47 protein-coding genes and 1 pseudogene (1 of these 48 running past the window's edge) are annotated in these 57,671 nt (G+C 43.6%); 23 read left to right on the forward strand and 25 right to left on the reverse strand.

The annotated features are described in order from the left end of the window. The 5 genes and pseudogenes from A2W93_12980 to A2W93_13000 all read right to left on the reverse strand — a co-directional run bounded on the left by A2W93_12980 (nucleotide 1) and on the right by A2W93_13000 (nucleotide 3,911). A pseudogene (locus A2W93_12980) lies at nucleotides 1-198 on the reverse strand (hypothetical protein). Nucleotides 199-314: 116 nt separating this feature from the next. Continuing rightward, the gene (locus A2W93_12985) at nucleotides 315-692 is read right to left on the reverse strand and encodes a hypothetical protein (protein ID OFY55101.1); all 378 of its coding nucleotides are present in this window, start codon (nucleotides 690-692) and stop codon (nucleotides 315-317) included. Further along, nucleotides 692-916 (reverse strand): hypothetical protein, encoded by a 225-nt coding sequence (locus A2W93_12990; GenBank protein ID OFY55102.1) that lies wholly within the window; start codon nucleotides 914-916, stop codon nucleotides 692-694. The genes A2W93_12985 and A2W93_12990 overlap by 1 nt, the downstream gene beginning before the upstream one ends. A 9-nt stretch (nucleotides 917-925) precedes the next feature. Continuing rightward, nucleotides 926-1,294, reverse strand: a complete 369-nt coding sequence (locus A2W93_12995; GenBank protein ID OFY55177.1) for a hypothetical protein — start codon at nucleotides 1,292-1,294, stop codon at nucleotides 926-928. 22 nt (nucleotides 1,295-1,316) lie between these two features. After that, nucleotides 1,317-3,911, reverse strand: a complete 2,595-nt coding sequence (locus A2W93_13000) for a hypothetical protein (GenBank protein ID OFY55103.1) — start codon at nucleotides 3,909-3,911, stop codon at nucleotides 1,317-1,319. A 340-nt stretch (nucleotides 3,912-4,251) separates the two neighbouring features. On the opposite strand from A2W93_13000, the gene A2W93_13005 reads away from it, so the two are divergent. The 6 genes from A2W93_13005 (at nucleotide 4,252) to A2W93_13030 (ending at nucleotide 11,485) form a co-directional block, all read left to right on the forward strand. Next, complete coding sequence (locus A2W93_13005; GenBank protein ID OFY55178.1) at nucleotides 4,252-6,048, forward strand: excinuclease ABC subunit C; 1,797 nt, start codon at nucleotides 4,252-4,254, stop codon at nucleotides 6,046-6,048. 98 nt (nucleotides 6,049-6,146) lie between these two features. Continuing rightward, nucleotides 6,147-7,172 (forward strand): hypothetical protein, encoded by a 1,026-nt coding sequence (locus tag A2W93_13010; protein OFY55104.1) that lies wholly within the window; start codon nucleotides 6,147-6,149, stop codon nucleotides 7,170-7,172. A 512-nt stretch (nucleotides 7,173-7,684) separates the two neighbouring features. Then, a complete protein-coding gene (locus A2W93_13015) occupies nucleotides 7,685-7,885 on the forward strand; it encodes a hypothetical protein (protein OFY55105.1) in 201 nt (66 codons plus the stop codon). Beyond that, nucleotides 7,863-9,260 carry an asparagine--tRNA ligase gene (locus A2W93_13020; GenBank protein OFY55106.1) on the forward strand — a complete coding sequence of 466 codons (1,398 nt, stop codon included), beginning with the start codon at nucleotides 7,863-7,865 and terminating at the stop codon, nucleotides 9,258-9,260. Before A2W93_13015 ends, A2W93_13020 begins: the two co-directional genes overlap by 23 nt. A gap of 94 nt (nucleotides 9,261-9,354) precedes the next feature. After that, a complete protein-coding gene (locus A2W93_13025) occupies nucleotides 9,355-10,830 on the forward strand; it encodes an RNA polymerase sigma-54 factor (GenBank protein ID OFY55107.1) in 1,476 nt (491 codons plus the stop codon). A 49-nt stretch (nucleotides 10,831-10,879) separates the two neighbouring features. Beyond that, entirely contained in the window at nucleotides 10,880-11,485 is a 606-nt protein-coding gene (locus tag A2W93_13030) for a hypothetical protein (protein ID OFY55108.1), read from the forward strand. Nucleotides 11,486-11,701: 216 nt separating this feature from the next. Here the strand turns inward: A2W93_13030 and A2W93_13035 are convergent, their stop codons facing one another. Both A2W93_13035 and A2W93_13040 read right to left on the reverse strand, forming a co-directional pair. Further along, nucleotides 11,702-12,490: a hypothetical protein gene (locus tag A2W93_13035; GenBank protein OFY55109.1), complete on the reverse strand. Its 789-nt coding sequence runs from the start codon at nucleotides 12,488-12,490 to the stop codon at nucleotides 11,702-11,704. Nucleotides 12,491-12,547: 57 nt separating this feature from the next. Beyond that, a complete protein-coding gene (locus A2W93_13040) occupies nucleotides 12,548-13,570 on the reverse strand; it encodes a tRNA (adenosine(37)-N6)-threonylcarbamoyltransferase complex transferase subunit TsaD (GenBank protein ID OFY55110.1) in 1,023 nt (340 codons plus the stop codon). Between the two features lie 10 nt (nucleotides 13,571-13,580). Here A2W93_13040 and A2W93_13045 point away from each other — a divergent pair, with 10 nt between their 5' ends. From A2W93_13045 to A2W93_13070, 6 genes are all read left to right on the forward strand, one after another. Continuing rightward, entirely contained in the window at nucleotides 13,581-18,026 is a 4,446-nt protein-coding gene (locus tag A2W93_13045; GenBank protein ID OFY55111.1) for a hypothetical protein, read from the forward strand. After that, on the forward strand, nucleotides 17,990-18,871 hold the full coding sequence (locus tag A2W93_13050; protein ID OFY55112.1) for a hypothetical protein: 882 nt from the start codon (nucleotides 17,990-17,992) through the stop codon (nucleotides 18,869-18,871). Before A2W93_13045 ends, A2W93_13050 begins: the two co-directional genes overlap by 37 nt. Beyond that, nucleotides 18,864-19,529, forward strand: a complete 666-nt coding sequence (locus A2W93_13055; GenBank protein OFY55113.1) for a hypothetical protein — start codon at nucleotides 18,864-18,866, stop codon at nucleotides 19,527-19,529. Before A2W93_13050 ends, A2W93_13055 begins: the two co-directional genes overlap by 8 nt. Nucleotides 19,530-19,683: 154 nt before the next feature. Further along, entirely contained in the window at nucleotides 19,684-20,187 is a 504-nt protein-coding gene (locus tag A2W93_13060; protein OFY55114.1) for a 2-amino-4-hydroxy-6-hydroxymethyldihydropteridine diphosphokinase, read from the forward strand. Nucleotides 20,188-20,196: 9 nt separating this feature from the next. Then, a complete protein-coding gene (locus A2W93_13065; protein ID OFY55115.1) occupies nucleotides 20,197-20,847 on the forward strand; it encodes a hypothetical protein in 651 nt (216 codons plus the stop codon). Nucleotides 20,848-20,881: 34 nt separating this feature from the next. Then, nucleotides 20,882-21,871, forward strand: a complete 990-nt coding sequence (locus A2W93_13070) for a hypothetical protein (protein ID OFY55116.1) — start codon at nucleotides 20,882-20,884, stop codon at nucleotides 21,869-21,871. 56 nt (nucleotides 21,872-21,927) lie between these two features. On the opposite strand, the gene A2W93_13075 is transcribed toward A2W93_13070, so the two are convergent. Both A2W93_13075 and A2W93_13080 read right to left on the reverse strand, forming a co-directional pair. Continuing rightward, entirely contained in the window at nucleotides 21,928-25,020 is a 3,093-nt protein-coding gene (locus A2W93_13075; GenBank protein ID OFY55117.1) for a leucine--tRNA ligase, read from the reverse strand. Between the two features lie 376 nt (nucleotides 25,021-25,396). Beyond that, nucleotides 25,397-25,921, reverse strand: coding sequence for a cell division protein DedD (locus A2W93_13080; protein ID OFY55179.1), 525 nt, complete (start codon nucleotides 25,919-25,921; stop codon nucleotides 25,397-25,399). Nucleotides 25,922-26,563: 642 nt separating this feature from the next. On the opposite strand from A2W93_13080, the gene A2W93_13085 reads away from it, so the two are divergent. Beyond that, nucleotides 26,564-28,111: a K+/H+ antiporter gene (locus tag A2W93_13085; protein OFY55118.1), complete on the forward strand. Its 1,548-nt coding sequence runs from the start codon at nucleotides 26,564-26,566 to the stop codon at nucleotides 28,109-28,111. Here the strand turns inward: A2W93_13085 and A2W93_13090 are convergent. The 3 genes from A2W93_13090 to A2W93_13100 form a co-directional block, all read right to left on the reverse strand. After that, nucleotides 28,029-28,880, reverse strand: coding sequence for a hypothetical protein (locus A2W93_13090; GenBank protein OFY55119.1), 852 nt, complete (start codon nucleotides 28,878-28,880; stop codon nucleotides 28,029-28,031). The genes A2W93_13085 and A2W93_13090 overlap by 83 nt on opposite strands. Further along, entirely contained in the window at nucleotides 28,877-30,520 is a 1,644-nt protein-coding gene (locus tag A2W93_13095; protein ID OFY55180.1) for an apolipoprotein N-acyltransferase, read from the reverse strand. Before A2W93_13095 ends, A2W93_13090 begins: the two co-directional genes overlap by 4 nt. An 85-nt stretch (nucleotides 30,521-30,605) precedes the next feature. Continuing rightward, a complete protein-coding gene (locus A2W93_13100) occupies nucleotides 30,606-32,222 on the reverse strand; it encodes a hypothetical protein (GenBank protein OFY55120.1) in 1,617 nt (538 codons plus the stop codon). An 86-nt stretch (nucleotides 32,223-32,308) separates the two neighbouring features. On the opposite strand from A2W93_13100, the gene A2W93_13105 reads away from it, so the two are divergent. Beyond that, nucleotides 32,309-34,024 (forward strand): lysine--tRNA ligase, encoded by a 1,716-nt coding sequence (locus tag A2W93_13105; GenBank protein OFY55121.1) that lies wholly within the window; start codon nucleotides 32,309-32,311, stop codon nucleotides 34,022-34,024. 54 nt (nucleotides 34,025-34,078) lie between these two features. Further along, nucleotides 34,079-34,612, forward strand: a complete 534-nt coding sequence (locus tag A2W93_13110) for a hypothetical protein (protein OFY55122.1) — start codon at nucleotides 34,079-34,081, stop codon at nucleotides 34,610-34,612. Here A2W93_13110 and A2W93_13115 read toward each other — a convergent pair. The 5 genes from A2W93_13115 to A2W93_13135 form a co-directional block, all read right to left on the reverse strand. Continuing rightward, a complete protein-coding gene (locus A2W93_13115) occupies nucleotides 34,609-35,355 on the reverse strand; it encodes a hypothetical protein (protein OFY55123.1) in 747 nt (248 codons plus the stop codon). The two genes, A2W93_13110 and A2W93_13115, sit on opposite strands and share 4 nt — an antisense overlap. A gap of 73 nt (nucleotides 35,356-35,428) precedes the next feature. Beyond that, a complete protein-coding gene (locus tag A2W93_13120; protein OFY55124.1) occupies nucleotides 35,429-36,055 on the reverse strand; it encodes a hypothetical protein in 627 nt (208 codons plus the stop codon). Further along, nucleotides 36,042-37,562, reverse strand: coding sequence for a 4-hydroxy-3-methylbut-2-en-1-yl diphosphate synthase (locus A2W93_13125; GenBank protein OFY55125.1), 1,521 nt, complete (start codon nucleotides 37,560-37,562; stop codon nucleotides 36,042-36,044). Before A2W93_13125 ends, A2W93_13120 begins: the two co-directional genes overlap by 14 nt. 38 nt (nucleotides 37,563-37,600) lie before the next feature. Then, nucleotides 37,601-38,071, reverse strand: coding sequence for a hypothetical protein (locus tag A2W93_13130; protein ID OFY55126.1), 471 nt, complete (start codon nucleotides 38,069-38,071; stop codon nucleotides 37,601-37,603). A gap of 74 nt (nucleotides 38,072-38,145) precedes the next feature. After that, nucleotides 38,146-38,367, reverse strand: coding sequence for a hypothetical protein (locus A2W93_13135; protein ID OFY55127.1), 222 nt, complete (start codon nucleotides 38,365-38,367; stop codon nucleotides 38,146-38,148). A 41-nt stretch (nucleotides 38,368-38,408) separates the two neighbouring features. On the opposite strand from A2W93_13135, the gene A2W93_13140 reads away from it, so the two are divergent. Both A2W93_13140 and A2W93_13145 read left to right on the forward strand, forming a co-directional pair. After that, nucleotides 38,409-39,962, forward strand: a complete 1,554-nt coding sequence (locus tag A2W93_13140) for a hypothetical protein (GenBank protein ID OFY55128.1) — start codon at nucleotides 38,409-38,411, stop codon at nucleotides 39,960-39,962. Next, nucleotides 39,963-41,525: a hypothetical protein gene (locus A2W93_13145; GenBank protein ID OFY55129.1), complete on the forward strand. Its 1,563-nt coding sequence runs from the start codon at nucleotides 39,963-39,965 to the stop codon at nucleotides 41,523-41,525. 2 nt (nucleotides 41,526-41,527) lie between these two features. On the opposite strand, the gene A2W93_13150 is transcribed toward A2W93_13145, so the two are convergent. Then, nucleotides 41,528-43,033, reverse strand: coding sequence for a hypothetical protein (locus A2W93_13150; protein ID OFY55130.1), 1,506 nt, complete (start codon nucleotides 43,031-43,033; stop codon nucleotides 41,528-41,530). 159 nt (nucleotides 43,034-43,192) lie between these two features. Here A2W93_13150 and A2W93_13155 point away from each other — a divergent pair, with 159 nt between their 5' ends. From A2W93_13155 to A2W93_13165, 3 genes are read left to right on the forward strand one after another with little or no spacing between them, the layout of a single operon-like run. After that, a complete protein-coding gene (locus tag A2W93_13155; protein ID OFY55131.1) occupies nucleotides 43,193-43,789 on the forward strand; it encodes a hypothetical protein in 597 nt (198 codons plus the stop codon). Between the two features lies 1 nt (nucleotide 43,790). Then, nucleotides 43,791-44,522: a hypothetical protein gene (locus A2W93_13160; GenBank protein ID OFY55132.1), complete on the forward strand. Its 732-nt coding sequence runs from the start codon at nucleotides 43,791-43,793 to the stop codon at nucleotides 44,520-44,522. 44 nt (nucleotides 44,523-44,566) lie between these two features. Beyond that, complete coding sequence (locus A2W93_13165) at nucleotides 44,567-45,268, forward strand: noncanonical pyrimidine nucleotidase, YjjG family (protein OFY55133.1); 702 nt, start codon at nucleotides 44,567-44,569, stop codon at nucleotides 45,266-45,268. A 52-nt stretch (nucleotides 45,269-45,320) separates the two neighbouring features. On the opposite strand, the gene A2W93_13170 is transcribed toward A2W93_13165, so the two are convergent. The 7 genes from A2W93_13170 to A2W93_13200 form a co-directional block, all read right to left on the reverse strand. Next, the gene (locus A2W93_13170; GenBank protein ID OFY55134.1) at nucleotides 45,321-46,433 is read right to left on the reverse strand and encodes a hypothetical protein; all 1,113 of its coding nucleotides are present in this window, start codon (nucleotides 46,431-46,433) and stop codon (nucleotides 45,321-45,323) included. Between the two features lie 324 nt (nucleotides 46,434-46,757). Continuing rightward, the gene (locus A2W93_13175; GenBank protein ID OFY55135.1) at nucleotides 46,758-47,921 is read right to left on the reverse strand and encodes a DNA polymerase IV; all 1,164 of its coding nucleotides are present in this window, start codon (nucleotides 47,919-47,921) and stop codon (nucleotides 46,758-46,760) included. A gap of 148 nt (nucleotides 47,922-48,069) precedes the next feature. Then, entirely contained in the window at nucleotides 48,070-49,596 is a 1,527-nt protein-coding gene (locus A2W93_13180; GenBank protein ID OFY55181.1) for a ribonuclease Y, read from the reverse strand. Between the two features lie 253 nt (nucleotides 49,597-49,849). After that, nucleotides 49,850-50,140 carry a hypothetical protein gene (locus A2W93_13185; GenBank protein ID OFY55136.1) on the reverse strand — a complete coding sequence of 97 codons (291 nt, stop codon included), beginning with the start codon at nucleotides 50,138-50,140 and terminating at the stop codon, nucleotides 49,850-49,852. A gap of 1 nt (nucleotide 50,141) precedes the next feature. Then, the gene (locus tag A2W93_13190; protein OFY55137.1) at nucleotides 50,142-50,429 is read right to left on the reverse strand and encodes a hypothetical protein; all 288 of its coding nucleotides are present in this window, start codon (nucleotides 50,427-50,429) and stop codon (nucleotides 50,142-50,144) included. 124 nt (nucleotides 50,430-50,553) lie between these two features. After that, entirely contained in the window at nucleotides 50,554-51,684 is a 1,131-nt protein-coding gene (locus A2W93_13195; GenBank protein ID OFY55138.1) for a hypothetical protein, read from the reverse strand. A 167-nt stretch (nucleotides 51,685-51,851) separates the two neighbouring features. Then, nucleotides 51,852-54,713: a glycine dehydrogenase (aminomethyl-transferring) gene (locus A2W93_13200; GenBank protein ID OFY55139.1), complete on the reverse strand. Its 2,862-nt coding sequence runs from the start codon at nucleotides 54,711-54,713 to the stop codon at nucleotides 51,852-51,854. A gap of 99 nt (nucleotides 54,714-54,812) precedes the next feature. Here A2W93_13200 and A2W93_13205 point away from each other — a divergent pair, with 99 nt between their 5' ends. The 3 genes from A2W93_13205 to A2W93_13215 all read left to right on the forward strand — a co-directional run. Further along, nucleotides 54,813-55,433, forward strand: coding sequence for a hypothetical protein (locus A2W93_13205; protein ID OFY55140.1), 621 nt, complete (start codon nucleotides 54,813-54,815; stop codon nucleotides 55,431-55,433). A 58-nt stretch (nucleotides 55,434-55,491) separates the two neighbouring features. Next, nucleotides 55,492-56,436, forward strand: a complete 945-nt coding sequence (locus A2W93_13210; protein OFY55141.1) for a signal recognition particle-docking protein FtsY — start codon at nucleotides 55,492-55,494, stop codon at nucleotides 56,434-56,436. Between the two features lie 86 nt (nucleotides 56,437-56,522). Then, nucleotides 56,523-57,671, forward strand: the 5' portion of a protein-coding gene (locus A2W93_13215) for a ribosomal protein S12 methylthiotransferase RimO (GenBank protein ID OFY55142.1). It continues 156 nt past the right edge of the window; only the first 1,149 of its 1,305 coding nucleotides appear in the window; it begins with the start codon at nucleotides 56,523-56,525; the stop codon falls past the right edge of the window.

A 57,671-nucleotide genomic window follows, 5' to 3' on the forward strand; every position in this document is an offset into this window, starting at 1 on the left:
CACATTGGAAATGTACAAAACAGTATCGGGATAATACAAAACAGTATCGGAGCTCTGAGAGAGATTTCTGATATAAATGCTGTCCATTTGAATGTGCTGGCTGTTGTATTCAGCAGTAAAAGTCAGTTCAATAGTTTGAGCAAAAATATTCCCTGAAGAAATCAATATGAATATAGCAACGTGAATAAAGTTTTTCATGCGTGCTTTTTTGCAAATTTACACCAAAACATTTCCAACCCCAATGCTTTATAAATTTTATTTGATGAGACCATTATCATCACAATGAGCCCTTATAAACTTTTGTCTTTTTCATTTTATCTTTTGTCTTGCTTCACATTTTTCGTGAAAACCACCACTTCCAGTGCCAGAAACAGAAAATAAAGAATTACAAAAAACAGACTGTCATTCATTGAATCAATTCCAAAGCCCATCACGAGTACGAGGATGTAAATCATTCCCAAAAGCATTTTGCCGGTAGTGAGTGCCAGAAAGATGAGTGCGGAGGCCTTGGAGTCCTGCTTCAGCGATTTTTGGAACACCAGGAACGATAAGGCATTGATTACAGCCAGCAATCCTAAAGACCATGGCCATGAAATACCGTATAATTCCGGGAAAATTGCCGCTATGCTCCAGGCCAATACATTTATTATAATGAGGAAAATGAAATATGGTTTCCAGATCAGCTGATTCATTATTTATTGCGGTTAAGGTCTTTTATGATTAGCAAAACAGCAATAATAACGGACAGCGGCGATAAAGTAATAGTAAACCAGGGAGTTTCTGTACCGGTCTGTTCATCGAGCCAAACGGCTCCCCAGGTCATTCCGCCGATGATCACAAGCATTTCGAAAGCCATTCCGGAAAACCGGGCAAAGTCGTTGCTCTTTTTTTTCAGGTCTTCCTTGTCTTTCTTCATAAATGGAAATTATTGAATTTCCGCCTGCTGAGCCGCCTGCATGCTGCAATTTCCGGTGAATACTGCACCAGGCTCAATGCTGATTTTCTGGGTCTGAATGTCTCCCGTAATTCTGGCTGTTGAACGGATGCTCAGCAATTCTCCGACATATACTTTGCCTTTTGCTTCTCCACTAAAATCGCCGTTTTGGCAATGAATTTCACCTTCCACCTGACCAGAGCCACCAATAACAATTCGTCCCTGCACTATTAAATTTCCAATAACCTGGCCGTCGACGCGAATATCGCCATTGGCCTTGATGTCGCCGTTTATCAATGTTCCTGCGGCAATAATGTTGATTGTTTGTGTTACCGGTTCGCTTGTCACTGTCTTTGCCATAAAAAAGTCCTTTCTGTTTTCGCTATTCACTGTAATAGCGGTTGAAAAATTCAAGGTATTTTGATTCGTCCTTCGATTTGTAAAATACCGGGTAATTGTCGGTGCTGATAATAAACGTAACTGGATTGCTGGCCGCAGTCATGTCGTTCAGGCCTCTGTCATTTTTGGTGAAGCGCAGATAGGTCAATCCGTTGGTCTTGGTTTTGAAATGACTCACCGAGATCATCATTCGGTTATCGGTGAGATAGAGGCTGCTTACACTCAGATTGTCCGATCCGAAATACAGTCCGTTGAAATCGGAAAATGCTGCTTTAAGCTTATTAACGTTGCTGGTTTTTGCATCAACCAGACAAACGAAAATATGGATCACTTCGTTGTCCGAGGGCTTGTAGAGTTCCTTCAGAACTACAGTTGTGCCCCCATCGCTGCCCCCGGAAATCTCGGTGGCTACTCCGCCGCCAAGATAGGCGAGAATATCATCGGCTCTCTGCTTGATGTCTCCCGTGTAGTTGGAAGAAATGACATTCATCAGAGCTTTCAACGTGTCATTCCCGTAAATTTTCCCCAGACTGACCGCTTTAAGAAAATCAAACCGTCCAACGAGTGAGATTTCTTTAAACACACCCAACGCCGAATCGCAGCGGTGTAATACTTTCTGATAATTACCTGACTGAAAAGTCAGATAAGTGTCTTCGTAATATTGCTCACCAACATTTTTTTGCGCAGCAACTTTGGTCCAGTAATCCGGATCGGAAAGAATTTTCGCAAATTCGCTTTCCGGGAATTTAGACAGGATCAGGTTTTTATAGAATGTTGCCCGTTCTTCATTTTTCAGGCTCTTATTCGAGGAATAAAGCATGTAATAAGTCTCGAGCTTGTAGTTGGTTGAATCAAATCTTGAAAGTAGCGTTTCATGCGCTTTTACAGCATCCTTATATTCAAGCAATTCTGTTTTATAAATCCGGCCGAGTTCAAAATAGGCTTTCTCAATTTTTTTATTCGATTCAACAATCCTTTCAGGTGTCAAAGGCAGGTCTTTCATGTAGAAACTCCTGTCGCGCGGGTTTGAAGCTGCTTTTGCCGAATCATCCATGGGGATTGTGTCGCTGCCGCTTTCTTCGAAGCCGAAATCCATCACTTGTTTATTTTCCAGTCGCCATAGAGGAGCAAGTTCGCGGTCGCCCCATTTTTTCTTGAACTCTGTTTTTCCGAAAGCAACGGTTTGCGCATTGTAAAAATACCAGTTTGAATTGGCATTGGCTACGTTGGGAAGATTACTGTTTTGCGCTGCAGCCATACGTTCGCGTTCCTCGCGTTTTTTCCGTTCTTCTTCTTTTATGTACTCCTGAATCAGCTTGTCGATGGCTGCATTCCGGTCAGTTTCGGACATGTTGGCCAAATGCTGCAACGAGTCTTCCGTTTCAATGGTCGTCAAATTCAAAACCAGCCCGCTGAGCACCTCAGAACGGGTTTTAATTTTGTCATAATCGGGGAAATCTTTTGGCAAAACGGTCATACAGGTATCATAAAACCCTTGCGATTTCTTGTATTCACGTTTATCGAAATAAATCTGACCAAGCTTCAGATAAGTGTTTGCTTTCTGATAAAAATTCACCGTGCTGTATTTGGCCGAGAGAATCAAATAATCAATTCCTTCTTTTTCTTTTTTGTCTTTAAATGCGATGTTTGCCAATGCAAAGTAAATCTCGTCGCGGTAATCATCATTTTTGCTGTCTTTCAGCATTTTTTCAAGTTCCTTGACAATGGCGGCACTGCTTCCACTGCCCGCGTCATAACACTGTGCCGCAAAAATACGTGCATGAAATGCTATTTCGTATTTAGGATTTTTTTTCAGTATCTGCTGATACATATCAAGGGCTTCCGCATTTCTTTCAAGGCGCTGATATACCTGTGCCAGCACAAACATCAGGCGTACCCGGGTCTTCTTTGATTTATTGATCGAAATGCCTTTTTTGAGATAATCGATGGCGGTTTCGTAGTTGCCCGATCTGATATTGTAATCGGCCTGCACCAGCGGAAGCATTTTTTTTGTTTGTTTGAGCAAACCTCCTTCGTTCTGTGCAGTTTCAACAATGGAAAGGTATGCGCTGGTTTTGCTAAGCTTGTTTTTGGCAATCATGGTCCTTGCCATCCACAGATAAGCGTCGAAACGTTCAGGGTTTTTGTTGTATTTCTTTGTTACATAATCAAGCGTGCTGCTGGCTTTTTCATAATCATGCTTGTAGAAGCTCGCTTTTCCCATCATCAGATAGCTGTCGTCAATCCACTTCACATACTCCACGCCTTTGAATTCCATGCTGTGTTTCGCAATCACTTTGTAAGCCTTTTCAATAGAGCGGTCCATCAGCGGCGTGATTCCCATAATGTCTTTCTCAGTTCCTTCTGGGAAAACAGAGATAATTTGGGTGTAATTGTCAATATGGGCGTTCGACAGATTTGCAATCCCTTCTTTCAATGCTTCATTTCCATTGAAATAGGCGTTGAAATGAGATGTAAGATTGTGATAACCGCGACGCATGGCCGTGTTTTTCTTGGTCGAACACGCCGAAGCTGCGATCAGGAGCAGTGATAATATCAATAAATGGCTTTTCCTCATGCCGGTATTTTGGTCTGATAACGAATAAACGGCAAATTTATTATTTTTATTTTAGAATTCCTTTAAAGATTTAAGACATTCATACAATGGAACACCGAACACCGAACACTGAACAGGGAAAGTATGAAGTGGAGCCAGAATCGTGGACATGTGTCTCCGGCCTCATGTGTGTTCGCGCGTCTCCTGCCTGCAACGTTTTGCAGTGGTCGCGCGTCTCCCGACGCGTGACATAAAAGCAAGGCCGCACATAGACGAGGTCTCACATTTTCACATTTGATTTCATCATATTTCGTAAGTTTGAACTCCAAAAGAATTTTCATTGCCCGATTTTTCAGAAAATATAAAACAGAAACTGGCCACACTGCCCTCTCAGCCCGGGGTGTATCAGTATTTCGATGCTGAAGATATCATCATTTATGTCGGTAAGGCCCGGAATCTGAAAAAGCGCGTGTCTTCCTATTTTCAGAAGGAGCATGACAGTGCGAAACTTAAATTGCTTGTACGAAAAATCGTGCGTATCGAAACCATCGTGGTGCGGAGCGAATTCGATGCATTGTTGCTGGAAAACAATCTCATCAAAAAGCTGCAGCCCCGATACAATGTGTTGCTGAAAGACGATAAAACATACCCCTGGATTTGCGTTACCGACGAAGAATTTCCACGAATATTTTCGACCCGTTCGAAAGACGTAAAAGGCGAATATTTCGGCCCCTATCCATCTGGCCGCATGGTGAAAGAGCTCACCGAAATTATCCGGAAAATTTTCACATTACGGACCTGCAAACTTGCACTCTCTGAGGTTGGAATTTCGAAAAAGCGCTTCAGACCTTGTCTTGAATTGCAACTGGGGAATTGTCTGGCTCCATGTGTTGGTTTGCAGAACCGCGAAGATTACTTAGATATGATCCGGCAGGCGCGTCACATTCTGAAAGGCAATCTGAATCCAGTTATTCAGGGGCTTAAAGCAAAAATGAATGAACTCTCTGCAGCGCTTGAATACGAAAAAGCACATAAGGTAAAAGACAAACTTGAAGCTCTGACCTTGTTTCAGGCGCGCTCTGGTGTGACTTTCGAAAAACTCGGCGACGTGGATGTCTTTTCTGTCGTGTCCGACGAAGAATATGGATATGTCAATTTTTTGCGACTGCTGAACGGAAACGTTGTTCAGGGCCACACCTACGCATTGAAGAAAAAAATGGATGAAACCGATTTGGATCTGCTGATGATTGGTCTTGGTGAATTTTTGTCACTTAATGGAAATTTTGCGCCGCTTGTACTGCTGCCTTTTGACATAGAGATTGAGGTTCCAAAAGTGAAGTTCGAGGTCCCGAAAATCAGCGATAAGCATCAGTTGCTCGATTTATCACTGGCCAATGCCAAACAATTCCGGCTGGAGCAAGGTAAGAAGCGCGAGATGATTGATCCGGAGCGGCATTCCAAGCGTATTATGCAGACGTTGATGAATGACCTGCATCTGAAAAAACTTCCGGAGCACATCGAATGCTTTGATAATTCTAATCTACTGGGAACCGATGCCGTGGCTTCCTGTGTGGTTTTCCGCCGGGCGAAGCCCGCAAAAAGCGAATACCGTCACTTCAATATCAAGTCGGTGATTGGCCCCGACGATTTTGCCAGTATGACCGAAGTTGTTACACGTCGCCTGAAACGTTTGCAGGAAGAGGGCTCCGACTTGCCAGACCTTCTGATTGTCGATGGTGGCAAAGGCCAGCTGAGTGCAGCGGTCGAAGCACTTGACGCTTTGAGCCTCCGGCACGTGGTTCCGGTCATTGGCATTGCAAAACGACTTGAAGAAATATATTTTCCCGGTGACACATTGCCAATATATATTGATAAGAAAAGTGAGACACTTAGGTTGATTCAACGCATGCGCGATGAAGCGCACCGCTTTGGAATCACGCATCATCGAAACAAGCGCAGCAAGGGATTACTGAAAACCGAATTGACTGAAATATCTGGAATAGGTAAAACACTGGCAGAAAAACTGCTTAAACAATTTGGTTCAGTTGAGGCGCTGAAAATGGCGTCTGAAGCGGATATAGTGAAAGTTGTCGGAAAAATGAAGGCGCAGGTCATCCTTGATTGGGTCGAAAGCAGTAATACCGCCTCGGGAGAATAATAATCAAATTTTCCAGACATTAACAGTATTGTGTGATTTGATGTTTGCTTTTGCTTAAAAGTGAATTTATATTTGCTATCAACTTAAAACCAAACTCTATGAAGAAAACCAGATTTTTTGCTCTTGCTGTTGCTGTAATGCTAATTGCCTCTTGTGGCGGGTCGAAAGATGACAAGAAAGATCTTGCCGATCAGGAAAAAAAGGTGAATGAAACACCAGCCAGGAATAATGGTTATTTTTTGATGCATTATTCACCCCTTAAATCTATGTTTATTTCAGAATTCGGGAAAGAATTCTCCAAGCTGGACACTTGTAAAAGCTGGGTTTCGCATATCAGTTCAGATGCTGCAGGAACATTGTATGCAAGTCCTGTGGACCTGAAACTGGGTGTTATCAGATCGACTGATAATGGTAAAACCTGGAATCCGGCTGCCAACAATTATGCTGGCAAAACGGAAAACGCAACATATGCCATTGCTGCAGGCAAAGCCAAATCTGTTTATGCGCTGAGCTCTCACGGTGATTTTTATGTTTCTAGTGATGGTGGAGATAATTGGGAAAAACGAACATCTCCCTGTGTTAAAAACGTTCCTCACAAAAGTCCTGCTATGGGTATAGAGGCATACCTGGCAGTCTCCGCCGATGGAAAGAAAATTCTGGCTCAGGCCTGGTTTTTTGAAGAAACCGTTCTTGCTGTCAGCGAAGATGAGGGTAAAACATGGTCAGCTATTCCGGCTCCCACAGAACGCAACTCTTCGAAGGGAATTGGTTTCTGCAGCGACAGAATAGTGTATGCTTCCTATGATCAGTTATTCTACACAGACGACCTGGGAAAAACCTGGTTTACATCAACTCCTGAAAAACTTGTATCCAAGGGTTCAGAATCATCCTTCTATGGGTACCGTCATTTTGTGACAGACGGTGATTTATTTGTTGTAGGTGTTGAGGCGCCGGCAGCTGAGAGAAGCAGAGATGCAAAGAATAAATACCCGGGTGCCATTTTCTTTTCCAAAGATGCAGGAAAGACTTTTGAAGTGCTCGCATTTCCCCACAGTGTTGACCCCACGCCCACTGTGTCTGATGAGACTGTTTTCCTGACATTCGTGCCGAAGAAAAAATCCTGAACAGAGTAATGGGTTTCTTTTCGTAAAAAACAAAAAGTAGCCGCACAGGATTTCTGCTCAAAGACAAAAACCGATGATTCCATATCAGCCGCAAGGTGAAAGATGGGATATCGGTTTTTGCTTTAATAATTGCCATTTAAAGAGCTGTAAAAGCGCGTTAATACTGGCTTTATAAAGCAGGAAAGTATTACTGTTTTCCTGAGACCCACGTGCAGTCATACTAACATTACGCGACATGCATTTGCAAAACGCGTTTTGCATCCTAAAAAACTACACTTCAAGTCGCTGTCATCCTGAGTTTCGCTACAGAAGCTCTTTTTAGCGAATTAGCTTCGAAGTATCGACGGAGACAGCGAAAATCAACAGAAGTATTGTCCGAAGTATAAAACGAGATCCCGGTTGTATCAGCGAAGCTTTATCACTAAAGCGACCGGGACTTAAATCTTTCTTTTGTTGACTTTCAGAATTTTAAGCACTTGTGTCATTAGCAGTATCTATGAAATGTTCTTCGCTTGGTCAATTATCAGTCTGATTCTCAGTTTCAAAAAGGCAATAAATATATGTTCGCAAAATCGCGTAAAAATGCGAATATGGAATATTGTACTTGCATTTCTGTTGCTGCAATTACAAATATGAGTAATTTGCAGGACAACGAATTTTTTCCGAAATTTGTCCCGAAATACTTTTTTAATGAAACGAATCAAGATTGTTGACCTGCTGAAAAAACAAGCAGATCATTTGCTGGGAACGACCGTTACGGTTAAAGGCTGGGTGCGCACACGACGCGATAGCAAGAACGTGGTTTTTATTGCCGTGAACGACGGCAGCATAATACACTCCATTCAGGTTGTGGCCGATACTGCGAAATTCGACGAAGCAGTGCTTAAAGACATCACTACTGGCTGTAGTGTACGCATTGATGGAAAACTGGTTGAATCGCCTGCACAGGGACAGCCCGTGGAAATTCATGCAGAAGAAATTGAAATTTACGGGAAGTGCCCATCAGACTCATATCCATTGCAGAAAAAAGGGCATACGCTGGAATTTCTGCGCGAGATTGCGCACCTGAGGCCGCGTACAAATACTTTTGGAGCTGTGCTGAGAGTGCGTCATGCCATGGCTTTTGCTGTACATAAATATTTCAACGAGCGCGGATTCAATTATCTGCATACACCCATCATCACCGGCAGCGATGCCGAAGGTGCCGGCGCCATGTTTCGCGTAAGTACACTCGATGCCGAGAATCCGCCGCGTACGCCCGAAGGGAAAATCGATTATTCGCAGGACTTTTTTGGAAAAGAAACCAATCTCACGGTTTCCGGACAGCTCGAAGGCGAACTCGGAGCACTGGCTCTGGGCGAGATTTACACATTCGGCCCTACGTTCCGGGCTGAGAACAGCAACACGCCGCGTCACCTTGCTGAGTTCTGGATGATTGAACCGGAGATGGCTTTCTACGATATCACAGACAACATGGATCTGGCGGAGGATTTTCTCAAATCGCTCGTCAGCTATGCGCTTGAGCATTGCTTCGACGATCTTGAATTTTTACAGAAAATGTACGACAAGGAATTGATCAGTCGCTTGAAAGGCGTTGTGGAAACTCCGTTTAAACGTCTTGCATATACCGAAGCCGTCGACATTTTGATGAAGAGTGGCCAAAAATTTGAATTCCCGGTTTCATGGGGAACCGATTTGCAGGCCGAACACGAGCGCTATCTGGTTGAACAGCATTTCAATTGTCCGGTAATACTGACTGATTATCCCGCCGAAATAAAAGCTTTTTACATGAAGCAGAATGATGACGGAAAGACTGTCCGGGCCATGGATGTGTTGTTTCCGCGTATCGGCGAAATCATTGGTGGAAGCCAGCGCGAAGAAGATTTCGATAAGCTGATCAGCAAAATCAGAGCTTTGAATATTCCGGAGAAAGACGTGTGGTGGTATCTCGAAACGCGAAAATTCGGCTCAGTTCCGCACAGTGGATTTGGTCTTGGTTTCGAACGCCTCATATTGTTTGTAACTGGTATGGCCAACATTCGCGATGTCATTCCTTTCCCGCGTACGCCCAACAATGCAGAATTTTAATATTAAACACTGTTGAAAAATTTCCGACTTTAAATTGCTGAAAACTTGACAACACCCTTTCAGTTTTCGTATTTTCAGACATAAATTACTTGTTATGCTTTACCAACGGCTCGAACAGAAACTTCAGCAAAAGCTCTCTCCGCAACAGATTCAGCTCATGAAACTGCTGCAGGTTCCGGCCATTGCGCTTGAACAACGCATTAAACAAGAGATTGAGGAAAATCCAGCACTAGAAGATTCATCGGAAGACAGTGACGATGAAAACCCGGACCTTCAGAATGAAGAACAAGAGAGCAATGAGAATGAAGATTCAGACGTAGACGAAAATGCCGAGAATGATTTCAGCCTCGATGACTATATGGATGAGGATGACATTCCCGAATACAAGCTGCAAGCAAAGAACACCAGTGCCGATGACGAAGTGCGCGAAATCCCCTTTGTTTCTCAGTCAAGTTTTTACGATCAGCTCTACGAACAGCTCCAGATGCGAAATCTGACTGAGTTGCAGTACAGCGTTGGAGAATATATCATTGGAAATATTGATGAGAATGGTTATCTGAAGCGCGATGCAGCCTCACTTTCAAATGATCTGGCGTTCGGACTGAATATAAACATGGCGCCTGAGAAAATTGAAGAAATCATTTATGTGATTCAGCAGTTAGATCCTCCCGGCGTGGCTGCCCGCGACCTGCGTGAATGCCTTGTGTTGCAGCTTCAGCGCAAGGATCAAAAAAAGGAATCCATTCACAATGCAATTATTATTCTCAGCGATTGTTTCGATGAGTTTTCGAAAAAGCATTACGATAAAATCATGAAACGTCTTGGCATCAGCGAAGATTTGTTGAAGGATGCCATCGATGAAATTATCAAACTGAATCCGAAACCCGGCAATTCGGGCGGTGATTCAAGTAAAGGAAGCTTACATGTTTTCCCGGATTTCACTATCAACAACAACGAAGGCGAGCTGGAGCTGGTTATCAATTCGCGCAACATGCCCGATCTGCGTGTTAGCCGCTACTATCAGCAAATGCTGGAAAACTATGTGAAATCAAAGAATCAGGACACAAAAACAAAAGAAGCTATTCAGTTTGTTCGTCAAAAAATTGATTCAGCCAAATGGTTCATCGACGCCTTGAGGCAGCGGCAGAATACCTTGTATGTGACTATGTCGGCCATCATGAATTTTCAGAGAGAATATTTTTTAAGTGGTGACGACACCAAGCTGAAGCCGATGATTCTGAAGGACATTGCCGACAAAGTCGGGCTCGATATTTCAACTATATCGCGTGTTGCAAGCAGTAAATATGTAGTCACTCCATTTGGAACTCTTTTATTGAAAAGCTTTTTCAGCGAATCAATGCAAACCGATTCGGGCGAAGAAGTTTCATCGCGCGAAATCAAAAGCATTCTCACCGATGTCATTGGTGCCGAAGAGAAACGTAAGCCATTAACCGATGATCGTCTTGCAAAAATTCTGAAAGAAAAAGGATACACCATCGCGCGGCGCACAGTGGCCAAATACCGCGAGCAGCTTGATATTCCGGTTGCGCGACTACGTAAACAAATCTAATTAAAAAATGTGCGAAAGCACATTTTTTAATTTCCATATTACAGCTAAAATGAAAAACCTTCCCAGACTTCTTTCCTGGCTACTACATCCAATAATACTTCCGGCATTATTTGCCGTATTGTTGCTGAATGGAAATTATTACATCAACAATTTGCTCAGACCTGAGGCAATCAGAATTATAGTTTTAATTGTGCTGATTTTCACGCTTGCTATTCCTGCGCTCATTTTTGTTGCATCGCGATATCTCGGAGTCGTTGACTCCCTTGAAATGGAAGCGAAACAGGAAAGAATTTTTGCGATTACAGTTTTGGGTGTTTCCTCATGGTTTTGCTGGCGGATTTTGGCCAATTATGATTTACCCGCCTATTATACGGACTTTCTACTTCTGATTTTCACTGCTTCTGCATTTGGGCTGATTATTTCTTTTTTTAAAAAATTCAGCTTGCATATTTTTGGCTGGAGCGTGATTGTTGTTTCCCTTGCCTGGTATATTTTTTCATGGCAATGTTTCAGCGTACTATTTATCGCACTGGCTGTGGCTTTGACAGGGGTGGTTGCCTGGTCGCGCCTGAAGCTTAATGCACATACACCCGGCGAAATATATCTTGGCTTCGCGCTCGGGCTGCTGCCTGTAGTGGTGTTGTTGATTTTATGAAGCGATGCTTTTAACAACATAAATTTGCAGCCCGCTGTCATGCTGAGTGTCGCTCCCATAGCGCTTTTGCGGCAGGTTGCTCGCGACGTATCGAAGGAGACAGCGACTTGAAACTCAACACCAAATTCTGTTGATTTTTTGTGCTTAGCAAAGTGTTTTCTGAAGCCAGATAAAATGTATACGCTTGGATTGACGGTAAAATGGACTATTCAACTATTAATATGTTGAAAGGGCTAATAGAGTGATAGCAGCAGTAAATACGCATATTACTATAGCAGCAATTGCAGATCCAGAGCCTTTTTTCATTTTTTTACTGTTGTCAATAATTATTATACTGGCAATGGCAAAAATAAACGCAAGTGCTGATATCAGCAGGCCGTACCCCATATTCAAAAACATAGCGACGGCTAGCCCTGCCATGCTTAAAACCCATGATATGGTTGACAATTGTTCTGTTTCAGGTATAGGCTCTGGCTCTTTTGTTGGTGCAGCAGTATTTGTTGTGTCATTAAATGCTGTGATAACCTCGTTGATGCCGGAGTGGTATTTAATCATGAAAACTCCAGTTTTGTCAATGGATTTTTGTTCCCTTTTATTATCACAAGTCGTATAAAACACTTTGCTTTCCGTTATTTCTCTGACTTTACCGTTTAGAATAGTTCCATCCCTGAGAATTATTTCATCACAGAGAATATTCTGATGTTTGTTGTTGTTTTGTGCTGAACTGATGTTGGCCGTATCCGGTTCGATAGAAGAGCAAAGCATCATGGGTTCAGGACCGGAAATTTCAGAAGCCCTATTTTCAACCATAACTGAGGTTGCCGGCTTTACATCTTTGTGGGAATGGGTCGCATTCACTGATGCTTTGTCTGGAATTGATACACCGTTTCTGTATTTTTTTAACTGAAGAATGCTATTATTATAGACATTGTCAGTCATACTGCATGACGTAAGAAATATTGCCAGCAGAAATGAAATTGGAAATAATATATGCCTGCACTTCATAAATATTAATTTAAAAAGCAAATATATTAATTCTGAAAAGAAATGATTATTTTGGTTCTAAATTTTCACACCCGTTGCATAGGGCGCAGCGTCTAAGCCAGCGAACAATCCCTGCTGGTAGCGAAAATATCCGGCCATCGCAATCATGGCGGCATTGTCGGTGGTATAAGACAATTGCGGGATGTGCAGATCCAAATTATACTTCAAGGCCAGTTGCTGCATTGCGGCCCGCAGCCCTGAGTTGGCCGATACGCCGCCCGCCAGCGCCAGTGTTTTGATGCCGGTTTCTTTGATGGCTTTTTCTGTTTTTTCGGTCAGGATATCGATGATGGTTTTCTGAATCGAAGCGCAAAGATCCGCAGTGTTTTTTTCAATAAAATGCTCGTCTTTTTTCAACTCATCACGGAGAAAATACAGAATGGAAGTTTTTAATCCGGAAAAGCTGAAATTGAGATCGGGAATTCTGGGTTTGGCAAACTTGAATGCGGTTGCATTTCCGCTCTGAGCCAGCTTGTCAATCACAGGTCCTCCGGGGTAGGGAAGACTCATGATTTTGGCCGCCTTGTCGAAAGTCTCTCCGGCAGCGTCGTCGATGGTGTTGCCGATGATTTCGCGCTGGAAAGGATTGCGCACAATGGCAATTTGCGTGTGCCCCCCTGAAACGATCAGACAAAGAAACGGGAACTCAGGCATAGCGCGTGTTTCACCTGGTACTCGCAGGAAGTTGGCCATGATATGTGCATGCATGTGATCGACATCGATAAGCGGGATTCCAAGCGCCCACGCAAACGCTTTTGCAAAACTGACGCCCACCATCAACGAGCCGGGCAATCCCGGACCTCTTGTAAAAGCTACTGCAGAAAGCTGTTTTTTGTCTATATTTGCATTACTTATGGCGGCTTCGACTACGGGTATGATATTTTGCTGGTGTGCACGCGATGCAAGCTCGGGAACAACGCCCCCGAAAAGTTCGTGTACTTTTTGCGATGCTATCTCGTTACTCAGCAAAAAGTTGTTATGCAACACAGCCGCAGAAGTGTCGTCACACGAAGATTCTATGCCGAGAATATAAGTATCCATTGTTGAAAGAATGAGCAAATTTAGCAAAAAAACCGGACGTATCCTTTTGATCATCTATGTGGTGGTCTTCTGCATTCCGGCTGCTGTATTTGCTTTGCTGCGCACGCCCTTTATTCAGCAATATATTGCTGACCGCTTGTCGGAATATTTATCGGAGGAACTTCACACCAGAGTAGAAATCGGGACAGTCGATATTATATTCCCTCTTGATATTACTTTATTCGACCTTTACATCGAGGACCAGCACGGAAAACCTTTGCTTGCTGCGAAAGAGCTTATGGTTGCTCCCGAAAACCTTGCTGCTGGTTTTTCGAGGTTGCAGTTTAAAAGGCTTCTGCTTAGCGAAGCTGAAATCCGTCTGGTGCGTTATCCCAATGAGGAAAACTCAAACCTGCAGTTTATTCTGGATTATTTTGCAAGCGATAAAAAGGATACAACCACTAAAAAAACTGAGTCTACGCCTATAAATGTTGGCATGGTGGAACTCCGCAACTGCAGCTTCTTGTGGCATGATATGCACAAAGATACTTTATCCAAAAGCAACATCGATTTCAATAACCTGTATCTTACAAATATTAACCTGATCGGCCAAAACCTGGTGCAATGCGATACATTAACGAGCATTGATCTGAAGCATCTGGCCATGCAGGAGCGTTCAGGATTCACGTTGTGGCATTTGTCTTCTCAGGTTTCCATGCGGAATAACAGCATTACTGCGCAAAATCTGCGTTTGCTCACAAACAGCAGTAATCTTGATCTCGACCTGGCTTTCAGATATGACTCTCTGTTGGTATTCAATGACTTTGTCAATAAAGTTACCATGGATGCGGATTTTAGAAATTCGCGCGTGGGCTTTGACGATATCGCACGGTTTGCACCTGATTTGAATGGAATGCAGAGCGCGGTTATGCTCAACGGACACGCCGAAGGCACAATCGCTGATCTCGAAACCGGACAAATGAAACTTGGCTTTGGTAAAAGCTCTCACATGTATTTCAGTTTAAAACTGAAAGGGTTGCCGGACATTGAAAATGCTGAAATTCATTTCGATCTTGTGAATGCCGATATAAAACTGAAGGATATTGATTCTTTTGTTCTTCCTGGAGGTGACAACCTGAATCTGGCATCAGTTGCGGGTTCCATCACTCAGGCCAGTTTATCTGCAAAGGTTGACGGCCGAATGGATGATTTCACCGCAAGCGTTGTGGCGCGCACCAATGCAGGTTTTGTCAAGGCCGATGTTCAATCGCAAGGCGCATTCCCCAATCCCCGATACAGCGGTCAGGTCCTGGTTGAAAACTTCGATCTGCGGCCAATCGTCGGCGAATCTGTCCCGCTGGGATCTTTGACGGCATCTGTTGATTTTTCGGGCAGAGGTTCCACAGCGAAAAATTATTTTGTTGAAGGAGATGCGGAAATTTTGTCGCTGGAATACAATCAGTATTCCTATTCGCACATTAGCGTGAATGGCTCTGTGAAACCTGGTATTTTTGAAGGCCGCCTGATTGCAAGTGATCCGAATCTTACTATGGATTTTGATGGGATGATTGACTTTTCGGACAAGCTTCCGGTTTTTGATTTTATTGCACAGGTTGAGAATCTCAATCTGACGGCACTTCACCTGGCCCGAAACGATAGTCTGGCTGGGTTTTCCGGCTTTATCGACATCAATGTGAAAGGAGATAATCCGGACAATATGCTGGGTCGCCTCAGTCTGAGTGAATTTAGTTATTACGAAGGCCGCCGCGAAATTGCCATGCATACATTAACGCTGAAACTGGAGGAAACCAGTTCGCTTAGTAAAGAAATTGAACTGCGGAGCGACATGGTAAATGGCAATATCAAAGGTCAGTTTGTGTTTTCCGAAATCGGCGATGCGTTGACTAAATATCTCTCCAATTATATTCCATCTTATATTGCGCCAGACAGCACGGATAAAAAATTCAGCAATCAAGCTTTTGAATACGATTTCACTTTCAAAGATGTTCAGCCAGTGCTGGATATTTTCGCGCCGGGAATTCAAGTGAGTAAGAGCACTATTCTGCGTGGAAATTTCAATCTGGCCGATAATTATCTGAATACCCAGATTGCATCCAACTATCTGAAATATGGCGCAATCAGCTCTGTTAACCCGGTTGTGATTGCTCAAACTTTCGGCAAAAATATTTACGTCACCATTCAGTCCGATAATATTACCTATAACGATAGTCTTGAATTGGGTAATCTGGTTGCAAATACGGTTACGGTAAACGACAAATCTGAATTTTCGATCAACTGGCAGAACGACAACAGCAAGAAAGCTTATTCGGGCGATCTGAGCGGCAGTGTTTTGTTTCGCAAAGGCATGCCCGTCCTCATTCAGTTCGATGAGAGTGATCTTATTCTGAATGATTCTCTGTTTCACATTGCGCAGGATGGGAAAATAGAAATTGATACGAGTTATTTGCGTGTTCATGAATTTGCGCTGTATTCCAAATCACAGAAATTAATCATCGATGGACGAATTTCAAAAGATCCGTATGATGTGATTCAGGTGACATTCGAAAATGTTTTGCTTGACGATTTTGACGACCTGACCAAGACTGCAGGGGTTGATCTGGAGGGCAAAGTGAATGGATATGTTTTATTAAGCAATTTGTACGATGTGCCCGATTACCGCGCTGATCTTACGATTCAAAAACTCAGCCTTAATAAAAACTTTGTAGGCGATGCATTAATCAAAAGTTCGTGGGATCCTGTGCGAAAATCGGTTTACAGCGAAGCATCAATTATTTATACAGGAAACGTTGGACAAAATGTGCCGCTTGAAATAAAAGGATTTTTCAATCCGCGCGGAGAGGAAAATGTAATCGATATGGTTGTGAAGCTCGATCGGTTTAATCTCAAGCTGGTGCAGCCTTACCTCAAATCTTTCTGCAGCAAAGTGGAAGGATCGTGTGATGGATTGGTAACGGTGAAAGGGAATCTCGATAACCCAGAAGTGGGTGGGGAAGTGGTTTTCCGCAGAACCAGTGTGATGGTCGATTACCTGAATATGTTTTATTCGTTTGCCGATACTTTGAAGATTACCAATAGTGAATTTGCATTGCGCGATATCACCGTGTTCGACACCAAAGGAAACAAAGCAACTGGAGATATTCGGGCCACGCACGATCATTTCAGGGATTTTAATCTCGACATAAACCTGAAGGCCGAAAAGATGCAGTTTCTCAATACAGGGGCTAAAGACAATGATTATTTCTACGGAACAGCATATGCAACCGGAGTGGTAAAAATTTCCGGACCTTTTAATCAGATTGCTATAGAAGTGGCTGCCAAAACCGAGCCTGGCTCTGTGCTGTATATTCCGATTACGTCCTCCAGTGAGGTTTACGAAAATGAGTTTATCACATTTGTATCAGGCAAAAACGATTCGGGATTTGTGCAGAAAGACGTCAAGGTGCGCGATTCGGGCGTTAGTCTGATGTTTGATATCGATGTCACTCCCGATGCTGAAGTGCAGATTGTTTTTGATCCAAAAATCGGCGATGTGATGAAAGGTCGCGGTGCAGGCCGGTTGCGCATGACTGTTGATCGTTCAGGTGAATTTCTTATGTATGGAAATCTTGAAATTGAAAAGGGCGATTATTTATTCACACTCGAAAATGTGATCAATAAAAAATTCCTGGTCGATCCGGGCGGTGTGATCACGTGGAACGGCGATCCCTATGCTGGCCGGATGGATTTATATGCACGTTATTCTATCAAAACATCGCTCTACGAGCTGTTTCCAGTGGACGGAGAATCGGAGCAGTATAAAAGCAAAGTGCCAGTCAGCTGTCTGATGCATTTGACCGGCGATTTACTTAGCCCCGATATTTCTTTTGACCTCGATTTGCCTGAATCGGATGAAAATACTAAGAATCTTGTAAAAACGGTTATCGCTAATTCCGAAGAAATGAATCGTCAGGTGTTTGCTTTACTGATTCTGAATTCGTTTATTCCGACAGAGCGTAACACGTATAACAGCCCTATCAGTCAGGGACTCGGGAATACTTCCATTGAACTTATTTCGAATCAGTTTGGAAACTGGTTGTCGCAGATCAGCAACGATTTCGATGTTGGATTTAGTTACAATCAGGGTGATCAGGTTACTTCTTCACAGGTCGAAATCGCGCTCAGCACGCAGATTCTGAATGACCGGATTGTACTTGAGACCAATCTTGAAATTGGAGGAAATCAGCTTGGTACTTCTGAAACCCAGTCGGCATCGAATATTGCCGGCGATGTGAGCATAGAGTATAAAATTTCGGAGGATGGGAAAATTCGTGTAAAAGCATTCAACCGATCCAACACTGTGGATGTGGTTGCCAACAATGCGCCCTATACGCAAGGTGTGGCCATTTTTTACCGTAAAGATTTTGACAGATTCAGAGAATTATGGGAACGAAAGAAAAAAGACAAAAACAAAAAATGATGAAAACAATCACATTTCTGATTTTGCTTTCAGCGTTGACCATTAGTGGTTATGCGCAGGATACGGTTTTTTCTGTTCGGGTTTTCGAGCAAAAAAAATTGGTAGAAAAACGCTCCTATGGCATTCACGGCAATCTTCTTACAAAAGAAACGCGGCTCAACGAAGAACCGGAATTGTGGTTCCGGGAATTCATGATATATGATAAAGGAAAACTGATCCGCTCGGGACACTATATTGACGAAGTGGATGTGACTGATTATTCCTATACGTATAATGACAAAGGATTACTGGAGAAAAAACGCGAATCGAAACAAGGTCTGGTTACTGGCGAGACTTTTTATAAGTACAACAACGCGGGTAAATTGATTGAAGAGGAAGCCTATTTTGGAAAACGAAAAAAAATTATTTCAAGTTACGATTATACGCCTGAAGGACTTGTAAAAGAAAGAACGGAGATAATCACTGACAGCAACAGAACAATGACTTTGTCGGAATTGTATTCTTATAATCCCGACGGAAAAATGTTGCGGATGGTTGGAATGAACGGCTCAGACACCATTTCAGACATTCGGTACAAATATGATCAGTTTGGGTTCAGACTCGGGCAGGATGTGATTTCTCACGGAGACACCACGTTGTCGATCGTATGGGTATATGGCCGGAATGGCTCGCATCCTACGATTGAGAAGCATCTGGCCGATGGATTTGTGGTGCGGAAAACGAAAAACTTCTTCAACAAAGCAGGCAGAAAAAAGAAAGAAGTCATTACTGAATACCGCGTGTACAGCGGGAAAATGAAGCCGGAAAAAACAGTTAGGAAATACAGCTATTACTGGAATGACTGATCATAACTCGGAATTGCAGATTACAGAAACAGTGATGAAGCGTGTCCGTGAGAAGTTTGCCGAAGATGGCAGCGGACACGGCATTGATCACATCATGCGGGTTTATCGGGTGGCTGTCCGGATTGCCAAAGAAGAAAATTGCGATACTTTTATTGTTGCTCTTATCGCTTTGTTGCACGATGTTGGCGATCACAAGCTTTCGGCCAATGGAACTGTAAATCACAGGGAAGAAATAGTCGAATTGATTGAAGGAACGGGACTTTCGAATGAACAGGCCAATCAAATCATTGATGTAGTTGAGAAAATTTCTTTTAAAGGAAATGGCGTGGCTGATATGCCGCTCTCACCCGAAGGCCGCTGTGTACGCGATGCTGATCGCCTCGATGCCATTGGGAGCATAGGTATTGCGCGTGCTTTTGCCTATGGCGCTCTGAAGGGCAGACCTATGTTTGATCCCGAAGCAGGCCCATCGACTTCCAATAGTTTTGGGGAATATCAGAATAATAAATCCCATACGATAAATCATTTTTACGAAAAGCTTCTGTTGTTGAAAGACCGAATGGAAACATCCGCTGGCAAACGACTCGCCGAGGGCAGACATGCCACGCTTGAATTATTTCTTGCGGAATTTTTGCTGGAGTGGGACGCGAAAAGGTAGGTTTTTGTTAACAGAATACATCTAATTATGTAAATGTATTCGATAAATAAAACAATATCGTGTATGTCGATTTCGTTTATCTATACAGATGTGCATTTAACAAATTAACTCTTATTTTTTTCGTGGAAGTCAACAAATTTATATATTTGCCTGCATGAATCGCCACAATATTTTTATTTCGTTGGGATCGAACGAAGGTGACCGTGAAGGATTGCTTCAACAGGCAATAGATTCAATCAGGACCTATGTGGGAAAAGTGGTCAGGGTAAGCAGTACATATGAGGGAGACCCTGTCGGATTTCGTTCTGACAAACGGTTTCTCAATCTTTGTATTGAATTAAAAACAGATGCAAGTCCCCAGCAACTTTTGCTGAAACTCGAAGCTATAGAGGTTAAGCTTGGGCGACTTAAGCCAAGTATTTTTTCGGAATATACCGATCGCACCATTGATCTGGATATTATATTTTTCGATGATGTAGTGGTGAATACCAAAGATCTGATAATTCCGCATAATAAAATGCATCTTCGTCGCTTTGTCTTAGAGCCGCTTGCAGAGCTTTGTCCGGACTTTATTCACCCTGTGTTCAAAAAATCTGTAAAGGTTTTACTCGGGGAATGTCCCGATGAATCAAAACTTACTGTAACTTTGAGACGCTAACGCGTTGCCATGAATTTCCCCTATCGCTTTATTACCATTGAAGGTTGCATCGGTGCAGGTAAGACATCGTTCGCAACCAGACTGGCTGCTGATTTCAATGGGAGACTCATCCTCGAGCAATTTGAGGAAAACGACTTTCTTCCCAAATTTTACAAGAACCCGGAACGCTATGCTTTTCCGCTCGAATTGTCATTTTTGGCTGCTCGATTCAAGCAGTTCAAGGATAATGTGCTCAATCCGGATCTGTTCAGCGATTTTCTGATCTCAGATTATATATTTCCAAAATCACTCATTTTTTCCCGGAAAACGTTGCAGGATGACGAATACAGATTGTATAAAAATCTGTTTCAAATTATCGACAGCAATCTTCCGCGACCCGATATCATTTTGTATCTGCACCTTCCACCCGAAAAGCTGAAGGAAAATATTGTTCGTCGCGGCCGTGGATATGAGCAGGATATTTCGCTTGATTATCTTGAGAATATTCAGAAAAGTTATTTCGAATATTTTCACGAACAGCCCTCGTTGCGCGTGGTGGTTGCCGATACCAGCAACCTCGATTTTGTTGCCAACGAAGAACATTACCGCTTTCTCGTTTCATTGCTCACCCAGGAATACAAGCCCGGAATCACAGTGGTTCCGCCATTTTCCACACTATAATATCTCTCGATTTTCTTCGTTATACTTTTTAATTATGAGAATTCTGCTTTTGTTTTTTGTCGTGATATCGTCTGTTGCAACAGCGCAGACTGCATTTTCGTTTGACGACTCTACTCGTTCAAACCGCATTTTCTACGACATTTCATTGCTGGCTCATGATTCGCTCATGGGTCGCGAAGGCGGGTCGGAGTATGAAATGCGCGCCGGGAATTATATTATTTCTGAGTACACAAAATGCGGATTGATTCCCGTTCCGGGTGCTGATGGCTTCAGACAGGAGTTTGTGCTGCGAACAAAAACCGATGACAAAGGCGATACTGTTATTGTAAAATCAAACAATATTCTCGGTTATATCGAAAACAACGCGCCTTACACTATCGTGATTGGTGGTCATTACGATCATATCGGCAATTACACCAAAGACAGTGCGCTGTACATTAATAACGGCGCCGATGATAACGCCAGCGGAACTGTTGCTGTGATTGAAATGGCGCGCTATCTGAGCTCCGGAAATCTTACAAAATACAATTACATTCTGGCTTGCTGGGGATCAGAAGAACAGGGCCTCGTAGGCTCCAATTATTTTTGCTCAAGCAATCTCTATCCGTTCGAAAAAATTGCGTTTTATATGAACTTCGATATGGTAGGTCGTCTGGGATGGAAAACGGATCAGCTCGATATTTACGGATTGGGTACAACGCTGCTGTGGGATTCACTTGTTCCTGAAAACGAGTACGCCGGCTATAAGTTGAAGAAATTTAATGGCGCTGTTGATGCCTCAGATCATACGTGTTTTTATAAAAACAAAACGCCCTATATTTATTTCACCTCCGGCCTGCCGCCTGTGTATCATACGCCAAAAGATGAAACCCCGCTGATTAACCCGCAAGGCGTTGAAATTATTGTAAGCTATTCAGAAGAAATCATAGGCCGCTTTGATGGCTCCAAACCTGCTTTCCGCACGGTGAGCCCAAAGGAAATGAATAAAGTTTACTGGTATTTTCTGTCGCAGTTTATGAATTGAAAACCGTTGTGCGAAGTTTGAAGCGCTGTGCGAAGTTTTGAAACTTTGCACAACCGCTATATCACAACGTTCACAATCTTCCCCGGCACCACAATGATTTTTTTCGGAGCTTTGCCTTCGAGCCATTTCTGACTTTCGGGCGCGCTGAGCGCGAGTTTCTCAACTTCTTCCTTTGCGGTGCCTGCAGCAACTTCGAGAATGAAACGCATTTTGCCATTGAACGAAACCGGATATTTCACCGTGTCTTCAATCATATATTTTTCGTCCCATTTTGGGAAAGTGGCTTTGGATATGGTCTCGGTGTTGCCAAGTTTGCTCCATAATTCTTCGGCAATATGCGGTGCGAACGGACAGAGCGCAATCAGCAGTGGTTCAAGAATGGCGCGCTTACGGCATTTCAGATCGCCGAGTTCGTTCACACAAATCATAAATGTACTCACGCAGGTGTTCAGCGAAAAGCGTTCAATATCTTCTTCGGTCTTCTTCAGTGTTTTGTGTAGCACTTTCAGCTCGGCCGCTGTTGGCGCGTCATCCGTGACAAGCAATGTGTCATCTTCGCCAACAAACAGTTTCCAAAGCTTGCGTATAAACCGCGACACGCCTTCGATTCCGTTGGTATCCCAGGGCTTTGACTGCTCTACCGGACCGAGAAACATTTCATACATGCGCAGTGTGTCGGCACCATATTTTTCAACGAGATCATCCGGATTCTGCACATTGTATTTCGACTTCGACATCTTTTCGACTTCGTAGCCGCACACATATTTTTCGTCTTCAAGAAGAAAGCGTGCAGTGGTGTATTCGGGTCTCCATGCGCGGAAAGCGTCGATATCAAGTACATCGTTGTCCACAATATTTATGTCAACATGCACGGGAAATGAAAACTGTTCGCGACCAAAAACATTCTTCGAAGCAAAGATGGGTGCTTCTTCCCACTCGTCTATCATATCGAACGGAGCGACTTCTTTTCCGGATAGTGCTTTTTTGATTTTCCTCAAAACATCATCGGTATGCAGAATCACATCAACAATGCTGAACATGAGCAGCTGGCAATTGTTTTTTTCAGCAAATTCCGCACATGCGGGAAGACGTTCCAGAATATCACGGGAGCTCTTCACCTCAATGATAGTGTGGCTTTCAGAACTAAAGAAATCAAATGAGAATTCTCCCAGCGTGTATCCTTTTTTAAATTCTACACCCATTTGTTTATCGCGAATCATCTCCCAGAGCACGAATTCAGCCATGCGTTCGGGTTTTACACGATACACAAAATTACTACGCCCCTGAATCATTCCCTGATTAATCATTTTACGGAATGGTTCATCTTCAGGAGCCAGTTCAATATCGAAAAGAAATTTATTCCAGAAGCGGGCATACATCAAATGTCCCGTTGCATGCTCTGCTCCACCGACGTAAAAGTCAACGCTTTTCCAGTAGTTCACGGCTTCTTTCGAAAAATATTCGTTGTCGTTGCGCGGATCCATGTAGCGGAAATAATAGGCGCTCGATCCCGCAAAGCCAGGCATGGTCGACGTTTCGTAAGGGAATCCGGCTTTGGTATGCCAATCTTTGGCGCGCGCCAGCGGCGGTTCGCCGGTTTCGGTCGGTAAATATTTATCTACTTCCGGCAATTGGAGCGGGAGATCAGATTCATCAATCGTGTATGGAATTCTGTTTTTGTAATACACCGGAAATGGCTCGCCCCAATAGCGCTGGCGGCTGAAAATAGCATCGCGCAAGCGGAAGTTTATTTTGCCATAACCGAATCCTTTTTCTTCGGCATGTTCAATTACTTTTTTTATTGCATCACGCGCAATCATGTTATTTATGAATCCGCTATTAACGCAGACGCCTTCTTTTGATTCGAATGCTTCTTCTTCGATATTACCGCCTTTAATTACTTCGACGATGGGTAATTCGAAATTTTTTGCAAATGCGTAATCGCGGCTGTCGTGAGCTGGAACGGCCATGACTGCTCCGGTTCCGTAACCACTGAGCACATAGTCTGCAACCCACACAGGAACTGCTTTTCCGTTGAACGGATTGATGGCATACGAACCTGTAAAAACACCGCTCGGAATTTTTGCATCGGTCATACGCTCGCGCTCACTGCGGTTTTTCGCATGTTTCACATAAGCAGCAACAGTTTCTTTTTGTTCTGGTTTGGTGAGCAGTTCAACGTATTCATGTTCCGGTGCGACTGACATGAATGTCACTCCAAACACAGTATCGGGGCGGGTTGTAAAAATTTCCAGATGCTTATCCGGATGATCGGCCAGCAGGAAACGCAGCATGGCGCCTTCGCTCCGGCCAATCCAGTTGCGCTGAATTTCTTTTATATTTTCAGGCCAGTCAATTCTTTCGAGTCCTTCAAGCATGCGGTCAGCATAAGCAGTAATGCGCAACGACCATTGTTTCATTTTTTTGCGCTCCACCGGATGTCCGCCACGAACGCTGAATCCTTCGCTCACTTCATCGTTTGCGAGAACCGTTCCCAGCGCGGGACACCAGTTCACCATAGTGTCCGCCAAATATGCAAGCCGGTAATTCATTAGAATGTCCGATTGTTTTTCTTCGCTCATTACATTCCATTCGGAGCTGGTGAAAATCACATCGCAGGAATGAGCAGCAGGAATATTTTCATTGCCGCTGTCTTCTAAAAGCGTGATCAGATCTTTGATTGGACGTGCTTTCTGTTGAGACTTATCAAACCATGAATGAAACAATTGAATAAATGTCCATTGCGTCCATTTGTAATACGCCGGATCCGATGTGCGTACTTCGCGGTCCCAGTCAAACGAGAAGCCGATTTTATCGAGCTGGCTGCGATAGCGTTTGATATTTACATCGGTCGTGATTGCAGGATGCTGGCCGGTTTCGATGGCATACTGTTCGGCCGGAAGCCCAAAAGCATCGTAGCCCATTGGATGCAGCACGTTGAACCCTTTCAGTTTTTTGTAACGGGCAAAAATGTCCGAAGCGATGTATCCGAGCGGATGTCCGACATGCAGTCCTGCACCCGATGGGTAGGGAAACATATCGAGCACATAATATTTTGGCTTGTCCGGATTTATTTCCGAACGGTAAGTCTTATTGTCAGCCCAGTATTTCTGCCACCGGGCTTCGGTCTCGCGATGATTGTAGTCCATTGTTGAAATGATGTGAAATTGTATGCAAAAATAGCAATTTCTCTGCAATGCCTGATTAATGGTGTCGCCCTCTTAAAATCTACGTCGCCTTTAAACCGTATAACTTTTAACTTTACAACTGATATTGGGCGCGCGTCTCTGACGCGTGACCCTTCTAATTTACGGATGCTGCGCACGTTTTACCCGAGGCGGAGTTTATCCCGCCCGGCGGGGCCATCGGCTAATGTATTTTGCGCCGGAGTTTACTCCGCAGGAGGCGGAGGCGCATCCGATTGAGCTTCGCAGCTTTTTTTGACGGCTTCGCCTCTCGTCCTTGACCTTAACCTGGTCGCGCGTCTCCTGCCTGCAGCGTTTCACGTTGACGGGTGACTATTCGTTACTGATTCTCGTAGCTCAAAACTTCATCATTGAAATACTCAATCTTTACGCCGGCTTCGGCAAACATAGACTCGCTTTCTTTTCCGTCGTGATAGCGGAACTCGCACACCACGCGCTTGATGCCACAATTGATGATCAGCATGGCGCAGGTTCGGCAGGGTGTCATTTTGCAATATAAAGTTGCGTTGTCGAGCGATATTCCGTAGCGTGCGGCCTGTGTAATCGCATTTTGCTCGGCATGAACGGTGCGCACACAGTGTGTGGTGGTGCGGCCGTCCTCGTGTATCATTTTTTTGAACAGATGTCCGACCTCGTCGCAGTGCGACAACCCGATGGGCGAACCCACATAGCCGGTGACCAGAATTCGTTTGTCGCGCACAATCACACAGCCCGAACGGCCGCGGTCGCAGGTAGCGCGCTTGGCAACGGTGTTGGAGACTTCCATGAAATATTCATCCCACGAAGGGCGGCTGTACGGAATCCCGGCCGAAGCGGCTTCTTCTCGCGCTTTTACCTCGTTCATGATGCGCTCGATCTGATCGAACAGCTGCTGAAAAGTACCATTGTTGTCGAGTGCGAAATCAGAGGTTTCTATACATTTCATCAGGTTCTGAGTAGCCGGATCGGCGCCGTTCATTTCACGGTTTTCGTTGGCAATGAAAGTGTCGTAATCAATGTTGTCGGTCTCAGAACCACGCTGCAGAATGCGCTGGAAGCGGATGCGAGCATCGGCATCGATGGCCAGCAGAAAAAATCCGCCTTTGGAGCGCAACGCCTCAATCTCGCCTGTGGTGCGGATACTCTCGATGATGGCATGCTTACCGTTCTTCACGGCCTGATCGTGTAACTGTTCTACAATATACGAAGCGCCATGTTTTGCACGCAGTTCATTGGCTACAGTCACCATGCTGTCACGGTTTTCGGGCATTTTGCGTCGGCGGATTTCTTTCAGTAAAAACTGCCGTACCGAAAAATGTACAAAATCGCGGTTGCGAACCAGATAATCCACGATGGTTCCTTTTCCTGCGCCAAGTGTTCCTGTAATGCCGATGATGATCATGATATGGTTTTAATGCAAAAATACAGATTATGATTGGATTGTTGAAAGTTGAAAATATTCTTCTGCTTTTTTTTAGTAGTTTTGTGAATTCATGAAAAAGGCTCTATGACTCTGACCATCGAAAATATAATGCTGATCGGCTCGTTGCTCCTTTTCGCGAGTATCATCATTGCACGCAATTCTGCTCGTTTCGGTCTGCCCATGCTTGTTTTTTTTCTGGCGGTTGGAATGCTTGCCGGCAGTGAGGGGCTTGGAGGAATCCAGTTTAATGATCCCCAGATTGCACAATTTATTGGAGTTATCAGTCTTTGTGTTATACTGTTTTCATCGGGACTTGAAACTGATTGGGCGCGGGTGCAACCCATTGTGGGCCGCGGGATAATGCTATCCACTTTCGGCGTTATTCTGACGGCAACTTTCATTGGCTTGTTTGTATGGCAGATGACCGATTTCACTATTTTTGAAGGATTACTGCTTGGGGCAATTGTTTCATCGACCGATGCGGCTGCCGTGTTTTCAATTTTGCGCGAAAAAAATCTCGCATTGAAATCAGGATTGAGACCTACGCTGGAGCTCGAAAGTGGCAGCAATGATCCGATGGCTTTTGTTTTGGTTATCGGTTTACTCGAATTGGTGGTTAACAGTGCGACCGGAGTAACCGATGTCCTGCAATCGTTTGTTGCACATATGGCTGTTGGTGCGGCTGCCGGATTTGGATTCGGATTTGTTGGCAAAGAAATTATTAATCGCATCAAACTTACGTTTGAAGGACTTTATCCGATTTTGATGCTGTCGCTTGTTTACATCACATTTTATGCAACGGATCTGATCGAAGGCAATGGATTTCTGGCGGTTTATATTTGTGGCGTATATCTTGGAAATCAAAAGCTGATGCATAAGCGCACCATTCTGAAAATGTTTGATGCAACCGCCTGGCTTATGCAGATTATTCTTTTTTTGACATTGGGTCTCCTTGTTTATCCGTCGCATATCATCCCGTTTTTAGGTATAGGTTTGGCCATTTCTGCTTTTTTAATTTTGGTTGCCAGACCGGTTGCTGTGTTGATAAGTCTTTTACCATTCAAATTTCCGACACGCGAAAAATTATTCATTTCCTGGGTAGGATTACGCGGTGCAGTACCAATTGTCTTTGCTACTTACCCGTTGCTTGCCGGAATCGATAAAGCCGGTGTTATTTTCAATGTGGTATTTTTTATTTCCCTGAGTTCGGTATTGGTTCAGGGAACAACATTGCATGTTATTGCGCGATGGCTGAAAGTGACTGTCCCTCGGTCAATGCGGCAACAGACGGCCATAGACCGGATACTCGATGACGAAGATAAATCTGCGCTTGAAGAAATTATTATCCCTGAGGGCGGCTATGCCATTGGGAAACGCATTGTCGACCTGCGCTTTCCGGCAACATCAATCATTGCTATGATTCGGCGCGGTGACCGATTCGTGACTCCTAAAGGTTCAACCGTAATCGAAGCTTGCGATGTGCTGATGATATTGTCCGAAGATAAAAAAGATTTACCTGTTGTTTACCGAAGTCTGAAACTTAAGGATGCTAATTCAACAGAAACGCAATTAAATACGCCGTTCCGTAAACAAGCGCTGCGACTCCGTTCATTGTTCCGAAAGCGAGGTTGATCTTTTTCAGTCCATGCATATGCACATCGATGTGCTGATAGATGAGCATGATCGAAAACAGAATTACGCCGGCAAGTACAATTGAATTTCCATAAATATATAACCAGAACGCAAACATGAGGGTCATGGAAATGGCGTGGAATGCGGCCGACAGCCACATTGATTTTTTGTATCCGATGGCGGCCGGAATCGAATGTAGTTTTTCGCTCCGATCGAATTCAATATCCTGCAGCGCGTAAATGATGTCGAATCCTGCAGTCCAGAGCATCACGCCAAAACACAAAAATAAAAGTCCGGCATCGAAAGTTCCGGTAACTGCGATGAAAGTGGCTGCCGGCGCTATTCCCAGGCCAATACCGAGAACGAGGTGTGCCAGCGATGTGAACCTTTTTGTGTAGCTGTACCCAAGTATAACCAACAGTGCAAGCGGGCTGAGCCACAGGCACAATTCATTGATAAGCGCAGCGAGCAGAATGAAAATAGCAGAAGAAATAACTGCGAGCATCAGTGCCTGCGCAGGTTTTATAATTCCGGCAGGAATTTCGCGTTGCTGCGTGCGAGGATTTTTTGCATCAATCCGGTAATCGGTCCATCGGTTAAAAGCCATGGCAGCTGTGCGTGCAGCAATCAGTGCAAGCAGGATCCAGAGCGCTGTTAGCCACGTAGGTAATTTATAACCTGAATCAAGCGCAAACAGAAATCCTACCGCCGCAAATGGCAGACTAAAAATGGTGTGGGAGAATTTTATTAGCCGCAAATACCGGATCATCCTTTCAGGTGCGTTTTTCTGTGTCCAATTCGATTTGCTGCATACAGCAACAATGCAATCAACATCAAAATTCCTGAAACCACGGTCATTGCACGGCCAATGTAATCGCCATGACGAACGTAGAAAGTGATGACATCGTTGGCGTTGATTTTATTTCTGATGACATCTCTGGTCCAGTATTGAGTTTGCTGAATTACATCGCCGCGCTGATTGATGAAACATGAAATTCCCGTGTTGGCTGCGCGTGCCACTGAGCGCCGCGTTTCAACAGCCCGGAGTCGTGAATATACGAAGTGCTGACGGTGTCCGCCTGTGTTTTTCCACCAGCCATCATTTGTAATTACGAATATGATCTGAGCGCCGTTGGCTACAAATTCCGTAACGAATTCTCCATACACACTTTCATAACAAATGACTGCGCTAACAGGAACTTTTCCTTTAGTATATACCGTTCTGTCTTTGCTTTTACCAAGGGTCCCGACGGTTCCGCCCAGATCGATGGCCAGTTTCTCAATGGGCTTTATGAGATGAACAAAAGGCATTTGTTCGACACCGGCTACAAGCTTACTTTTGTGATAGACAACAGGAATTCCAAGCGAATCCAAGAACATAGCTGTATTAAATGCTTCGTAGTACGAATGGCTGTTGTAGCGTCTTGCGGCAGCAGTTATGGGTTCATTTGGCTTTAGCATTCTGAATGTTCCGGCACCTGAAACAAATTGCGATTGGGGTGCAAATTCTACAAGAAATTCCTTGATTTTTCTAACGCTGAGTGAATATTGAAATTCATCTTCAAACATGCCTTCCTGCAATACGCTTTCTGGAGCTACGATGAAATCAACCGTTGAGTCAACAATGCTTTTTGTTTGTGTTGTAAACAGCCGGTCCATCACCTCGTGCACTTTCAGCGTGTATTCTTCGGTATATGGATTCAGGTTGGGCTGTAGCAACACAATGTCCACAGGGTTTTGCTTCTCTTCATAAGAATAGTAACGCCAGAGCGACCATGTGGAGGGCAGCGCGAAAGTCAGAAATAATGCAGCAATGAGAAAGTTTCGTCCGAAGACACACATTTTCTTTTTGGATAGAAATGGGGCAATGAGCTGAAACAGCAATATATTTATAACCCAGATCCAGAGCGAACCTCCGTGAACCCCGGTAAATTCATACCATTGGACCCACGAAACGCGCGAAGCGAAAACATTTCCGAAAGTGAGCCATGTCCACGACAGATCCCAGTCCTGATGCAGAAATTCAAAAGCAATCCAGAGAACAGGCAGGATAGCAATTCCAACAATATTGTTTTTCAGATTATGTCGGATGAAAGCTGAAAGCTGCACTACAAGAGCCATCAGAAGACTGTTTACGAAAATGGCAAACAAGGCGCCGATCTCGGTTGAGTTCCAGATCCAATAGGTGGTGGCTGCATTCCAGAAAAGAAAAGTGATGTAACTGTAGCGAAAAGTGGCCATCAATCGAAAACGGCCGGGGTTCTGCCGGATCTGTTCAACAACCATCAGCAGAGGAATCAGTGCAATGAAAATCAGAAACGGAAATCCCCGGAGTGGCCATGCAAGACCCAGCAGAAGGGCAGACAAAAGACTTAAAAGAATCAGGTGTTTTTTCTTCAGATCCGGCATATTCATTTTTTTGCGAAGTTATGAAGAAAATGAATAAAAAAAGAGGCGATCATTTTTATATCGCCTCAGAAAAAATCAAACAGTTTTATTGTTTTAGAAATTTTACGGAAAATCTGTTTCCTTTATCACTCAAAACGCAAATGATGTAATTTCCATCGGAGAGTGAACCTGTACTAATTTCTGTAGACGAAGAATCCGCGGTTCCGGCACTGAGGATCTTCCCGTCAATATTGTAAATCTCATATCTGCTGATTTTATCATTCCTGTCTGTCAACTTAACCGTAATTTTGTCACTAACCGGATTTGGATATGATTTGAGTAATGGCCGTGAAAAACAATATTCTTCTTGAGGTATTCCAAAAGCGATTGATCCTTTCTTTGCAATATATGATTGTCCGGTATTTGATTTATTAACTGTATCCAATGAAACTCCAACAAAGTACACATCGCCTGCAGGATTTGTGTATAAATCTCCCCAACCAAAAAAATTTTCAATATTATTCAATCTATATGCCGCTATTGGATTATGATCTGAATCATATTTTCCAACCATATAGTCGTCGGCAATCAAGTCGGGTGAAACAAATGAAGTATCTTCAAGAAGTGTATCAGTTCCAAAGATCAGTGTGTCGCCAAATCCTCCTGTAAAATAAAAGTTCCCGAATGAATCATGTGTAATATTGACTCCCTGATCATCACCGTTGGAACCGATGCTTGACAATGAGAATAACGTGTCCAGGGATCCATCAATAAAAAAAGTTGCAAAATACATATTCAAGTTGGATGGAGCCGAAATAGTGTCATCGCCAAAAACCAAATCTTCACAATAATATCCGGTTGTAAATACTTTCCCGTTGTATATGTCCAAATCCGAAAGTTCACCCTGACAATTTGAAATTCCGTTTTTTGCCCATTGCGCATTACCGATAGCATCGTAATATACGGCAAAAGGAGCAATTCCAACAGGGTTAAGGGTGACTCCATTGCCAAAATCAGCAACAGCAGCTATGGCGCCTCCTAATACAGAATTACCAAACGCATCAGTTGCCATTTTATAAACTCCGTATCCATCCATACCTGATATCCACGCATTTCTGCCGAAAAGCACATTGCCTGCTGTATCAAGTTTGATATAAAACATGTCAATTCCATTATTCTGAACCCAGTCAATTGTGTCAATGGAAAAATCATAAGAATATCCTCCTGAAATATATATACTTCCAGAATCATCCAGCTCGAGACATGTGATATCTGAGTAACGCACTGTATCGGTCTTAATTTCCGATAATTCAGCACCTTGATCGTTAAACTTAACGACTTTTATGAAACCTTCTCCATACAGAGGATTTGTTATTTCCTTGCCGGCGACGAAAATCTCGTTGTCTAAATTCGCATCAATATCAACAGCATAGGATAATCCACTATAGTACAAATCTTTTATCCAGCAAGCATCTCCGAAATCATTAAATTTTGCAAGATAATAATGATCTGCAATTCCGCTGTTTAAGACGGTTGTATCAAGAATGAGTTCTCCGTTGAAAACTCCCAGAACCAAGGAATTATTCATATGATCCTGAGTTAGTACAATCGGGTGGTTTGATCCTGTGCCACCAAAGGTTGTCTGCCAGTCCCAGGTTATTTCCTGTGAAAGCCCAATTGAAAGTATCAAGAAAAACGAAGCACTGATGATAACTGTTTTCATCTTTTGTAGATTTTATGCAAAGATAAAAAAGTTCTCTTTTTGCTAATACTGTCAATCCTTGTATCTTTGCAAAAAATTACAGACCTATGTCCGAATTATCCGAACAGGAAGTCCTGCGGCGCGAAGCGCTGACCCAGCTGCATGAACTTGGCATTGAGCCTTATCCTGCCGCATTGTATCCCGTTACCGCTTACTCCGGTGAAATATTGAACGAATTTAAATCGAATCCTGAAAAATTTAAGGAAATTTCAATAGCTGGCCGCATCATGACACGTAGAATCATGGGCGCTGCTTCGTTTGCAGAAATACAAGACGCACAGGGCCGTATTCAGGTCTATTTCAAACGCGACGATCTTTGCCCGGGCGAGGACAAGACTTTGTACAATACTGTATTTAAAAAACTTTTCGATATTGGCGATATCATAGGCGTGAAGGGATTTGGATTCATCACTCAGACTGGTGAAATTTCTGTGCATGCGCAGTCTTTCACTTTGTTGGCCAAATCGGTAAAACCACTTCCGATTGTAAAGGAAAAAGATGACAAAGTGTACGACGCTTTTACCGATCCCGAACAGCGCTACCGCAATCGCTCGCTCGATTTGATCGTCAATCCGCAGGTGCGCGAAACTTTTATCAAGCGATCAATGCTCACCAATTCGATGCGCGAATTTCTGACGACAAAAGGATATCTTGAAGTTGAAACTCCAATTCTGCAGCCCATTTACGGAGGCGCGGCTGCACGGCCTTTCACGACTTTTCATAATACACACCAGCAGACTCTTTATCTTCGGATTGCCGATGAACTTTATCTGAAACGTCTCATTGTTGGCGGCTTCGACGGTGTTTTTGAATTTGCAAAAGACTTCCGCAACGAAGGGATGGATCGTTTCCATAATCCTGAGTTCACGCAGATGGAGCTCTATGTGGCTTATAAAGATTACAACTGGATGGCCGAACTTGTTGAAGAAATGGTGGAGAAAATTGCTATAGACCTCACTGGATCTACCATTGTGAAAGTTGGTGAAAACGAAATCAATTTTCAGCGTCCCTGGAAACGGCTCACTATGTTCGAAGCCATTCATGAATATACGGGCATCGACATTTCGGAAATGGATGAAGTTGCTTTGCGTGAAACCGCTGCCAAACTGAATATTCAGACCGACCCTTCCATGGGAAAAGGGAAACTGATAGATGAAATATTTGGAGAAACCTGCGAGGGAAAGCTCATGCAGCCGACTTTCATTATGGATTATCCGGTTGAAATGTCACCACTTGCAAAGAAACACCGCAGCAAACCGGGACTGGTTGAGCGCTTCGAAGCAATCGTGAACGGTAAAGAAATCTGTAATGCCTATAGCGAATTGAACGATCCGATTGATCAGCGCAAACGTTTCGAAGATCAGCTTGAACTCGGAAAGCGCGGCGATGAAGAAGCCATGATGCTGGATGAAGATTTTCTGAGCGCCATCGAGCTGGGTATGCCGCCCACAGCAGGTCTTGGAATTGGCATTGACCGATTGACTATGATCATGACAAACAGTCCTTCGATTCAGGATGTATTGTTCTTCCCGCAAATGCGCCCGGAAAAAAAGAAAGAAGCCATTACGCCGGAACAGCTCGTCGAAGCTGGTGTTCATGCAGATTGGGCGCCGGTGCTAATGAAAATGAACATCAACTCACTTGATGATTTGAAGAGTGCAAACCCGAACAAGATGTTCAACGATCTGGGTGGAATGCGCAAGAAACTGAAACTGGAAATTGCCATGCCTACGCTGGAAGATGTGAAGCGTTGGTGCGAATAGTAGCGTTGTGCGAAGTTTTCAAACTTCGCACAACTGTGTTTAAATACATTTGCTATGAAAATATGTAAACAAGCTCTTTTGGCGGCAATAATTTTCTTGCAGACTGTTTCCGCTTCGGCACAGGATCAGGTGCGTGAGGGCGAAGCTCAAAACGACACAACCGTAATACTGCTGCAAAAGATTGATGATCCTGTTTCGGTGGTTTTATTCAGAAATGACAGTTATGTGATATCAGCTTCATTCAAGCTATTCCGGACTAATCTGGCTGAATGGATAAACGAGAATCCTGGCATTCCTGGCGACGAAAAATTGCTGGAGCTTGTTGATAAAGCTGCGATAAATTTGAAAATCATTGATGCTGCTCAGATCGCAGAGAAAAACAACCTGCTGCTGCGCTTAAAATACCGGATGGCAGATCTGCTGCAAAATGGACAATGCATGATTTACGATAAAAGGAAATATGGCCCGATTGCAAATATTACGGTACAGACCTACTCTTATGATTGTGGCCCGCTTTGCGGTGAAGGTGGCAGAAGATTTCTGATTGAAGGCGCTTTGATCTTCGAAGTAATTGACTGGTTCAGTTAAAAAGTCTCGCAATGAATATTGTGGTCCTTGCAAAATCGCTTCACAAGCGACGCCTGATTGGTATAGAACTGTTTGTATTCGCTGAATTGCTTTGAAAGGTTGTTGTAATTCCACCCGCCAAACTGAATGGTATCAGCGAAGGAAACAGCTTCCAGTATGTCACCTAAATCCTGCTGAATGATATTAGGAGTCGGGTAAGGTTCCATGTGAACAAGTGTTGGGAAACCCTTTTCGCTCAGCTTTTTTAATGCCGCAATTCTTTCGAAATATGTCGCTGCTCCAGGCTCCCATCGCTTTCTGAAATCTTCGTTCAGCGATATGAGACTGATGCCGTACGTGTTTTTATTACTGTATATTTTTTCATCTGCCAGTTCTTCAGGAAGTATTCCTTTGGTAAGCACCGATGCATGAACACCGCATGAATTCATGATCCGGATCAGTTTCAATGTTATTTCTGTCACTTCAGGATACCCGTACATAAACGGATCAGTGCTCAGGCAAAGATGAATTCGATCAGGCATTTTTCTTTTGCGTGAAAGCTCTTTTGTGAGCAATTCTGCTGCATTGGAAACCAGCTGCGGATTACACCATTCATCATACGATTTCACCTGTTGATGCGAATGGGCAATCATAAATGCATAGCACGGATAGTGGCACCCATGGCTGCATCCGCGCACATGATTGATGCACAGCATGCCGAGCCCGCTTTTGTAGATGAGTGTTTTGCGTGTAATGGTTTCCATAGTGCATTTTGTCAGCTATGCTGTGCGAAGTTTCGACTTCGCACAGCATATGAATAAACTTTGTGCGAAGATTTTAATCTTCGCACAAAGTTTTAATATCTTCTCCCGGCTTCAGATACATTCCCCGAATCCCCATTTTTTCCGCAGCGTCGGTATTAATCGAAGTATCATCAATAAAAAGCGTTTCGTGTGCTAGTAGTCCGTTTTCATTCAGAATGAGATTGAAAAACCGGTCTTCGGGTTTGCGCATACCAACGAGAAATGAGTAATATGCTTTTTCAAATAACTCATCAAGCCCGCTGATACCATAGGTTTTGCGAATGATTTCCTGATAAGCTTTATAATGAATAATATTGGTGTTGCTCATCAAAAACAGCCGATATTTTTTACCAAGTTCTTTGAGCAATTCAAAACGATGGGGCGGCAGTTCGAACAACATGGCATTCCATGCATCTGTTATCTGTTGCGGTGTTACAGATTCCGGAAATAGTTTTTTAGCTTGATTCAAAAACTCATTTTCATCAATTTCGCCTCGATCGAATAAATCGAAAAATCCGATTTGATGATACTGTCCGAATGTTTTATCAATATTCTGAATGCCGAGTTTCACGAATTCGCGCTGTGTCACTTCAAAATCAATATCAAGAATAACTCCGCCGAGATCGAATATTATGTTTTTTATTCCGTCAAGTTTGCTCATTTTTTGCAACAATTATTTTCAATTCTTTAAGCGCTTCGCTTTGATGAATGTTTTTCAAAACAGGTTTTCCATCTACCCAGATATCCACGTGATCAGGCTTAGAGCCCAGGATTCCGTATTTTGCACCGGCCATTTCCCCGGGGCCGTTTACGATGCATCCCATCACCGCAAAGTGAATTCCTTTCAGGCATGAAAATTCTGTTTTAATTTCTTTCAAAAGATTTTCAATATCGTAAGTGGTGCGGCCACACGAAGGGCAGGACGTGAAGCTGGCTTTCGAAATTCTACGGCCAGTGATCTGTAAAAGATCAAGCGCTTTTTCACGATAAGTCTCATTTTCAAGTGCAGAAATCACCTGTATTTTATTTCCGCATCCGTCAGTCAGAAAAGATCCGGCGACTATTGAAAAATCTGCAACAGAAATACTTTCAGGATTCCAGTGCAATGATAATTCTTTGTTTTGATTTTCAATAAAGTACTTGCGCAGTGCATTTATATCCGTAGAAACAGCCTGCGAATCGGCTTCAGCACAGACTTCGGGCTTGGTATGAGATTCGGCTTCTGCTTTGTTTATGAAATGTCCGAACGGATTGACAATTGAAAAAAAATGTTTGGCCGTATGTTTATCCGCTGCATTTTTTCTGGCAGATTCAATGATTTCCGCAGCAACAGGAATTTCCTTTTCAGGTGCTTCGGTAAGCGAAACGCGAATGGTGTCACCAATGCCATCCATGAGCAGAGAGCCGATTCCTGCTGCCGATTTCATACGACCGTCTTCACCTTCTCCGGCTTCGGTCACGCCGAGATGAATCGGATAATGAAATTCGTCGTCTATTAAATACTGCGCCAGGAGCCGGTTTGCATGAATCATCGTTTTCACATCGCTGGCTTTAATGGAAATAACGAGATTGTGAAATTGCTCATCATGAAAGATGCGAATAAATTCCACGGCTGATTCAACCATTGCCCGGGTTGTATTTCCGTATCGATCAATAAATCTTCGGTTGAGTGAGCCTCCGTTGATACCTATGCGAACTGCGGTTCCATTCTCGCGGCAAACACTGATCAGAGGTAAAACTGTTTTCCTGATTTCATCCAGTTCCTGATTATATTCAGTATCGGAATATTGTAGTTTTTTTGGAAAAAGATCGACGAAGTTGCCCGGGTTGATGCGGATTTTTTCTACTCTGCGTGCGGCTTCCATGGCTATGGCCGGATTGAAATGAATATCGGCGGCCAATGGTTGGGAATAGCCGGATTCGTTCAGTTGCTTGCGAATTTCACTCAGAATTTTTGCTTCAGAAATATTGCGGGCTGTGATTCTTACTAAATCTGCACCTGTATCAAAAATGTGTTTGCATTGTGCAACGGTGGCCGAAATATCATCCGTCGGTGTATTGGTCATTGATTGAATGCGGATCGGATTGCCGCCGCCAAAGCCAACATTGCCCACTTTTACTTCGCGGGATTTAAAAAAAAACCATGAAGATTCCTCGTTGGATTTCATGGTTCAAAATTAGGTAAAAAATCGGAACAGACTGTTGACTATTCTTTTATTTCAAGATTGTCAAGTTTTTCTTTTGATAGTTCCTCATCGTCGCTGATGGTAGAATTGAAAGTACTTTCATCAGCATTGAAATCCAGTAAGTCTTGATTTGGTTCGGGGCCGTCAGGCAATTCGTCGAAAGCGGGTTCAAAACCAGCTGGATAAGTGCCTTTATTGGCTTCGAGTTGCAATGCGGCAAATTCGCGGGCATAACGCGAATGATGAATGGCACGCATATACAAGCCATCTTTATACAACGAAATAGCCAGGTTTTGATGTACAACTGCCTTTTTCAGATTTCCTGTGAAAACCTGATTGACGATGGTATATTTATGCGCTGCGTAAATAACAATGGCAGAGCGGTTAATGACATTTTTAGCTTTTCCCTTCATAACAGGCTGTGCCTGAACAGCAGTTCCCATTAGAAGAAAAATAAATGAAATTAGAAGCGGTAAAGCAATGCGTTTCATTGTAGTACATTTTTGTGCAAGGTAGCACTTTTTTCGAAAAATCGGGTGCTGTCAAATTTTGTACCAGCTAAATTTTAAATAACCCGAGACTGCCACAAAACAGCGTGGTTGTTATGACATTCCACCGTTCCGGCTGGTGTTTTGGAGTTTTTCCATTTTTTTGAGCCGGAACATGGAACCGTCGTAACAACTTCAAAAACAACGGTTCCATGTCCTTCAGCTCCTTCGTCGCTTTCGGACGGTGGAATGTTGTTTTTGAAGGAACAACAGTTTTGAGAAAGTCTCATTAAATCCATAGTATTCAATTATTTTATATTTTAGCACTTTATATCATTCGATGAATAAACTGCTGTATCTGATATTTGTTTTTGTGCTGAGCCTTGACGCGCAGGCGCAGTTTATCACATCTGAGGAAGAGAGAGGATTGCATGAGCAGCCAGGAATGTGTGATTCGACTTTTCGCGCTCTTAATGTGCCAATGATTTATCCGCGAATTGCTACAGAAAGCGCGGAAATGAACTGTAATGATCAGGCAAGCTGGCTTCGGAAGAAGATTTTCAGGGAACATTTTGTCGGTATTATTGATAGTCCAAAATATAACATTACTCTTGATCCGGTTTTTGATTTCAGAATCGGCAAAGAGGATGGGAATACGTTGTATAAGAATACCCGTGGCTTTATTTTGAACGGAAAAATCGGTAAAAATTTGTTTTTGCGTTCCGAGTTTTATGAAACTCAAACTACTTTGCCGCAATATGCCGCAGCCTGGGTCGATACCATGCAGTTTATTCCGGGAATGATCCGCATGAAACCCTTTGGCACCAACGGATTTGATTATGGAGTTGTTTTCAGTCAGATCATGTGGCAACCGCTGAAAAACTATGGTGTGCGCCTTGGTTATGATCGTTTTCACTTTGGTAAAGGATATCGCAGCATGATTCTGTCAGATGCTTCGCAGGCATATCCGTTTCTGATGAATACATTTACTCATGGGAAATGGAGTCTGAGTCACAACATTGCATCGTTGCACAACCCTGATTACAATAACAAACTAAATGTTCCATTATCAGAAAGCGGCGTGTACCAGCAGAAATGGTTCTCGTTCACTTATCTGACGTACAGTCCGAAAAGCTGGCTGAATCTGGGTTTGTTTGAATCAGTGATTTTTATGCCTGCCGATTCAACCGGCATTTCTTTCTATCCGATGTCGATGCTTCCGTTGCCTTTGGTGCGAACTATTGCAGAAGAATCGAAAGGACTTCATCATGCAATGATTGGTCTGCAGGCCGATGCTACGATAAAAGAACACATTGTTTTTTATACACAGATCGTTGCCGATCAGATTGATTTTTCGAAACTGAAATATCAGCAGGGAATTCAGGGCGCATTACAAATAGGTGCAAGGTTGAATATTCCGGATGGAAGATATTTATTTGCAGAATTTAATCTGGCATCAAACAACACATACACATCTTCTTGTGCATGGACTGCATATTCGCAAAATGATCAACCATTGGCACATCCGACAGGACAACAGTTTCGCGAATTTGTTGCAGGAGGACGCTGGCAGCATAAGCGGTTTTTTGCCGATGCAGGATTGAATTTCATTTGGGCAGGCGCGCTGCCTGTAACTGATAATTATATGCGAGCCGACAACTACAGTGATATTTTGCTGACCGGTTTCTATGAGCCCATCAGTCGTCCCGACAAAGTGATGCATCTGGGTTGTACCGTTTCTTACTACATCAATCCGGAAACAAATTTTGTTGTCTTCGCCGGCATGCATTACCGCAATTATAAAAGTACACTTTCTTTGGTGCCAGTAAATTCTCTTACCTATGAAATCGGGCTGCGGCACATGATACGTAAACAATATTTTGATTTTTTCTAGATGAAAATTGCTTTTGCTCTTATATTATCACTGGTTTTTTATTGTCTGCAGGCTCAGCAGGACGATTTCTCTGTGTTTACAAAATACACAAATGGTGATACAATAATTGTAAATACTAACCCTACTCATCAGACTTTTGATGATACAATTGGGATGCAACATTCCTCTATAAATTCTTATCGTTTTTTACTTTACCGCAGTTCGGGCAACAAAACTGCCTTTATCAACAAACCACTTGCTTCTGCTGAAGTGATGGCTGGAAGCGACTTTTCAAACAAATTGAATGCCGGTTTAATCAGCGGTTTTGTTTCGGGAAAATTTTCAGCAGTTGCATTTCCCTCTGTTATTTTTGCAGATTATCCCATGTTCGTCGCAGAAAAATTCGACAGCATGAATGTGTTTCCGTACCAGGGAAAAACATTGTTTTCATCGGGAAATGCTTTTGGTGTTTTGTCCGTACCGGTTTATCTGAAATACGATTTGGGAAATATTCTTTCTCTTGAGGGCGGCAACGGAAAAGCGTTTCTGGGCGATGGTTACCGCTCAATGCTGCTGTCCGATCAAAGCGCTGAATATCCCTTTCTACGTATTGTTGCAGACATGAAGCAAGTGAAATACATGCATCAGATCGCACGCTGGCGGCAGCAATCGTCAGCCGGCAACAATGAAACAAAATTTGCCGCCACGCATTATCTGAGCTGGATGATCACAAAAAAACTGAATGTTTCTGTTTTCGAATCTGTCATTTGGAAAGCCGAAGACAGTGTCCGGCAGCGGGGTTTCGAGTGGCTGTATCTGAATCCGGTCATGTTTTTTCGTCCGGCGGAATTTGCACTCGGATCGCCCGACAACAATCTGCTGGGTGGAAATATTTCATGGTATTTCCTGCCGAAAACAAAGGTATACGGTCAGTTTGTGCTCGATGAATTTTTCATTTCAGAAATCAAGAACTGGCTTAAACACCTGATGCATCCTGATGACCCGACTATACAGCATGGAGCATGGGTGAATAAACAGGCATTTCAGCTTGGTGTAAAATCGATGGATGTTTTCGGAATTCATGATTTGAATTGTCTTGCAGAGTTCAATTATGCACGTCCATACATCGGAAGTCACCGCGATCCGATGCTTAGCAATACTCACATGAATCAACCCATTGCGCATCCCTTTGGCGCGAATTTTTATGAGTTTGTTTTTCGCACGCAATACAAAAAACAAAAATGGTCGGCGCATTTGAATGCCATGTTTTGTGTGACTGGGCTTGATTCCGCAGGAACTCATTTCGGTCAGGATTTGCTTCAGTCAACGTTTGATTCACCGCAAGGAAACGGAAATATTCCTGTACAGTATTACGGAAACGTTGTCGGGCAGGGCATCCGGCATGATGTTATTCAGGTAAATGCTGAATTCAGGAAACAACTGTTCAAGATGAACAACAATATTATCTGGCGCATCGGGGCAATGTACCGCAATGATATGTCCGCATTTAATAATACTTCAGAAAAGTATATTTACACCGGCCTCTTTTTAAATCTGCAGCCGGATGAGTGGAACATGCGATAATCTCAGAAAATAAATATTGAGAACGTTTGCAGGAACGGATAAATATTAATTGCGTAGAGTATGAGATATAATGCGGATCCTGGCATGAGACGCATAAGCAATGGCCACTTACTTTCGCGCACCGCAAATTTCGATTTCGGTCTGATTGCTTCAACGAGCCAAATCACAACCAGACTTAGAAGCCAGATGGGTACGAGGCCGTAGAGAATCACAAACCAGGTGAGAGCACGTAGGGTTGGAAATTCTCCATCGAGAAATGTAATGGTTCCGGGTTCTTTGCGAAGAATAGTGGTGTTTACAAGTTTGAAAAAATTCTTTCTGTCCAGCAATCTTCCGTTGTCATTCAGAAACGAGAAATTCAATTTGTTTGTTATTAAAACATTGGAGTCAGTGGTTAATCGGAAATAGGCGATAGGAAATTCTTTGTCGCTCATGAATATCTGTTCACGTTCACTTTTTTCGCGCTGATGAAAAACAAATTTTCCGGACTCACTTACAAACGGCAGGCTGTCCCTTGCATCGGAATCGAAGAAATGACGGACAAGAACACCGCTTTCGTTGTTTGGGTCATCCCATTCAACAAGGGCGATTTTGGTCTGAAGTCCGACGATACTGAACCATGTGCTATAGTTGTGTTTCGGTTTGCTGAGTATTTTTTCGCTGAAGCGGTTGTTTCTGAAAATCAATAATGTGTCGGAATATGGCCTGTGAGGCACCATTCCGGAAATAGAATAATCAAATTGATGTAATACTTTTTTATGGCTTTTATTCAAGACTCCCGGAAAATCAGGAAAGACCGCCCGTTCATCGAAGACCAGAAAATTGGTTTTATTTTTTGAACCAATCAAAACCCATTTTTCGTCTTTGTGGTGAAAATCGGAGCTGAGCAAAAACCTCCATTTGTTTTTCTCGGGCCATGCGCCAACGATTTCGCAGATGCGATCGAAAAAACCGGGCAGCTCATATTTGCGAAATGCAACTGAAGAATCACCAACGGATGCAATGGAGCCAACGAGTTTTTTTTGACGTCCGAAAACTATTTCAGGATGCCCGTTGATATAGTGAACGGCTTTAATATCGGATGGAGTACTGAAAATCTGGCCGGGAGTAACGAGCGTATCGAAGTGTACCAGCTTGACAATTGAATCGGAAGAGAGACCGACAATGGTGAGTGTGGAATCTGCGGCAGGCAGCACCGAAACCAATGAATCGAAATGATGAGACGCAGGAAACGGAAAATGAGAAATGGATTGCGTTTTAAGATTCAATTTCCATAATCCGGTTGCCTGTGTTTTGCCGTCGCTTGTTTGTGAAGTAAAACCCATAAAATCGCCCTGAAAATTGATGCCATACGGCAACTTGTCAGAGAAGTAGGTGGCATCAGTATTTGCTCCTGCAGGATGCAACATGCCATCGCCCTGATACGACTCTTTCCGGATGAGCAGGACAATCCAGAGTGCCAAAAACAGAACAACAACAGAAATGTTTAAAATCCTGACAAATCGCATGGGTGCAAAGATATGTATAAATTGTTAAAATGCAAAGGGTTGACAATGCGAAAATGCGCTTAACAAATTTGCAGTACTTATTTTATATTTTTGTTTTAGTCAGGAGGTGTGCAAGTCTTGTTTTTTATATATTTGTCATATTAAAATCAATATTTAATTATGGCAATGACTATTGAAGAACTGCGAAAAGAAAGAAACAAATTGTGGCAGTCTATTGTAATTGAAGATTACTCAATATGCTATAACTGTAAAACTAAAGGGCTGAAAGAAGATGATCAGTTCTGCCCGAATTGCCGGTTTCCGCAAAGAGGCACTCAGCAGGAAATGAAAAAGTTTATTTCGGGCATTCATTCTAAACAGTTGTTGCTGATTGACAAAGAAAAAGCCATCCGGAAAGCTCGAAATGTGTTGTATATTCTTGCGGCCGTAAATTTTGGTTTTGGTGTTATTTTCGGATTCATGCAAAAAGTACAGATCCCGCTTGTTTTTGTTATTTGCGCCATTGTGGCCGCCATCTATTTCGGACTGGCCTTATGGAGTACCAAAAAGCCTTTTGCAGCGATTATATCAGGATTCTTTGTTTACATTGTTTTCATTGCAATCAATGCCATTGCTGATCCGCATACACTGTATCAGGGTTTGCTCTGGAAAGTGCTGATTATTTCTGCATTTGTTTATGGCTATATTGGCGCCAGAGATTCTGAGCAACTTGAGAAGGATTTAATTGAGTTACACAATGCCAAAGACCTGACATAGCATGATCTGCCCCGCCTGCAATCATAATAATCATCCGAATGCCCGATTCTGCAGTCATTGCGGTGGGGAACTGTCTGCTCCGGTTTATGTTGCTACGCGCGATATGGGCAGTATTACAAAGACGGTTGTTTTCTTTGTCGTAATGGTTGTTTTCATTGTCAGTCTATATTTTATTGATATCAATTCCAACTACGCCAATATCATTCTGGCAAATATTGTGTTTTCGCTGATTGTTCTTGTGTTTTTTGCAATGGATTTCAGAGATACGCTGAACGTACTGAAGTTCAAAGATCCCGAACCGATGTTGATGACGGCTCTGGCAACCGGGGCTCCTGTATTTGCTCTTGGGGTTTTCTTTTTTGTTGATTATCTCAACAAAAACATATTTGACATTTACATCATTTCCGAATATTATCTGTTTATTGATTCACCTGCTCCATTATTGCTTGCATTGATCTCAACAGCTGTGTTTCCGGCCATCTTCGAGGAAATTGCTTTCAGGGGAGTCCTGTTCAATATGCTTGAACCGTTTGCCGGTAAAACGCCGACGATTTTTATTACAGCCATCATGTTCTCCACGATTCATTTCTCATTGATATCACTTCTCTGGCTGTTTCCGATCGGATTATTATTCGGTTATCTGCGTGCCAGACATAATACGCTTTGGTATGGAATTATCGGACATTTTCTATACAACAGCAGTGTTGTTTTGTACGGAGTTTTGCTTGCATAAATGCGGCTTTGAGTAATTTCTTTTGACTATCTTTGCCGGCTCTAATGAAGAAATACAAACACGTTATTTTTGATCTCGATCGTACCCTGTGGGATTTCGACCGGGTGTCGCATGAGGTGCTTTCAGAGCTGTTTTCAGAGCTTGTGCAGCCACTCACGCAATGCTCGTTTGAGTATTTTCATGGAACCTATGCGGCTATCAATTCAGGTCTCTGGGAACAGTACCGGCGTCATGAAATCGAAAAAGAAATACTGAGGGTGAAACGATTTTCGCTTGCACTCGAAGAAATTGGACTTGATCGTCCCTGGATTGCCAATGAATTGGCTGATGAGTATGTGAAGCGTACTTCAGAACACGCTTATCTGTTTCCGGGAACAATGGAATTACTCAGTTACCTGAAAGATAAAGGATATATTCTTTCTGTTATGACGAACGGTTTTAAAGAAGCGCAATATCCGAAAATTGCGCGCAGCGGCCTGGGTCCTTATTTTGAATATCTTTTTATTTCGGAGGAAATTGGCTACAATAAACCCGATATCCGCATTTTTGAATTTGCGCTGAAAAAAATGGATGCTAATCCCGATGAGGTTCTTTTTGTCGGCGATGATTACGAAGTCGATATCGAAGGAGCCGCTGGTGCCGGCATGGATCAGGTTTTTTTCAATCCACGCATAGAACCGTCGGCCAACAAAAAAGCCGCTACCTACCGCATCTCGGAGCTTTCGGAGCTGATGAAAATTCTGTAGTCGTAGTGCGAAGTTGGGAAACTTCGCACAGCATTGCTCCCAAACTTGCGCACTACTCCTTCACAAACCGCACTGTCTCAAAAACATTTTCTCCACTGAGCTGCAGTAGATAAATTCCTGCAGGGAGCTTAGATACATTCAGTGTTGTGAAGCCATTTTCAAAACAAGTCTGCGAGAGCGTTCTGCCTGAAAGATCCATTAGGGTCAACAGGCCATGATCCGCATCGTTGAATCCATTCACCTGTAAAATGTCTGTTGTGGGATTGGGATAAACACTTAGCCGTGGCGCGTTGGTTTCTTCAACCGACAATGTTGCATGCTGAAATCTTTTAAAGAAATTCCAGATTTCGATGGTGTATGAAATGTCGTTAGCGCCCGGCACCAGCCAGGTGTGATCAGCATTATTGACTTTATAGAACCATACTTCGGAGCCCTGATTGCCGTTCAGATATTTGTATAAATCAATGGTCATACTGTCGGCTTCGATGTCGGGGAGCGCAGTGTGAACAGCTGGGGTGTCGCAATTATTAAATGTTGCCCAGTAAGAAATGAGCTCTTCGGCATCATTTCCATATGCATTTCCGGTGTAAGAAACTGTTCCGTCAGCGGTTCCGTGAAAATGCGCTACAGGTGTTGCCCTGAAAGGGTTACAGGTGCATGCAGTTCCGATAGTTCCGGCGACAGAAGCGATGGCGCAAATTCGGCTGCCCAGCTGGCAGGCCAATCGGTTCGACATGAATCCGCCCATTGAGAAGCCGGTCACGTAAACCCGCGTTAGATCTATGTTGTAGAGTTCCGCTGTTGAATCGATCAGGTTGCTGATGAATCCGATATCATCTACAGTGGGATTCAGCGTCATGCCCATGTAGCTGGCGCCGCTGTTCCATGCTGTGCCGTAGGCGCTGCTCATAGCCTGCGGATACAGCGTTATGAATTGTGCTGAATCCGACAGCAGATGCATTCCAATATTGCTGAAGTTGGTCATATTGTCACCTAGACCATGCAGGCAAATCACCAGAGGAACCGGATTGGTTCCGGTGTAGGAGCTTGCAACATATTCTTTGTAGGAGCGCGTCACTCCGCCCACCTGAATGGTTTTGGTAGTCTGTGCAACCAACGAAAATGAAACGACAGAAAATGCGATGGCTAATAATCTGATTTTCATAGGCGATTTTTTTCAAAGATAAATATTTTTGTCACAAAGGCGCAAATACAAAATGGTTTTGAATGAACATTTCGTTTTACAATTTTAAATAGGTGCTTCGCATCTTTTTTATCCCCGGGACTTTGTCCCGGGCTAAGATCTGTTGCGCCTTCTGCGCAATTTGTGCTGCGCAGCTTTTTTTGCCTTCGGCCACTCAACCTTAACCTGGGCGCGCGTATCCCGCCTGCAACCACGTGAAACGTGGCAAGCTGTTTTACGTTGACGCGTGACCATATTCTCAACCTCAACCTCAACCTTAATCTTAACCTCAGCCTTAACCTCCTCTTATGCTCCCTTCACTCTATGCCTGTGCATTCCGATGGCGTGGTGGATGGCGTCTTCGCCGAAGCGGCGGCGGATCTTGTCGAGCGACTGATAGAGCCGGGTGAGTTCAGGAGTCTCATCAAACAGGTCCAGTTGCTGGTTCCCGCCAATGAGTTCACTGAATCGAATACCGATAAGCCTCACCCTGAGCCGCCTTGAGAATAGTTTTCCGAAAATATCTTTCACATTTTTCACCAGCACATGATCGAAAGCCGTGTAGGGAATTCGTTTCTGCATCGTATGGGTTTCGAAATCGGCATAACGGATTTTCACCGTCACCGTTCCTATAAGCCGGTTGTTTTTGCGCAAACGAAAGGCGAGGCGTTCGGTCATGGAGGAAAGAATACGTTCCATTTCGGCGCGGTCGGTCACATCTGTTTCGAATGTGGTTTCGGAGCTCATCGATTTGGCATCTTCGTACGGCACCACGGGCGTGTCATCCTGTCCATTGGCTTTTTTCCATAGCATGAGCCCGTTTGAGCCCAGCACACGCGTGAGCAGCACCGGCGGCATGCTGCTGAGTACGCCAATATTTACAATACCCATGGAGCGGAGCAGATGGGCTGTTTTTTTCCCGAGCATCGGGATTTTCTGAATCGGAAGCGGATCGAGAAAAGGCTTGATGGCTGGTTGTGCAATTTGGAGCTCTCCGTTGGGCTTGGCTTCGCCGGTAGCGATCTTGCTCACAGTCTTATTTGCCGATAATCCGAACGATATGGGCAATCCTGTTTCATTAATTATGCGTTCACGTAATTCGTGCGACCATTTCAGCGTGCCGAAAAAACGGTCCATGCCGGTCAGGTCAAGATAAAATTCATCAATGCTGCTTTTTTCGTAGAGCGGAGCTCCTTCGCGGATAATGTCGGTTACCATGCGCGAATAGTAGGAATAGCGCTCCATGTCGCCGCGGATGACAACAGCATCGCTGCAAAGCATGCGCGCCATTTTCATGGGCATTCCCGAATGGACGCCGAAGGCCCGGGCCTCGTAGCTGCAACCCGATACTACAGCCCGGTCACTTCCGCCGCCCACCATGACAGGTTTCCCAATTAAAGCGCTGTTCTCTTTTCGCTCCACCGAAACAAAAAACGTATCAAGGTCAATATGCAGGACAGAGCGATCCATATCATGATTAGAAAATAGCCAAAATCCAAGATGATAAATTAGGCAATTTTTGGGTTGTCATGACAATTGTTGAAAAATATTTTTCCCATAAAAAATGTTGAGACGTTGAATTTCAACGTCTCAACAAAATATTTGAAATAAATAAAAATTATTTCGCGTACGCAACCGCGCGTGTTTCGCGGATCACCGTAATTTTGATCTGACCTGGATAGGTCATGGATTCCTGAATACGTTTGCTAAGGTCGAGCGAAAGTTGTGTGGCTGCGCCATCGCTGAGCTTTTCAGCGCCAACAATCACTCGAAGCTCACGACCTGCCTGAATTGCATAGGTTTTCTGCACCCCTTCGTAACTCATGGCGATGGCCTCGAGTTCGTTCAGGCGGTTAATGTAGCTTTCAACCACTTCGCGGCGGGCACCGGGGCGGGCGCCGGAGATGGCATCGCAAGCCTGAACAATAGGAGCGATTAGCGAAGTCATTTCAATGTCTTCGTGGTGAGCACCAATGGCATTCACGATTTCCGGATGTTCTTTATATTTTTCGGCCAGTTTCATACCCAGCTGAGCATGCGGCAGATCTGGCTCGTTGTCGGGAACTTTTCCAATGTCGTGCAGCAGACCGGCGCGTTTGGCCATTTTGGGATTCAGTCCAAGCTCGGCAGCCATAGTGGCGCAAAGGTTGGCAACTTCCTTACTGTGCTGGAGCAAATTCTGACCGTAAGACGAACGGAATTTCATTTTTCCAACCAAACGCATCAACTCGTTACTCATGTTATGAATACCCAGGTCGATGAGGGTTTTCTTGCCAGTTTCAATAATTTCAAGTTCGATATTGGCCTTCACTTTGGCCACCACTTCCTCGATGCGGGCAGGGTGAATACGTCCATCAGACACCAGTTTTTCAAGTGACTGACGTGCAATTTCGCGGCGAACCGGATCGTAAGCGGACAGAATGATGGTTTCAGGGGTGTCATCAATAACGATTTCAACACCTGTTGCAGCTTCCAGCGCTTTGATGTTACGGCCTTCGCGACCGATGATACGGCCTTTAATTTCGTCGTTAGCGATTGGGAATGAAGAAACGGCATTTTCGCCGGCATGATCGGTGGCCGTGCGTTGAATGGTTTCGATGATAATTTTCCGGGCTTCGCGGTGGGCATTGATTTTGGCTTCCTCAACAATATCCTTCACGTGGCTCAGGGCCTCAATTTTAGCTTCTTCCTGCAGTGAGTCAACCAATTGTTTCCGAGCTTCGTCAGCCGACATGCCTGAAACGGCTTCAAGTTGTTCCACACTCTGTTTGTGCATTTTGGAAACATCTTCCAGCTTTTTAGTAAGAATTTCTGTTTGAGCTGTAAGATTGTCTTTGAGCGTCTGAGATTCTTTTTGTTTTCGTTGAATTTCTTCGCTTCGCTGGTTCAGCGACATTTCGCGCTGTTTGAGTTTGTTTTCAATGCTCAGTATCCGTTTGTTCTGTTCCTGATTTCGCTTTTCGATTTCAGACTTCATTTGAATAAACTTCTCCTTGGCTTCGAGAATTCTGGTTTGCTTGATCATATCCGCTTCCCTGTTGGCATCATCGATCAGGAATTTTTTCTTCCTGTCGGCGTTTTTGCGGAAAATGAAAGCCCAGAGAAGTACAGCAATCACCAGGACTACCACTTCCAGTACTAACATTAACACATTGTTTTCCATAGTTCTTTTTCGTTTAATTAAAAAACCCGCATAGTCATCAGGGAGTTTCAAACCCCCGATAAAAATGTTTTGGAGTTAACCAGTGCATTCAGGCTTCCATTGTTTCCATTGCTGGAATTCCTTTCGGATATGGCCTGCCTTAGGGCCCTATGAGTCTTCCCCTCGATTGATTCTGTTGAGGTTTATCAACCATAAAAACTGATGAACTACGCGGGTAGTATTTTAATTAAAAGAACTATACTGCCTTGACCAGCAGTTGGTTAATTTCAGATAATCTTGAAACTAGCTCTTCGTGGCTGCCGTTAATATCGGATGTTTCCTTTTTCGACAGGGCTGCGGAAGTATTGAGCAGAATCATAGCCAGAATATCCTGCATATCCTTGCTGGGATATTGCTTATTGAAATCCTTAATGCGGCTGTTGATCGATTCTGTTGCATTTCTGATTACCATTTCATCTTCTTTTTCAACAGACAGTGTATATTTCCTGTTGGCCAGCGTCACGGTTATTTTTACCAATCCACTCATCCTAATCTTCCAGCATTAAAATACACTTATCTATTTCGCGTATAAGTTCGTTCAGTTTTTTTCTGGCTGATTCAGAACCGATCCCGTTATCCACCCCTTCAGTAATCTGACGTGCAGTGAGTAAAATCTCAGTGTTTGTCAGCCGTTGCTTCATTGCATCGTTTTCTGTCTGCAACCGGAGGCTCTCCTCTTTCAGAAACTCAATGTCTTTCCGGTAGAGATCAAGTTGTCCAGTAAGTTTTCTGACATTGTTGTCAATTTCAGAAAGCAACTGATTTATCTCTTTCATTTGGAAAGAATTTGAATTGCAAAGATATGAAAACTTTGCCGGATATCAATAAAGTATTTGATTTAAAATAAAAAAAGGGCCGTCCGACGTAAAGCGGACAGCCCTTTTTAGCAGCTATTATTGATTATTCAACAACAAGTTTCTTAGAAGCTGTAACTCCATCAGCAACAATAGAATAGTAGTAAATACCAGTATTCAGATCGTTGCAATTCAGGGTGTACTTTGCAGCACCGGCCTGATTGTCAAGGTTCTCAGAGATAATGAGACGGCCAGCCATGTCATACAGGTTGAAATAAACGCTTCCGGCATTTTGTTTCAGGTTGTATGAAATTACAGTGTTATCTGTTGCAGGATTTGGCTGTGCATTAAGCATTCCAACCATTGCGTTTTCAGAGATTGAAGTGTTAGTTGAAACAGTCACTTTTGAAGAGATGCAGATATTCTGTGTGAAAACTTCACTGTCAACACCTTCAATGTATCCGTCAACGCCATCGCAATCATAATATACATCGAGCCAGGTACCGCTACTGTACTGAGGAAGCAGGCCGTAGGAGGTCCAATGACTATACATTACGAATGAGTTCGGATAGAACTGTGATTTTAAACAAAATACTTCCATGGATCCACAGCCTGTTCCGGCATCAGAGAATCCGGCAATAAATCCGCAAGAGTCAGCAGCGTCGCCATGATACTCAAGGATAACTCCAAAAGACTTGGCTACTAAATCAAGATTGGGTTCAAAGCCAAGCATTGTTGTTTGCATCCAGTCATTGCCGGTTGAAAGACCTGTTGTTGTAATTACGGTGTCGCTCCACAGTGGGGTGCCAGTTGCAGTAACAGCTCCTGAGGTGGCCAACGGGAAAATTTTCACGATGAATGTATCAGGAGTTCCTGAATTGTTTTCGTGACCGACAAAGGCAAAAATTGAATCCACATGAAGTGAAGTAATGTCTTCTACATACATCATTGTGTTGTAGTCAAACATTTCCTTAAAGGCAACACCGCATTTCAGCATGGTGCTGTCGAGAGCGGTTGCATTCATGTTGAAATCCCAGATGTAACGAGTGTAAGTTCCAACACCCATGAGCTCTTCGGCATAATCATAATCGAGATAAAAAGTTGAGGTTGCTTTGTCAGTGGCAGCCGGTTTAACAACTTTTACGGGTTTTGAGGGCTGATCTGTGGTAATAAACTGTGCCTGAGTGAAACCCAGAAATATTACGCTGAACAGAACAGAAAATAACAATTTTTTCATTTTGTTTGTTTTGGTTAAACAGATTTGTTTACAAGACAAAAGTAGCAAATATTTTGTTGCATGGGAATCCAATTTTTCATTTTTTCGACCGATGCCGGATTATACTCTGCCGTTAAATTAATCCATAAAAAAAAGGGTGCATCAGCGCCCCTTTTTTTAATTGAGTTTTATTCAGGTGTAGCACAGGTGCAGAAAATGTTCCGGTCACCATAGGCATCATCGATTCGTGTTACGGTTGGCCAGTATTTCAGCGCATCCTTGCGATGACAGGTGGCTTTTTCGCGCGAATAGGGTTTGTTCCAATTGTCTGTGGCAACCATTTCCACCGTGTGCGGAGCATGTTTCAGCACGTTGTTTTCCTTGTCGCATTTTCCTTCAGCCACTTCCCTGATTTCCTCACGGATGGCCAGCATGGCATCAATAAAACGGTTGAGCTCTGACATAGGTTCGCTTTCCGTAGGTTCAACCATCAGGGTTCCGTGAACCGGAAAGCCCAGTGTTGGAGCGTGAAAGCCATAATCCATCAGTCGCTTGGCGATGTCGGTTTCTGTTACTCCGTCCTTGTGGAAAGCATTGCAATCAACGATGAATTCGTGCGCAACAAACCCATGGTCGCCTTTATATAATATATTGTAATGTGGTTCCAGCTTTTTCATCAGGTAGTTGGCATTCAGAATGGCATATTCAGTAGCTTTCTTAAGCCCTTCTCCTCCCAAAAGTTTAATATAAGCGTAGGAAATGGGAATTACATAAGCACTGCCAAATGGCGAGGCCGCAACAGCTGAAATCGCTTTTTCGCCACCGGTTTTCACCATCACATGTCCCGGAAGGAATGGTGACAGGTGTCTGGCAACGCCGATGGGACCTACGCCGGGGCCGCCGCCACCATGAGGAATTGCAAATGTTTTGTGCAGATTCAGGTGACAAACATCAGCGCCAATGAAGCCAGGGCTCGTATATCCGACCTGCGCATTCATGTTTGCTCCATCCATATAAACCTGCCCGCCGTGTGAATGGATGATGTCCATGATTTCAATTACTGCTTCCTCAAAAATTCCATGAGTTGAAGGGTAAGTAATCATCAGTGCCGAAAGATCTTTTGAGTGTTCATCCGCTTTTTGCTTCAGATCGGCGATATCAATATTGCCTTTTTCGTCGGCTTTTATAACAACGATCTTCATTCCGGCCATGGCTGCACTGGCGGGATTGGTGCCGTGAGCAGAACTGGGAATCAGACACACGTTACGGGCTGAGTCACCACGACTTTCGTGATAGGCACGAATAACCATAAGTCCGGTATATTCGCCGGCCGCACCGCTGTTGGGCTGGAAACTCACTTTATCGAATCCCGTTATTTCGGCCAGCAATTGTTCGAGTTCAGCCAGCATGGTCAGATATCCTTTGGCCTGATCGGCGGGTACAAAAGGATGGATGTTGCCGTATTCCGGCCAGCTCATGTAAAACAGTTCTGTAGCTGCATTTAGTTTCATGGTACAACTTCCTAGCGGAATCATGGCGCGGTCGAGTGCCAGATCTTTGTTGCGCAGGTTGGTAATATAGCGCATCATGTCGGTTTCGTTCCGATATGAATGAAAAACTTTATGGGTGAGATATGAACTTTTGCGGTCAAATGCTGCGTCGAAGGTCCTTATTAATTCACATTCAGCAGGCTTGCAGACATAGGGAGTATGCTGCTTTCCGACAGCTGAAGCCAGAAGATCGGCAATAGTATTAATGTCATCAAGCGTTGTAGTCTCATCAATGCTGATTCCGATGAGCTTGCTGTCGATGTAGCGGAAATTCATCTCATTCTGCAGCGCAAGTTTGCGGATTTCATCCATATTTACGCCATCCGGAATCTGAATCTGAACAGTGTCGAAGTAGTTTTCGTTGATCTGCTTGTACCCAACTTTCTCAACTTCAGCGCTGAGAACACCGGCCAGAATATTCATGTGACGTGCAATTTCCTTCAGGCCATCCGGTCCGTGATAAACTGCGTACATTCCTGCCATAATGGCGAGCAATGCCTGGGCTGTACAGATGTTTGAAGTGGCGCGTTCACGCTTGATATGCTGCTCGCGGGTCTGCAGAGTCATGCGGAGCGCGCGGTTTCCGAGCGCATCTTTCGAAACGCCGATTATGCGGCCCGGCATCGTGCGGACAAATTCTTCTTTCGTAGCCATGAATGCGGCCGACGGACCACCATATCCCATCGGAATTCCTAAGCGCTGAGTTGAACCTACAACGATGTCTGCGCCCCATTCTGCAGGCGGTGTCAGCAGTGTAAGGGCCATCAGGTCTGCAGCAACTGCCAGCATGGAACCGTTGGCGTGAACTTTCTCTGCAAATTCGCTGTAGTCCTGAATTTTTCCGTACTGATTCGGATATTGAACGAGGGCACCGAAAGTTTTTTCGTTGAAATTATATGATTTTACACAATCTACCACAACGTCAATTCCAAGTGGAATAGCCCGGGTTCTGATAACATCGAGGCTTTGCGGCAATATTCCGTGCGACACAAAGAATTGATTGGCGCCGGCTTTTACTTTGTCGCGCTTACGGGTGTTGTAGGTCATGAGCATTGCTTCGGCAGCAGCAGTGGCTTCATCGAGCAGGGATGCATTTGAGATGGGCATGCCTGTGAGGTCAGAAACGACTGTCTGAAAATTGAGCAATGCTTCGAGTCGTCCCTGGCTTATTTCGGCCTGATATGGGGTGTAGGAAGTGTACCAACCCGGACTTTCGAGAATGTTGCGGAGGATGACGCCGGGAATGATGGTTCCGTAGTATCCCATGCCAATAAAGGACTTGAATATTTTATTCTGTGCCCCAAGACTTTTCAGAAGGCTTTGGGTTTCATATTCATTCAGACCCGGGCCAATATTGAGATTCTTTGGATTGATGATGCTTTTTGGGATTGTTTTTTCAATTAGTTCTTCGCCTGATGAAACCCCGATGGTTTTGAGCAAAGTCTGTTTCTCTTCTTCCGATGGCCCTATATGCCTGAAAGTAAAATTATTGGTGATCATGGGTCTGTTGATTTGTTGATTCGGGCAAAATTACCTTATTTTTTTTGAACTACTCATGCAATCTGCTGATATTTCTCAGTATATTTGACAAAATATTTCATGGGGCGCCTTTACATGCTTTTTTTTCTCCTGATTGTTTGTGCATGCGGGATTTCGCAGGCACAGGATACGTTGTATATGATGTCGGGCAGGCTGAAAACCAATATTAATGTGCTCGAAATGGATTCGACAAAAATTGCCTATGCCCCTGGTCGCAGTATTAAAGTTAACAGCCGTGGACTGGTAAGAACAAAATACAAGGAACGTCAGGATGTTTTTGAAATTTGGTATGAAGACAGCACGCGCGAACTGGCCTATATTATGGATTCGTCAGGGTTTATTATTACGCCTGAGCAGGCTCGTTCCTATGTTGATGGCTGCCACGATGCTTTTCAGTATTCGCATAACAGGATTGTCGGACCAATTTGTTACGTCGTTACCCTGAGCAGTATTTTTATTTTGCCCCCAATTGCAGTCATAGCCGTTCCATGTGTGTTTAGCGCAGCTACAGCCATTTTTACACCCGAATTTCCAGTCGACAAGGTTGATGAATCTCAGGTGAACAAATATTACATTCTTGGATATCAGGACACGCGCAAGATCAAAAAAGTGAAATCTTCCATGTTTTTCGGAATTGCTGCCATTGCCACTGGTTTTGCTTTTTCATTCCTGACAAATTAATGCTGATTGGTTTATAATCACTACTTTTGCAATCCCAATATGTAACCCAAAAATTTTCATGGCATTATTCGGAATTTTCGGAAAAGAGAAAAAGGAAAGCCTTGACGATGGTTTGAAAAAGACCCGCGAAAATGTGTTTGCACGCATATCGCGAGCTGTCGCCGGAAAATCAAAAGTAGATGATGAGGTGCTTGACAGCCTCGAAGAGGCACTCATTTCTTCGGATGTGGGTGTTGAAACTACGTTGAAAATTATTGAACGGATTCAGAACCGGGTTTCCCGTGATAAATATGTTGGAATCGATGAACTCAACCATATTCTGAGAGATGAAATTGTTCTGATGCTCGATGAAAACAGCAATCCTGGTTCAGTGCAGCCTGGCGATGTTCCAACTTATGTTATTTTAGTTGTTGGGGTGAATGGCGTTGGAAAAACCACCACCATCGGAAAACTGGCCTATCGTTTTAAAAACGCGGGTAAATCCGTAGTGATTGGGGCGGCCGATACGTTCCGGGCAGCAGCAGTCGATCAGCTGAAAGTCTGGGCTCAGCGCGCAGGTGTCGATATTGTCGAAAAAGGAATGAATGCCGATCCTGCATCGGTGGCATATGATACAGCCGTATTTGCAAAAACAAATAATTATCAGGTGGCCATTATTGACACGGCCGGACGTCTGCACAACAAAATTAACCTGATGAATGAGCTGGGAAAAATTAAAAAAGTTGTACAAAAAGTTTTTCCCGATGGGCCCCAGGAAGTCTTGCTGGTGCTGGATGCATCAACCGGACAAAATGCTTTTGAGCAGGCCAAACAATTCACGGCAGTCACTGATGTTAATGCACTGGCACTTACAAAACTTGATGGTACAGCCAAGGGTGGGGTAGTCATTGGAATATCGGATCGTTTCAGTATTCCGGTGAAATACATTGGAATCGGTGAAAAAATCGATGACATCCAGATTTTCGATAGCGCAGAATTTGTTGACAGTCTTTTTAAAAATTAGCAAATTGATATCAGTAGTTCGTGGTCAGTAGCCAGTGGTCAGTGGCCAGTTAGATTTCGATCACTACTCACAACTGACTACTATAAATGGTTTCTGTTATGAAAAAAAGTAAAGTTGGTATAATAACCATGGGCTGTCCCAAAAATCTGGTTGACAGTGAAAAGCTGGCAGCAATGCTGGCCGGCGAAGGATTTGAAGTGGAGCATGAACAGGCCGATGCAGATATCATCATCATCAACACCTGTGGATTTATAAATGATGCAAAAGAAGAATCCATCAACGAAATTTTGAATCACACATCAAGAAAAAACGCGAATAAAAATCTGAAAGTTATTGTCACCGGTTGTTTGACAGAGCGATACCGCGAAGATCTGAAAAAAGAAATTCCTGAAGCAGATGTTTTTTTCGGTGTGAATGAATACGACAAAGTTGTAGAGTATATAACAGGTAAGTCTGAAAAGCTGCAGCCAGAACGGATTCTGGGTACTCCAGCACATTATGCATATCTGAAAATTTCGGAAGGGTGCAATCGCACCTGCAGTTTTTGTGCAATTCCTCTGATACGCGGGCAGCATGTGTCGGTGCCGGAGGAAGAACTTCTGAAAGAGACTGAATTACTGGCTTTGCAAGGAGTGAAGGAACTAATTGTGATTGCTCAGGATACGGTAAGTTACGGACTTGATTTGTATGGTGAACGCCGCATTGCGCGGTTGCTTCGCAAGCTTTCTGAAATAAAAGGAATTCAATGGATTCGTTTAATGTATACCTATCCAGCAGGTTTTCCTGATGATCTGATTGAAGAAATTGCAGTGAATCCGAAAATTGTAAAGTATATCGATCTGCCGCTGCAACATATAAGCACTTCCATACTGCATAATATGAAACGTTCGATTGACAGGGAATCTACGGAAGCACTTGTATCGAAGATCAGAAGCCGTATTCCGGATGTCGCCATTCGAAGCACATTCATTGTGGGTTATCCCGGTGAAAAGGCAAGTGACTATACGGAACTGGTACAATTTATTAAGGAATCGAAGTTTGAACGCTTCGGCGTTTTTGCATATTCTCCGGAAGAAAGTACAGCTGCCTTTTTGCAGAAGGACAACATTCCGCATAAAACGAAAATGCTCCGAATGTCCGGATTGCTTAGATATCACGAAAAGGCATCGATTGAATTCAATAAAAAGCTTGTTGGAAAAACGTTGCCGGTTATCGTGGATGAGTATAATGCGGAT

The sequence above is a fragment of the Bacteroidetes bacterium GWF2_43_63 genome, assembly GCA_001769275.1.
Classification (GTDB): domain Bacteria; phylum Bacteroidota; class Bacteroidia; order Bacteroidales; family DTU049; genus GWF2-43-63.

Coding starts and splice junctions, on each gene's coding strand:
- A2W93_12985 (OFY55101.1), bottom strand. CDS start 692: ATGAATCAGCTGATCTGGAAACCATATTTCATTTTCCTCATTATAATA.
- A2W93_12990 (OFY55102.1), bottom strand. CDS start 916: ATGAAGAAAGACAAGGAAGACCTGAAAAAAAAGAGCAACGACTTTGCC.
- A2W93_12995 (OFY55177.1), bottom strand. CDS start 1,294: ATGGCAAAGACAGTGACAAGCGAACCGGTAACACAAACAATCAACATT.
- A2W93_13000 (OFY55103.1), bottom strand. CDS start 3,911: ATGAGGAAAAGCCATTTATTGATATTATCACTGCTCCTGATCGCAGCT.
- A2W93_13010 (OFY55104.1), top strand. CDS start 6,147: ATGAAGAAAACCAGATTTTTTGCTCTTGCTGTTGCTGTAATGCTAATT.
- A2W93_13020 (OFY55106.1), top strand. CDS start 7,863: ATGAAACGAATCAAGATTGTTGACCTGCTGAAAAAACAAGCAGATCAT.
- A2W93_13025 (OFY55107.1), top strand. CDS start 9,355: ATGCTTTACCAACGGCTCGAACAGAAACTTCAGCAAAAGCTCTCTCCG.
- A2W93_13030 (OFY55108.1), top strand. CDS start 10,880: ATGAAAAACCTTCCCAGACTTCTTTCCTGGCTACTACATCCAATAATA.
- A2W93_13035 (OFY55109.1), bottom strand. CDS start 12,490: ATGAAGTGCAGGCATATATTATTTCCAATTTCATTTCTGCTGGCAATA.
- A2W93_13040 (OFY55110.1), bottom strand. CDS start 13,570: ATGGATACTTATATTCTCGGCATAGAATCTTCGTGTGACGACACTTCT.
- A2W93_13045 (OFY55111.1), top strand. CDS start 13,581: ATGAGCAAATTTAGCAAAAAAACCGGACGTATCCTTTTGATCATCTAT.
- A2W93_13050 (OFY55112.1), top strand. CDS start 17,990: ATGGGAACGAAAGAAAAAAGACAAAAACAAAAAATGATGAAAACAATC.
- A2W93_13055 (OFY55113.1), top strand. CDS start 18,864: ATGACTGATCATAACTCGGAATTGCAGATTACAGAAACAGTGATGAAG.
- A2W93_13060 (OFY55114.1), top strand. CDS start 19,684: ATGAATCGCCACAATATTTTTATTTCGTTGGGATCGAACGAAGGTGAC.
- A2W93_13065 (OFY55115.1), top strand. CDS start 20,197: ATGAATTTCCCCTATCGCTTTATTACCATTGAAGGTTGCATCGGTGCA.
- A2W93_13070 (OFY55116.1), top strand. CDS start 20,882: ATGAGAATTCTGCTTTTGTTTTTTGTCGTGATATCGTCTGTTGCAACA.
- A2W93_13075 (OFY55117.1), bottom strand. CDS start 25,020: ATGGACTACAATCATCGCGAGACCGAAGCCCGGTGGCAGAAATACTGG.
- A2W93_13080 (OFY55179.1), bottom strand. CDS start 25,921: ATGAACGAGGTAAAAGCGCGAGAAGAAGCCGCTTCGGCCGGGATTCCG.
- A2W93_13085 (OFY55118.1), top strand. CDS start 26,564: ATGACTCTGACCATCGAAAATATAATGCTGATCGGCTCGTTGCTCCTT.
- A2W93_13090 (OFY55119.1), bottom strand. CDS start 28,880: ATGATCCGGTATTTGCGGCTAATAAAATTCTCCCACACCATTTTTAGT.
- A2W93_13095 (OFY55180.1), bottom strand. CDS start 30,520: ATGCCGGATCTGAAGAAAAAACACCTGATTCTTTTAAGTCTTTTGTCT.
- A2W93_13100 (OFY55120.1), bottom strand. CDS start 32,222: ATGAAAACAGTTATCATCAGTGCTTCGTTTTTCTTGATACTTTCAATT.
- A2W93_13105 (OFY55121.1), top strand. CDS start 32,309: ATGTCCGAATTATCCGAACAGGAAGTCCTGCGGCGCGAAGCGCTGACC.
- A2W93_13110 (OFY55122.1), top strand. CDS start 34,079: ATGAAAATATGTAAACAAGCTCTTTTGGCGGCAATAATTTTCTTGCAG.
- A2W93_13115 (OFY55123.1), bottom strand. CDS start 35,355: ATGGAAACCATTACACGCAAAACACTCATCTACAAAAGCGGGCTCGGC.
- A2W93_13120 (OFY55124.1), bottom strand. CDS start 36,055: ATGAGCAAACTTGACGGAATAAAAAACATAATATTCGATCTCGGCGGA.
- A2W93_13125 (OFY55125.1), bottom strand. CDS start 37,562: ATGAAATCCAACGAGGAATCTTCATGGTTTTTTTTTAAATCCCGCGAA.
- A2W93_13130 (OFY55126.1), bottom strand. CDS start 38,071: ATGAAACGCATTGCTTTACCGCTTCTAATTTCATTTATTTTTCTTCTA.
- A2W93_13135 (OFY55127.1), bottom strand. CDS start 38,367: ATGGATTTAATGAGACTTTCTCAAAACTGTTGTTCCTTCAAAAACAAC.
- A2W93_13140 (OFY55128.1), top strand. CDS start 38,409: ATGAATAAACTGCTGTATCTGATATTTGTTTTTGTGCTGAGCCTTGAC.
- A2W93_13145 (OFY55129.1), top strand. CDS start 39,963: ATGAAAATTGCTTTTGCTCTTATATTATCACTGGTTTTTTATTGTCTG.
- A2W93_13150 (OFY55130.1), bottom strand. CDS start 43,033: ATGCGATTTGTCAGGATTTTAAACATTTCTGTTGTTGTTCTGTTTTTG.
- A2W93_13155 (OFY55131.1), top strand. CDS start 43,193: ATGGCAATGACTATTGAAGAACTGCGAAAAGAAAGAAACAAATTGTGG.
- A2W93_13160 (OFY55132.1), top strand. CDS start 43,791: ATGATCTGCCCCGCCTGCAATCATAATAATCATCCGAATGCCCGATTC.
- A2W93_13165 (OFY55133.1), top strand. CDS start 44,567: ATGAAGAAATACAAACACGTTATTTTTGATCTCGATCGTACCCTGTGG.
- A2W93_13170 (OFY55134.1), bottom strand. CDS start 46,433: ATGAAAATCAGATTATTAGCCATCGCATTTTCTGTCGTTTCATTTTCG.
- A2W93_13175 (OFY55135.1), bottom strand. CDS start 47,921: ATGGATCGCTCTGTCCTGCATATTGACCTTGATACGTTTTTTGTTTCG.
- A2W93_13180 (OFY55181.1), bottom strand. CDS start 49,596: ATGTTAGTACTGGAAGTGGTAGTCCTGGTGATTGCTGTACTTCTCTGG.
- A2W93_13185 (OFY55136.1), bottom strand. CDS start 50,140: ATGAGTGGATTGGTAAAAATAACCGTGACGCTGGCCAACAGGAAATAT.
- A2W93_13190 (OFY55137.1), bottom strand. CDS start 50,429: ATGAAAGAGATAAATCAGTTGCTTTCTGAAATTGACAACAATGTCAGA.
- A2W93_13195 (OFY55138.1), bottom strand. CDS start 51,684: ATGAAAAAATTGTTATTTTCTGTTCTGTTCAGCGTAATATTTCTGGGT.
- A2W93_13200 (OFY55139.1), bottom strand. CDS start 54,713: ATGATCACCAATAATTTTACTTTCAGGCATATAGGGCCATCGGAAGAA.
- A2W93_13205 (OFY55140.1), top strand. CDS start 54,813: ATGGGGCGCCTTTACATGCTTTTTTTTCTCCTGATTGTTTGTGCATGC.
- A2W93_13210 (OFY55141.1), top strand. CDS start 55,492: ATGGCATTATTCGGAATTTTCGGAAAAGAGAAAAAGGAAAGCCTTGAC.